The following is a 52,737-nucleotide window of genomic DNA, read 5'->3' as shown; positions in this document are numbered from 1 at the left end:
GCCCTCAGTTTGCTGCGCGACAGCGCGGCGCCAAGGCGGCGGGTGGACTCTCATAGAACAACATATAACTTATTGATTTAGCAGGGTCCTTGTGGGAGCGGGCGTGCCCGCGAACACCGGCGTAGCCGGTGCCACCCACCGCGTTGGATTCTTCGCGGGCACGCCCGCTCCCACACAGGCCGCGTCGCGCTTACGAATTGAGTTCTCTGCGCGACAGGGCAGCCCGTAGGGCTGTGTGATCTCCCACAGGTACTGCACAGTAGGCCGCAAAGCGGCCCCGCCAACTCACCCCAGTGCCTCACGCAACCGGTACCACAACATTCCCAGTGCCAACAGCGGCGAGCGCAGTGCCTTGCCGCCCGGGAAGGTCAGGTGTGGCACGGCGCTGAATACATCCAGGCCGTGGCTGTGGCCGAGGGCGATACTTTCGGCCAGCAGTTTCGCCGTCCAGTGGGTCACGTTGAGCCCATGCCCGGAATAGCCTTGGGCGTAATACACATTGGGGTGCTGGCTCAGGCGCCCGACCTGGGGGAAGCGGTTGGCGGTGATGCCGATCATGCCACCCCACTGGTAGTCGATACGCACGTTGGCCAGTTGCGGGAACACCTTCGACACCTTGGGGCGCATGTAGGCGGCGATGTCCTTGGGGTCGCGGCCGGAATAGTGGCAGGCGCCGCCGAACAGCAGGCGGCGGTCAGCCGTGAGGCGATAATAGTCCAGGCCGACTTTCTGGTCGCACAGCGCCATGTTTTGCGGGATCAGGGTGCTGGCCAGCGCTTCGGGCAACGGCTCGGTGGCCACCACGTAGCTGCCGGCCGGCAGTACCTTGCCGCTCAAGCGCGGCTCCAGCTCATCGAGGTGGGCGTTGCAGCCCAGCACCAGGCTGCTCGTCCGCACCTTGCCACGGGCAGTGTGCAGGGTCACGCTGGGGCCATGCTCGATCCGCAGCACCGGGCTCTGCTCGAAGATGCGCACGCCCAGGCCATGAGCGGCGCGGGCTTCGCCCTGGACCAGGTCGAGGGGGTGCAAGTGACCCGAGCCCATGTCCACCAGGCCGCCAGCGTACTGGTCGCTGGCGACGATCTCATGCAACTGCTCGGCGCCGACCAGGCGGGTCTCAGGGCGATAGCCGAGCGCCGCCAGGTCATCTTGTTCGTCCTTGAAGGCGGCGAACTGGGCCGCTGTGTTGGCCAATTCACAGAAGCCCCAGCGCAGGTCGCAGGCAATGCCGTACCGGGCGATGCGGCTGGCCACCAGCGCCACCGACTCGATGCCGGCCTGCTTCAGGTAGTTCACGCCGTCCTGGCCGACATGCCGGGCAAAGCCGCTGACGTCATGGCCGATGCCACGAATCAGCTGGCCGCCGTTGCGCCCGCTGGCGCCCCAGCCGATGCGCCGGCCCTCCAGCAGGACCACCGACAGGCCGCGCTCGGCCAGCTCAAGGGCCGTGTTGACCCCGGTAAGGCCGCCGCCGACCACGCACACATCGGCCGTCAGTTCGCCGTCCAGGCTGGGGTAGGGCGCCGCATCGCGCGCCGTGGCGGCGTAGTACGAAGCGGTGTGTTGGGTATTTGCAGACATGGGCGTTCTCGGCTCAGCGGTTGGACTTGATCTTGCTCCAGGAGCGAGTCATGACGCGCATGATCTTCGGGCTCGGCGTGCTGGAGATGTACAGCTTGTCCAGCACGTCCTGGGGCGGGTAGATCTCGGGGTTGCTCACCAGCGATGCATCCATGTAGGCCGGGGCATCGGAGTTGGCATTGGCATAGCCGACCGTGGCACTGACCTTGGCGATCACCTTGGGGTCGAGCAGGTAGTTGATGAAGGCCAGGGCCTGTTCGGGGTTGTTGGCATCCTTGGGGATGGCCAGCAGGTCGAACCACAGGTTGCTGCCTTCCTTGGGAATGCTGTAGGCGATTTTCACGCCGTTTTTCGCTTCCACCGCGCGGTTGGCGGCCTGGAACACGTCGCCGGAGTAGCCGAAGGCCACGCAGACATTGCCATTGGCCAGGTCGGAGACATATTTGGAGGAGTGGAAGTAGGTGATGTAGGGGCGCAGTTCGAGCAAGCGGGCTTCGGCCTTGGCGTAATCGGCCGGTTTTTCGCTGCGCGGGTCCATGCCCAGGTAGTGGAGCATGGCCGGGAACAGTTCGTCAGGTGAATCCATGAACGCCACGCCGCACTGCTTGAGCTTTTTCAGGTTCTCGGGCTCGAACAGCACCGCCCACGAGTCGATATGGTCGATGCCCAGTACCGCCTTGACCTTGTCGACGTTGTAGCCGATACCGTTGGTGCCCCACAGGTAGGGCACCGCGTACTGGTTGCCGGGGTCGTTCTGTTCAAGCTGCTTGAGCAGCTTGGGGTCCAGGTGCTGCCAGTTCGGCAGCTTGCTGCGGTCCAGCGGCAGGAACGCACCGGCCTGAGCCTGGCGCGCGAGGAAGTGGTTGGACGGCACCACCACGTCATAGCCGGTGCGCCCGGCCAGCAGCTTGCCTTCCAGGGTTTCGTTGGAGTCGAACACGTCATACACCACCTTGATCCCGCTGCTGGCCTGGAAGTCGGCCAGGGTGGTGTCGCCGATGTAGTCGGTCCAGTTGTACACGCTGACCGAGGGGGTGGCCTGGGTGGTGGTGGCGAACAGCAGGGTGAACGCGGCGGGGATCAGGGTTTGCAGATGACGCATGGGGACACCTCGTTGGTCTTGTTCTTGGAAGTCGGTGTAGGGGGCTGCTTTGCAGCCCATTCGCAGGCAAGCCAGCTCCCACAGGTACAGCGCAGCTTCAGATTCATGGGTAACCTGTGGGAGCTGGCTTGCCTGCGAATGGGGTGCAAAGCACCCCCAAGGGTGGATCAGACGCTCAGCATCAGGAACTCACGCTCCCACGAGCTGATGACCCGCTTGTAGTTCTCGTGCTCGGCCCGCTTGACCGCCACGTAGCCCTGGACGAACGACCTGCCCAGGTATTGCTGCACGGCCTCGCAGTCTTCCATGTGCTGCAGGGCGTCCTCGATGGTGATCGGCAGGCGCAGGTTGCGGCGCTCGTAGGCGCGCCCCTGCACCGGTGCGCTGGGCTCGATCCGCTCGATCATGCCCAGGTAGCCGCACAGCAGGCTGGCGGCGATGGCCAGGTACGGGTTGGCATCGGCGCCCGGCAGGCGGTTTTCCACACGCATCGCCTCGGGGCCGGAGGTGGGCACGCGCAGGCCGGCGGTGCGGTTTTCTTCGCCCCACTCGACGTTCACCGGTGCCGAGGTGTCTGGCAGGAAGCGGCGGAACGAGTTGACGTTGGGCGCGAACATCGGCAGCAGCTTGGGGATGTACTTCTGCAGGCCGCCAATGTGGTGCAGGAACAGCTGGCTCATGCTGCCGTCTTCATTGGCGAAGATCGGCTTGCCGGTGGCGATGTCCACCACGCTCTGGTGCAGGTGCATGGCGCTGCCCGGCTCGTCGGTGATCGGCTTGGCCATGAAGGTGGCGGCCACGTTGTGCTTGAGCGCCGCCTCGCGCATGGTGCGCTTGAACACGGTGATCTGGTCGGCCAGGTCCAGCGCGTCGCCGTGGCGGAAGTTGATCTCCATCTGCGCCGGGCCGTCTTCGTGAATCAGCGTGTCCAGGTCCAGGCCCTGCAGCTCGCACCAGTCGTAGACGTCTTCGAACAGCGGGTCGAATTCGTTGGCGGCATCGATCGAGAACGACTGGCGGCCGCTTTCGGCACGGCCGGAGCGCCCCAGTGGTACCTGCAGCGGCAAGTCTGGGTCTTCGCAGCGCTGGGTCAGGTAAAACTCCATCTCCGGTGCGACGATCGGCTGCCAGCCTTTGTCGGCGTAGAGCTTGAGCACCTTCTTCAGCACGTTGCGTGGCGACAGCTCGATGGGGTTGCCTTGCTTGTCGAAGGTGTCGTGGATCACGATCGCGGTCGGCTCGATCGCCCAGGGGATCTGGTACACCGCGGTTGGGTCGGGGCGGCAGACCATGTCGATGTCGGCGGCATCGAGCAGGCTGTAGTAGATGTCATCGTCGACGTAATCGCCGGTGACCGTTTGCAGCAGCACGCTCTCGGGCAGGCGCATGCCACGCTCGTGGAGGAACTTGGCGGTGGGCGCGATCTTGCCGCGGGCGATGCCGGTCAGGTCGCTGATCACGCATTCGACTTCGGTGATCCGGTGTTCTTTCAGCCAGGTGGACAGCTGATCGAAGGGGGCGTTCATACAGACCTCTTGGTTGGGTTTTAATGTGGGAGCGGGCAGCCGTTACACGGTTTGCAGGCGTTACGCTTCCCAGGTGACACGCTGGAGACTATCTTGGTCGCAGCCCCCGGGGCCGATCTATCCACTTTCTTCGGCAATTAATGCACCAAAAGAGTGCAATCAGGATCCTGCGTGACAATGCCCAATGCCTTGCAAGTCCAGGCTTTCCACACCACTGACGTCACCGAGCAAGTGCGCGCCAGCCCAGGCTGGCAGCAGCAGTACCGGCAGATGTCGCCCGGGCATTTCAGCGGTGAGCTGCGCTGCCTGGGCCTGGATGGCGTGGAGGTGTACGAGGAACGGCTGAATACCCGCGTCGAGCAGTTTTTCCGCGCGCCGAGCGGTTCACTGGCGTTCTGCTTCGACCGTAGCGAGAACAGCCTGTACCTGCTGAACGAACAAAGCCGCAATATCTGGATCACGCCGGAGAACTACCAGGAAGTGGCGGTGGTGTTCGACCAGCCCTTTCTGGCCCGCCACGGGCTGGACCCGCAGCGCCTGGAGGGGCTGTTCATGGTGCCACTGGGCAGCGGGCAGAATGCGCTGTTCGGCAGTTGGCTGAGCGCCACGCTGACCCGTCTGGGCGAGGCCGATTGCCCGCTGCAGGGGCAGGCCCTGGCCGAGCAACTGCTGGAAGACTGCCTGTTCATCCTCGACAACGCCTGCCAGCGCCTGCAGGGGGTGGCGTTGGGGCGGCGTGACGAGGAACGGGCGATCATGCGTCGGGTCAGTGAGTGGGCGGCCGACTGCCCAGAAGAGACGCTGAACCTGGTGGAGCTGGCGGATGTCGCCGGGGTTTCCCTGCGTCAGTTGCAGCAGGCGTTCAAGGCGTTTACCGGCATGCCGCCGGCGCACTGGCTGCGCTTGCGCCGGCTGAACGGCGCGCGGCGCGATTTGTTGCGCGGCGCTGGGGTGACCGTGGCCGAGGTTGCGATGCGCTGGTCGTTCTGGCATTTGGGAAGGTTTTCAGAGAGTTACCGGCAGTTGTTCAAGGAATTTCCAAGTGAAACCTTGAAGCGGGGCAGGGGGTGAGGTTGGAGGTAAGGCAACTCGAAGCCAGTACAGTACCTGTGGGAGCGGGCGTGCCCGCGAAGAATCCAGCGCGGTGGATGGCACCGGCTTTGCCGGTGTTCGCGGCGGTTCGACGCCTCGACATGCCCGCTCCCACAAAGATTGCGCAAGCCTTCAGATTTTGAACCCAGCATCCCACGCCGAAAATTGCTATCGTGCCGCCCTGATTCAACCCGAGGTACCGGATGTTCTACCTGCCTTTGCCCAGCGACCAGGCCGACCGCCTCGCCAGCGAACCTGACATTGACTTTTTCACCAGCGCCAGCGTCCTCGACGCCGCGGCGGCGCTGTTCGTACAAAACCTGCCACACCAGCCCGCCAATGCCTCGGCGGATGTGCAGGAGCGCCGTTTTGCCGAAATCGTGCGCATCGCCAACCAAGTCGAAAGCGCCGCGCCTGGGCGCTTCCAGGGCCAGGTGGCGCAGCGCTTCGATCGCGAAGCCTTCGCCATGGGCCTGGGCATGCTGGGCGAAAACGGTATGGCATTGCTATCGGCCGAAGTCGAGTACAAGGCTGACGAGCTGCTGGATGCCGAGGGCCAGTGGAACTTCCAGTTCGCCGACCTCTACCGCCAGCGGGCAACGCCGCTGCACCCGGTGTACCTGCCGTCGCTGGCCAGCGACCTGATGCTCAGCGACCAACAGAACCGTTTGCTGCGCGAGTTCCTGAGTGGTATCGACGAGTCGGTGGCCGTGCAGGGCTTTGCCGGTACCGGCAAGACGTTCCTGATTCACCAGTTCGCCCGCTTGCTCGACCCACAGCGCACGCTACTGCTGGCGTTGACCGAAGGCCAGCTGCGAGCACTGCAAGCGCGGGTCAAGGACGCCGCAGCCTACACCGCCCTGACCTTCGGCCAACTGGCCGACGAGCTGCTCAACCGCGACCTCACCAGCAACGGCTGGCGCTTGCGCGACCCGTATCGCACCAAGCTGTCGTGGCGCCCGCAGGATGCGCAAGTGGTGCGCTGGCTGGCCATCCCCGACATTGGCCCGCTCGCCGCCCGCGATGTGGTCGCCTTGTGCATCCGCGCGGTTCGCACGTTTTGCCACAGTGCCGATACCCAGCTGCAGTTGCACCACCTGCCATGGGCAGGGCCAGGGACCACGCCGCTGGACCAGGAGGTACTGCTGGAAAAGGCCCGGCTGTACTGGCAGGAGCTGATTCGCCCATCGGCGCGGGAAATCCAGTTGCCGGTGCGTGACTACCACCGGGTCAAGCTGTTGTCGCTGACCGGGTATGTGATCGACAGCCGCTACACCCATGTCATCGTCGACGAAGCCCATGAGCTATCGGCACCGATGCTTGCCGTGCTCGATCGCAGCCCACAGTCGATCATTGCCCTGGGTGACGAGCTGCAGAACCTCAACGGCCTCAGCCCGCACCATGGCAGCTTCATCCGCCAGCGCTGCATCGATCACTCGCTGCGGGCCGGGCCGGCGATGGACAATGTGCTCAACCCGCTGATCCAGGCCCATCCGGCTGCGATCCAGGCGGCCTTCAGCGGCAGTGCCGAACATTACACCCGGGTCAGCTTCTTCGATGCGGTGACGGTGCCAGAGCAACCCACGGCATTGATCGTCGATGACGAATGGGGCCTGTTCGGCTGGTTCCAGCGCCTGACGCACCAAGGTGTGCCGTTCGTGCTGTTGAAAAGTGCGCGCAAGGACTTCGAACTGTTCGTCGAGGATTGCATCGAGCTGTACCGCCATGGCACTCGGCCGCGCCACCCGATGCTGTTCCGCTATGCCAGCTGGCAGGCGCTGGAGCAGGACAAGGGTGATGACAAGGCGTTCATCGCCGTGGCCAACATGTTGCGCAAGGGCTACACGCCGGAGCACTTCGCCAAGGCCAAGAGCCGTTACCGCTGGGACAAGGCGCCCAAGCTGTTCCTGGGGCGGGTGAGGGATGTGAAGAACATGGAGTTCGCCCGGGTGATGGTGTCGCCGGAGTTGATGGTACCGCCGCAGGTGGCGGGTAACCGCAATGAGCGGGCACGGCTGCTGGCGGGGTTGTATACCGCCTGTTCGCGGGCGCGGCATGAGTTGATCGTGCCGGGAGGGATGCTGGATTGGGTCAAGGACCAGGTCAGGGATTGATATTTTGGGGCCGCTTTGCGGCCCATCGCCGGCAAGCCAGCTCCCACAGGTACCGCACAGGGCTTGAGGCCTGTGGGGAGCAACTGTTTTGTATTGCCTGGACTGGCCTCATCGCCGGCAAGCCAGCTCCCACAGGTACTGCACAGGGCTTGAGGCCTGTGGGGAGCAACTGTTTTGTATTGCCTGGACTGGCCTCATCGCCGGCAAGCCAGCTCCCACAGGTACTGCACAGGGCTTGAGACCTGTGGGGAGCAATTGTCTTGTATTGCCTGGATTGGCCTCATCGCCGGCAAGCCAGCTCCCACAGGTACTGCACAGGGCTTGAGGCCTATGTGGTCGGTGTGGGAGCTGGCTTGCCGGCGATGGGCTGCAACGCAGCCCCGATTTGCCGAATCAGTTACGGTCCAGCCACACAGTCTGGGCATTGGTGAACTCACGCACACCAAAGTGCGACAGCTCCCGGCCGAAACCGCTCTTCTTCACGCCACCGAACGCCACGCGGGGGTCGGAGGCGCAGTAGCCGTTGATGAACACGCCACCGGTATCCAACGCCGCGGTCATGCGCTCGGCCAGCGCGTAGTCGGCGGTGTAGATGGTCGCGGCCAGGCCGAACTCGCTGTCGTTGGCCAGCTCGACCGCATGCTCGGCATCGCGTGCGCTGATGATCGCCGCCACCGGCCCGAACAGCTCCTGCTTGAACGCAGTCATGTCCGGGGTGACGTTGGCGAACACGGTCGGTGCGTAGAAGTTGGCCACGCCTTCGACCTTGTTGCCGCCCAGCAGCAGGGTAGCGCCTTCGGCGAGGGTCGCCTGTACTTGGCCATCCAGCTCATCGCGCAGGTCGTAGCGGGCCATCGGGCCGATATAGGTGTCGTCTTCCAGCGGGTTGCCGAGTTTCAGCTCGCGGGTGGCTTCAACGAACTTGCGCGTGAATTCCTCGACGATGCTCGCTTCCACGATCAGGCGCTTGGCCGCGGCGCAGACCTGGCCGGTGTTCTGGTAGCGACCGATCACGGCAGCTTTCACGGCGGCGTCCAGGTCGGCATCGGCCAGCACGATGAACGGGTCGGAACCACCCAGCTCCAGCACGCACTTCTTCAGCGCGGCACCGGCTTGGGCACCAATCGCCATGCCGGCACGCACACTGCCGGTCAGGGTCACGGCAGCGATACGCGGGTCGTTGATGGCGCGGGTGACGCCGTCCGGGGTCACGTTCAGCACTTCGAACACACCTTCCGGCAGGCCGGCATCCCTGAACAGCTCGCCCAGCAGGTAGGCGCTGCCCATCACGTTCGGTGCGTGCTTGAGCACGTAGGTGTTACCGGCCAGGATCGCCGGCACGGCGCCGCGCAGTACCTGCCAGACCGGGAAGTTCCACGGCATCACGGCCAGGATCGGGCCCAGCGGGCGGTATTCGATACGGGCTTTTTCGACCTGGGTCGGCTCGGGGGCGAGCATGGCCGGGCCGTGCTCGGCGTACCAGCGGCACAGCCCGACGCACTTGCTGACTTCACCACGGGCCTGGGCGATCGGCTTGCCGATCTCGCGGCTGATCATTTGCGCGAAGGCTTCGGCCTTGGCTTCGAGGGTGCTGGCCAGGGCGAGCAGGTACTCGCTGCGCTGACCCAGCGACACCTGGCGCCACTGGCGGTAGCCAACCTTGGCGCGTTGCAGCGCCGCTTCCAGTGCGGCGTCGGTGTCGAACGGGTAGGCGCCGATCTGCTCGCCGCTGTACGGGTCGAGGGAGATGGCGTGGGTCAGGCTGCTGATCGCGCTCATGGCGGGACACTCTCGTTGTTGTTAATCAGTGACGCCAGACTAGTGGGCTATGGCTTTAATGAAAACTGAATAATAATGAGTGAAACATTCACGTTTGGAGAAAGGCTGTGGACCTGGTGCAACTGGAGATCTTCAAGGCCGTGGCAGAGCAGGGCAGCATCAGTGCTGCCGCGCAACATATCCATCGGGTGCCGTCCAACCTGACCACGCGCATCAAGCAACTGGAGGAAGACCTGGGGGTGGAGCTGTTCATTCGTGAAAAGAGCCGCCTGCGCCTGTCACCCGCGGGCTGGAACTTCCTCGAGTACACCCGGCGCATCCTCGACCTGGTGCATGAAGCGCGGCTGACCGTAGCTGGCGAAGACCCGCAGGGCACCTTTGCCCTCGGTTCGCTGGAAAGCACGGCGGCGGTGCGCATCCCGGCCTTGCTGGCGGCGTACAACCAGCGTTACCCCAAGGTTGACCTGGACCTGTCCACCGGGCCGTCGGGGACCATGCTCGAGGGCGTGCTGTCTGGCCGCCTGGTTGCGGCGTTCGTCGACGGGCCGGTGCTGCACCCGACCCTGGAGGGCATACCGGTGTTCGAGGAAGAGATGATGGTCATCGCCCCGCTGAACCATGCACCAGTGACCCGCGCCCAGGACGTCAACGGCGAAAGCATCTACGCCTTCCGCGCCAACTGTTCGTACCGCCACCATTTCGAAAACTGGTTCGTCCAGGACCAGGCGGTGCCGGGCAAGATCCACGAGATGGAGTCGTACCACGGCATGCTGGCTTGCGTCAGCGCCGGTGCCGGCCTGGCGATGATGCCGCGCAGCATGCTCGACAACATGCCGGGTTGCAGTACCGTCAGCGCCTGGCCGATGTCGGAGGCCTTCCGCTACCTGAAAACCTGGTTGGTCTGGCGCCGGGGCACGGTCTCGCGCAGCTTGAGCATGTTTGTGAAACTACTTGAAGAAGGGCGTACAAGCTCATGATTCAACGCTAAATTTACATCGGCTTTTCTCGCCAGTGCCGAATCCCACCACGATAACCATGCATCAGCACGAACGCTGTCAGGCCTGAAGCATCAGATAATAGGTAAGCCATCCTCCGAGGAGGGTCATACCATGCGTAACCATCACTATGCCCTCGGTGCGGCACTGCTGGTCGCCCTGGCCATGCCATGGACCCTGGCGGCCGCTGCCGACCTCGATGCCCCCATCGACATGCAGGCTGTGCAGTTGCAACCCCAGGAGCAGAACGGTATCCGCTACCTGCAAGGCGGTATTGGCCAGGATGAAGCCAATGCCTTGCGCAAGACCACGGGTTACAACCTGCACGTAGAGCTCTCTACCGGGCCTGAAGGCAAGTTTCAGAGCGGCGCCGCTGTCGACATCCACAATGCCCAGGGGCAGCCCGTGCTCAGTGTCACGGATGCCGGGCCATTGCTTTACGTGCAACTGCCTCCCGGCAAGTACAAAGTCACTGGCAACGCCGAAGGCGGGACGCTGCAGCAGTTGGTGACCGTGAGTGGCAATGCCCCCACGACCGTGAACTTGAATTGGCGTTGATGGAAAAACGGGCGGGAGTACAGATGTGCTCCTGCCTGAAAGGAGCGCATCGCCATGAGCCTGGACCTTCAGCTGGAGATGTTGGACGAGCGGGGCTATGTGCTGCTCCCCGGTGTGCTCGAACCGTTGCGTATCGCCTTGCTGCGCTGCGCCATCGATGACCTGCAGCCCATCCACTGGGACTACCAGGGGTTGCTGGAGCACTACAAATGCGTGTTCAACCGCAACCCGTTGTGGTTGCCCTTTCTCGACCTGCCACCACTGATCGCCCTGGCCGAAGCGGCATTGGGCAGCGACTGCCATGTGATCGGGCAAACCGCCTGGCGCAGCCACCCGGGTTATCCCGGTATGGCCCTGCACCTGGACCACTTGCCCATGCAGTTGCCCGACTGGCTCAGTGAGCGGGGCGATTTTACCCAGCCCATGCAGATTCTGACCGCGCAGCTGTACCTCAGCGATATCGACCACGCCATCGGGCCGACCTGGATCGTGCCCGGCAGCCACCGCGCGGCACGCCCACCGCAGGCCGGTGAAGCGCAGTGGCGAGGCCGCGTAGCGCAGCCGGTGCTGTGCAAGGCCGGGGACGCGCTGGTGTTTCGCAGTGATGTCTGGCACAGCGGCGGTGCCAACTGCAGCCAGTCACGCGAGCGTGACATGTTGCAGGTGCATTATGGCCGGCGCATGGTCGCGCAGAAGTTTTCGCCGTACTTGAACTGGCGTTTCAACCCGCAAGTGCTGGAGGAAGCCACGCCCAGGCAAAGGCGCTTGCTGGGCGAACACGAAGAAGCGGAATACGACTGACTCTGTACACGGCGGGGCTGACTGCATTAGCCAATAGTGGCAATTCACTTTCAACTTTCTGATTATCTGGACAATAATCAAGAAAGTATTACTTCGTGTGACCGGTCTGGATGCACCGGCCACCGCATAAGATCGAGGGGCCCAAGCCCCCACTTGCCGTAGACCATCAGGAGAAGTCATTGATGAAAACCCGTCTCGCAGCTTCGTTGGCCGCTGCAGTATTGGCCTTTGCTGGGGCCAACCTGGCCCAGGCCGCGCAGGTGTCTGGTGCCGTTGGCGCCACTGGCCAAGGCGACATGACCTACCGTATTGGCCTGTTGTTCGACTGGGACAAGAAATGGCTGGAGAGCAGCACCGGTTATCTGACCGGTTACTGGGATGCAGCCTACACCTACTGGGAAGGCGGCGACGCCAGTGGCGCGCATTCGCTGTCGTTCAGCCCGGTGTTCACCTACGAATTCAGCGGTTTCACCTACACCCCGTATATCGAGGCTGGCATTGGCCTGGCGGCGTTTTCCAAGACCGACGTGGGCGACCAGCGCCTGGGTTCGGCGGTCAACTTCGAAGACCGCATCGGCTTTGGCCTGAAGCTGCCGGGGGAGCAGAAGGTGGGGTTCAGGGCGATGCATTACTCCAATGCGGGGCTCAAGCAGCCTAACGACGGGATCGAGTCGTACTCGCTGTTCTACAGCAAGGGCTTCTGACGCCGTGCGGCCCATTCGCGGGTAAACCCGCTCCCACCTCGACCGCATAGGCCTCAAGCCCTGTGCAGTACCTGTGGGAGCTGGCTTGCCGGCGATGAGGCCCGTCCAGGCAATACAAGACAGTTGCTCCAGGTATGGCGTTCCCTGTGGGAGCGGGTTTACCCGCGAAGAGGCCGGTTCAGGTATACCGGACTCAGCGTACCGCCTTGATCGCCAGCACATTGCACAGCGGATGTTCCAGTACATGCGCGGTGGTGCCACCCAGGAACGTCTGCATCGCGTCATGCCGATGGCTGCCCATGACGATCACGTCCGCCCGGCTGTGGCCGACGAAGTGGGCAATCGCCCTTGTCGCTGCCCCGTCGAGGAAGTGCCTGCGCTCCAGCGGGATCTGGTGATGGTCGCCCAGGCGGTTGAACGCTGCCCGCTGCGCGGTACGCACGCTGCCATCGAAGCCAGGCATGGTTACCGTGCCGGCACCGAAGTCGGCGATGTGGGTCTTGGCCGCATCGCATACATGCAGCAGGTGCAGCTCGGCGTTGCATTGCAGCGCCAGGGCATGGGCGCAATGGATCACCTGCTCATCCAGGTGCTCGCCAGCGCCATGGCTATTCAAGTCCACCGCGGCGGCGATCTGCCGCGGCAGTGGCAGGCGGATGTCACTGACCAGGTGCACGGCGACCGGGCTGTCCTTGAGCAATTGCCAGTCCAGTGGCGTTACCAGCAGGCGCTTGAGCACCGGTTCGTGCTGCACATCCTTGATCAGCATGTCGCAACCCAGCCGTTCGACCCGCTCCAGCACGCTGCCCAGTGGGTCCCGAGTCAGCAGCAGTTCGGTGGACACATCCAGCCCGGCGTTGGCCAGCTGTTCGGCTTCGTCCGCCAGCCATTGGCGGTTGTCGCTGAGCAGCCGCTCACGTTCGCGGCCATCGCTCATCAGGCCGAAGGTATCGACATCGTCGACGAATACATTGATATCCAGCAAGGCACCGCTGGATTCCGCCAACGCCGCGGCGCGTTGCAGCGCAGGCGTGTGGCGCATCTGCGGGCCGAGCATGACGAACAGACGCTTGAACTGGCTCATCTCACACCTCCACGTGTGGCAGCCCCCCGGTGCTCTGGTTCTGTTCAGTCTAGACCGGTGTGCGGCGGGCAAGATCTCGGCTGGTGCATGTCATGGCATCGCAACGCGCGGTGGGTCGGGTATGATGCGCGCTTCATCATTGTCACGAGGTCCGTCCCATGTCCCTGAGTGCTGAACAGATCGGCGAATTCCGCGCCTTCGCCGAGCAATTGGCCGATGCCGCCGCGGTGGCGATCCAGCCGTATTTTCGCGCCAGCCTGGATGTCGAGGACAAGGGCGGGCGCCTGTACGACCCGGTGACCGTGGCCGACAAAGCAGCTGAAGACGCCATGCGTGAGCTGATCCAGGCCCGTTACCCGGCGCACGGCATTCTCGGCGAAGAGGCAGGCGTGGCGCTGGGCAGCAGCCCCCTGACCTGGGTGCTCGACCCGATCGACGGCACCCGTGCCTTCATTACTGGCCTGCCGCTGTGGGGCACGCTGATCGCTTTGAATGATGGCGTGCGCCCGGTGGTCGGGGTGATGAACCAGCCGTTCACCGGCGAGCGCTTTGTCGGCACGCCGGAAGGCGCCTGGCGCGGGGCTATCCCTCTGAAAACCCGTGCCTGTGCCGACCTGGCTGCGGCCACGCTGATGTGCACCACCCCGGACATGTTCGATAGCGCCGAGCGCAAGGCGGCGTTCGAGGCGGTTGCCGGCCAGGCGCGGTTGATGCGTTACGGCGGCGATTGCTATGCCTACTGCATGCTGGCTTCGGGTTTTGTCGACGTGATCGTCGAGGCGAGCCTGCAGCCGTATGACGTGCAGGCGCTGATGCCGATCATCGAAGGGGCGGGCGGGGTGATCACCGCGTGGGACGGCAGCAGCGCGCAGAATGGCGGGTGCGTGGTGGCTTGTGGTGATCCGGCGCTGCATGCGCAGGTGGTGGAGATGTTGCGCCACGCCATGTAAGTGATTTGTCGCCTGCACCGGCCTCTTCGCGGGTGAACCCGCTCCCACAGGTTTGTCACAAGTTCTGAAAACTGTGCTGTACCTGTGGGAGCGGGTTTACCCGCGAAAAGGCCCTCACAGGTCCACTGTCTCCCCAACCACTGCACTTTTTCCGATTTCCGGGCTCTATGCTTGGCCAGGCCGCTTCGATCCCCAAGGCGGCCGCCGAATATCGACCCGGTGCCGATGGTTGCAAGCAATCCAAGTTTCTTCTCCCGCCTGCTGCTGGCAGGCGCCCTGACATGCTTGTGCGCCTGCACCCAGGAGCAGGGCCGCGACATCGTCAGCCAGTTTGGCAACGGCAAGCCCAGCGAGCTGTTCCAGACCAGCGTCGACCGTTTGGCTACGCTGTCCATGCGCGACAACCTGCAGAGCTTGTACGTGCTGATGAACAAGCTGTACCTGCGCAACCCCAACCAGTGGAAGATGTCCGGCTACGTGGACGCTGCCACCGCCGAGCGGCAGATCCGCATGGCCATCGAGCAGCGCCAGCCGTTGCCGCAATTGGGCAACCGGCGTGACCTGGCAGCCTTGAGTTTTGCGCTGAGCCCGGAGTTTCGCGGCGATCGGGTCGGCGCCTTCATCTATGCAATCGGCAGCATGTTGATCACGGCGCACGGCGGGCGCACCGAGTTCTACATGACCGATACCATCGACCCGCTGTTCGTCAACAACGCGGCGCGCAATATCGAGAAGGCTACCTGGATGCTCAGCCAGCGGCAGGATGCCAATGGGGTGTTGCTGTTGTTCTCCAACGAGATCTCCGAGGAGGGCAGCAACCTGAGTTTTGCCGTGGAGTTCGGCAAGATAGTCGCGCGGCTGGACTTGCTGGCGGAACTGCTGGATGAGCGCTATCGGCGGATCGGGCTGAATTATGCGCAGAGCTTGTTGTTGATGAACTTCCTGCCAGTACAGTGAACAGGGGGCCGCAACAGCACAGTTTTCAGAACCTGTGATAAACCTGTAGGAGCGGGTTTACCCGCGAATAGGCCCGCACAGGCAGCCCAGGATCACAACGATTCCAGCAACGGCTGAAACTCCGCCAGCAGCCAGTCGCGCAGCCTGCGGCAACTGGGGTCATGTTCCTTGTCTTCGTTGAATGCCAGGAAATGGAAGGTGTCCTTCAACACCAGTTCCTGCGTCACGGGCCGTACCAGCAAGCCTTGGGCCACCAGCGGCGCTACCAGGTGATGCCAGCCCAGTGCCACGCCCTGGTTGCCCAACGCCAGCTGCACCAGCAGGTTGTAATCGTTGGCATTGAAAAAGTGCGGCGCCGTGCTGGCACGGCTCTTCAGGTCGATATCATAAAACGCCAGCCAGACATGCCAGTCCACGTGCTCGGCCACCTGCGAACGGCCATAGGGGCTGAGGTTGAGCAACGAACCGTCGCGCAGCCCCTCCAGCGTACGCACCTCGGGGTGCTCGGCCAGGTATTGCGCGGTACACACCGGGTAGATCACGTCATGATTGAGCGGGTGGCAGCTGTAGCCTGCCTGGATCTTGCCCAGTTTGGTGATGTAGATGTCCGGGCGTACCCCTGGCTCCATCGACAGGAAGTTCTGCGTGGTCACCAGGTTGATGTCGATGTCCGGGTTCTCGTCGAAGAACTTCGGCATCCGCGGCCCCATCCACAGCGCGGCAAAGGCCGGCGAACAGCACAGGGTGACCACGTGCTTGGGGTTGGTGTTGCTGCGAATACGCTCGGCGGCCTGGGAGATGTTGACGAACGATAACTGCACCGCATCGAAGAAGATCGAACCGGCCACCGTCAGCTCTACCGCGCGGCCCACGCGGGTGAACAACTCCGCGCCCAGGTAAGTTTCCAGCTCGCGAATCTGCCGGCTGACCGCCGCCTGGGTCACGCACAACGCCTCGGCGGCGCGGGTGAAATTCTGGTATTTGGCGGCGGCGACGAAGACCTTGACCGCACGTAGCGACGGCATCTTGATCAGGGTCTGATCGGGTTCGGAGTGTCTGACCATGTCGCTTCAGGTCCTTGTAATTAGATGGAGTCGCCGCCGCCGAGGCAGCGCAGCGCTAGTGTATGAGCCGGCCTCTTCGCAGCACAAGGCTGCGCCCGCACATGCAGGCAGGGGTGGCAGGCTCTGCGACAAGCCTTGGGCGCGATTGATAACTTCAGGTAATGGTTAGCGTCATGCAAATGTCGTTGGACCCGCTCTGGATCAAGGCCTAACGTTAAACCCACGGCGCGACATTCGAGACATCGATGTCGGACAATTTTTTGAAGCAGGACATTCTGCGTGCCGGTTTTGACTCACGTTCGAATTTGAACGGACTGCCAAGCGTACTCGCACTGATCTCTACCCGCCTTATTGAAAGTGCGATGTTGAAAGATTGGTTGATAAGCATAATAAAGAGGGTCGTATGAGCCATGCCGATGAGATTCTTTCGGTAAAAAACATCTTCAAGGTGTTCGGTCCCAACCCGAACATGGCCATGGAGATGCTCCGCAAGGGTGCCGACAAGAACGAAATCTTCAGCAAGACCGGCCACGTCGTCGGCGTGTTCGATGCAAGTTTTTCCGTCAAGCGTGGCGAGATCTTCGTCATCATGGGCCTTTCGGGCTCGGGCAAGTCGACCATGGTGCGGTTGTTCAACCGCCTGATCGAGCCTACCTCCGGCAGCATTCACCTCAACGGCAAGGAAATCACCGGGCTTTCCGATAAGGCCCTGCTCGATGTCCGGCGCAAGGAAATGGGCATGGTGTTCCAGTCCTTCGCGCTGATGCCGCACATGAGCGTGCTGGAAAACACCGCTTTCGGCCTGGAAATCGCCGGCGTAACGGTAGCCGAACGCCACAGCCGAGCCCGTGAGGCGCTGAGCCAGGTGGGCCTTGCCGGCCACGAGCACAGCTACCCGCACCAGCTGTCCGGCGGCATGCAGCAACGCGTGGGCCTGGCCCGGGCACTGGCCAACGACCCTGCGATCCTGCTGATGGACGAAGCGTTCTCAGCGCTCGACCCGCTGATCCGCAGCGAGATGCAGGGCGAACTGATCCGCCTGCAGGCCGAGCAACAGCGCACCATCATCTTCATTTCCCACGACATCGAGGAGGCCATCCGCATTGGCCACCGCATCGCGATCATGGAAGGCGGTCGCGTGGTGCAGATCGGCACCCCGCAGGAGCTGATCAACCAGCCGGCCAACGACTATGTGCGCACCTTCTTCAAGAGCTTCGACAGCTCGCGGGTGCTCAAGGCCGGCGATGTGGCCAAGTTCGACCCTGCGGTGGTATGCAAGGTCAACGGCAAGGCGCCGAGCTTCCAGGCCGGGGTGCCATTCGGTTACCTGGTCGACGACCGCGGGCAGTTGCTTGGCGTGGTCGACACCGACGCCAAGGGCGCCACCGCCAGTGACTGCTACAGCCTGCACGAGCAGCGCCCGGTATATACCGACACGCCGTTGCACGAGGTACTCGGAATCGCGGCTGACCTGCCATACCCGGTACCGGTGCTCGACCGCCAGGGCGCCTTCAAGGGCACGCTGTCGAAGAACGAGCTGCTGCAGACCCTGAGCCGCCACTAATACCAGAAGCGCCCGCAGCGTTTATTAGAAGAGGTAAGCCCTCATGTCCGAATTCAGCCTTCTCGACCCGTTCCAGGTGGCCACCATCCCCCTGGGTGACTGGGTCACCGCCACCCTGAACTTTCTGGTGCAGAACTTCCGCGAGGTGTTCCGTGCCATCCGCTGGCCAATCGACCAGGTGCTCAATGGCATCGAGTTCATCCTGCAGAGCATTCCGCCGACCATTGGCATCATCCTCTCGTCGCTGCTGGGCTGGCAGTTGGCGGGCAAGCGCATGGCCGTACTGTGCTTCGTCACCCTGACCCTGCTCGGCCTGATCGGCGTGTGGTCCGAATCGATGACCACCCTGGCGCTGGTGCTGACCTCGGTGTTCTTCTGCGCCGTCATCGGTATCCCGCTGGGCATCCTGTGTGCCCGCAGCGACCGCCTGGAACGCATCATCCGCCCACTGCTCGACGCCATGCAGACCCTGCCGGCATTCGTCTACCTGGTTCCGGTGGTGATGCTGTTCGGCATCGGCAACGTCCCCGGCGTGCTGGTGACCATCGTGTTCGCCTTGCCGCCGCTGGTGCGCCTGACCAACCTGGGTATCCGCCAGGTGCCGGAAGACAAGATCGAAGCCGCCCGTGCCTTCGGCTGCACCCCTCGGCAGATGCTGACCCGTGTGCAATTGCCGCTGGCCACCTCGACCATCATGGCCGGCCTCAACCAGACCTTGATGCTGTCGCTGTCGATGGTGGTGATCGCCTCGATGATTTCGGTCGGCGGCCTGGGCCAGATGGTACTGCGTGGCATCGGCCGCCTGGACATGGGCCTGGCCACGGTCGGTGGCGTGGGGCTGGTGCTGCTGGCGATCTTCCTCGACCGCCTGACCCAGGCCATGGGCGCCCGCAGCAGCGCCGACCCGAGCCTGCGCTGGTATCACACCGGCCCGGTAGGCGTGGTGATGCGCCTGTGTGGCGCCGCACAACCGCAAGGGCGGCGCAAGACCGCCTGAGCATTGCAACTTTTGAGACGTTCGATCTGCCGCACTTGAAGATAAAAATCAGAAGAAGGTAAGCGACGATGCACGAATCCAAGTTCTCCCGCAGCATCCTCAAATGCGCCACGGCGCTGACTCTGGTGGCCGCTGCGCTGGGCGCACACGCTTCGACGGAAAAACCGGGCGAGGGCGTGAAGGTAACGCCGATCTTCCCCTCCATCGCCGAAGAGCGCTTCCGTGGCGAAGTGGCCATGGAAGGCCTGCGCGAGCTGGGCTACAAGGTCCAGGAGCCGAAGGAGACCGAGTACGGCGTGATGATGGTAGCGCTGGCCAATGGCGATGCCGATTTCACCGTGCACCTGTGGGAAAAGCTGCACAGCCAGTTCTACCAGCAGGCTGGGGGTGACGATGTGATGGTCAAGACCGGCAACATCCTGCCGGGCGTGGCCCAGGGCTACCTGATCGACAAGAAAACCGCCGACCAGTACAACATCAAGTACATCACCGACCTGAAGAAGCCCGAGATCGCCAAGCTGTTCGACACCAACGGCGACGGCAAGGCCGACATGACCGGTTGTAACCCGGGTTGGGGTTGCGAACTGGTGATCGCCCACCACATGAAGGCCTACGACCTGGACAAGAGCATTACCGTCAACCAGGGCTCGTACTTCGCCCTGATGGCCGACACCATCACCCGCTACAAGGAAGGCAAGCCGATCTTCTACTTCACCTGGGTACCGCAGTGGATCGCCAGCGTGCTGGTCGAGGGCAAGGACGTGGTCTGGCTGGAAGTGCCGAAGACCGACCTGCCGGGTGGTGACAATGACGTCGATACCATGTACCACGGCAAGAACCTGGGCTTTGCCATCGACAAGGTGGTGGCGGTGCTGAACAAGGACTTTGCCGAGAAGAACCCGGCGGCGCTGAAGTTCCTCTCGCTGGTGCAGATCAGCACCGATGACGAGAGCAACCAGAACCTGAAGATGCAGCAGGGCGAGAAGAAGCCTGCCGACATTACCCGCCATGCCAAGGAATGGGTGCAGGCGCACCGCCAGGAGTTCGACCAGTGGTTGCAGGCCTCGCGTGACGCGGCGGCCCAGGCCAGCAAGTAATCTGTTCCATCGGCGCTGGCTTCTTCGCGGGCTTGCCCGCTCCCACAGGCTCTCCACAGGTTCTGAAATCTGTGGAATACCTGTGGGAGCGGGCAAGCCCGCGAAGAGGCCAGTGCGATTCCCGCAGTAGAGTTAAAGCCATGAGCCACTTCGAAAGCATCCTCAAGAACACCAACCTGGCCCACTTGGACCCCGCCATCCGCACCACACTTTCAATGCCCTGCCAGCGCGTGGCCTTCGTCCTGCGCGAGCACTTCTCGATGATGGCCTTCACCGCCGCCATGGACAGCCTGGTCACCGCCAACCTGATGAGTGCCACGCCATTGTTCCAGATCCAGGTAGTGGGCGAGGGCGCCCAGGTGATGAGCGACCTCGGTATCGCTCTACCGGTCAATACTCAACTTGCTGATCTGGACGTACAAGGCCTGGATTGCCTGCTGGTATGCGGCGGTTTCCGCGTACGTCTGGAAACCGCGCCGCTGCTGCGCGCCAAGCTGCGCCAGGCTGACCAGCAGGGTTGCCAACTGGGCGGGTTGTGGAACGGGGCCTATTTCCTGGCCGAAGCCGGTTTGCTCAACGAGCATGACTGCGCCTTCCACCCCGATGGCCGGGCGATGATGAGCGAGCTGTTCCCCAAGGTGCGCATCAGCCGCCAGGCCCATGTGCTGGACCGCCGCCGCATGAGCTGCGCAGGTGCCAGCAGTGCCCTGGACATGATGCTGGCGTTGCTTGAACACTGCGGTGGCCCGGCATTGCGCCGGGCCGTGGAGCAGATGCTGGCCTGCGACCGTTCGCGGGTGGCGAGTGGCGCACCGGCTAGCGCGCCAGAAATCGACCCCAGCCTGCCCCAGGGCGTACGCCTGGCCCTGGAGCTGATGCACGCCAACATCGAAGACCCGATTGGTATTGACGAGATCGCTGAGCATGCCGGGTTGTCCAGGCGGCATCTGGAGCGCCTGTTCCGCCGCCATGTACAAGCCACGCCGCCGCGTTATTATCTGGAGCTGCGCCTGACCCATGCGCGGCAGTTGTTGCAACACACCAACAAGTCGTTGACCGAAGTGGCGGTCGCGAGCGGGTTTGTCAGTTTCCCGCATTTCTACCGGCGCTTTCGCGAGTTGTTCGCCATTGCACCACGACAGTATCGGGCACGCAGCCAGGGGTGGGCAGGGCGCCAGGATGTGGCGGTCCACTGAGCCAGAATTCTGCGAAACTTCACCGGCCCTATCGCCGGCAAGCCAGCTCCCACAGGGATACCGCTAGCCTTCAGGCCCCGCGGTGGGAGCAACTGTCTTGTATTGCCTGGACTGGCCTCATCGCCGGCAAGCCGGCTCCCACAGGTATTGCACAGGGTTTGAGGCCTATGCGGTCGAGGTGGGAGCTGGCTTGCCGGCGATAGGGCCAGACCTGCAAAATGAGTTCGATTACCGAACACCAATCAAACTTGGCGTGTCCGCTATCCGCCCATCCAATCCCATCGCTGCATTGCCCAACCCCCGCCTTTTTGCTTAAGTGTGCCCATCCACCGGCTGTCGCCTGCCCCCACGACCCACAGCCGGCTCGATAGAATGACCGTGACGACCGTAACCACAGCCCACAAGGCCGTAGGAAGCGGCGACCAGAACAATAACGATACCGAGTGCCTTGCCTATGGAAAGCCGCCTGCTGAGCGAGCGCAGTAGCGTGTTCCACCACGCCGACCCTTATGCTGTGTCCGATTATGTCAACCAGCATGTTGGCCAGCATTGCATCGGTCTGTCCCGCACCACTCATCCCCAGGCCAGCCTCAGCCACCGCAAGTTCGCCGAACTCGACCTGTGCCGCATCAGCTACGGCGGCAGCGTGCGCGTTACCTCGCCAGCCCTGGAGACCATCTACCACCTGCAAGTGCTGCTCAACGGCAACTGCCTCTGGCGGGGGCACAAGCGTGAGCATTACCTGGTGCCAGGCGAGCTGTTGCTGATCAATCCCGACGACCCGGTTGACCTAACCTATTCGGAAGACTGCGAGAAATTCATCCTCAAGGTGCCGACCCGGCTGCTGGATTCGATTTGCGATGAACAGCGCTGGCAGCGCCCCGACGGCGGCGTGCGGTTCTTGCGCAACCATTATCGGCTGGACGAGCTGGACGGCTTCGTCAACCTGCTGGCCATGGTCTGCCAAGAGGCGGAAGTGAGTGATTCGCTGCCACGGGTGCAGGGTCATTACAGCCAGATTGTCGCCAGCAAGCTGCTGACCCTGATGAACACCAATATCCGCCGTGAAAGCCTGAGCGCACCGCAGGCCGGCCTTGAGCGCATTCTCGACTACATCGAGCGCAACCTGAAGCTGGAGCTGTCGGCCGAGGTGCTGGCGGAGCAGGCCTGCATGAGTTTGCGCTCGTTGTATGCGCTGTTCGACCAGCATCTGGGCACTACACCCAAGCATTACGTGCGCCAGCGCAAGCTGGAGCGGGTGCGTGCGTGCCTGAACGACCCGACTTGTGGCGTGCGCAATGTGACTGAGCTGGCCCTGGATTACGGCTTCCTGCACTTGGGGCGGTTCTCCGAAGTGTATCGGCAGCAATTTGGCGAGCTGCCCTCGGAAACCTTCCGCAATCGGCACTGAACCGCACCGGCCTCTTCGCGGGTAAACCCGCTCTCACAGAAACTTCACAACACTTGAGCACTACACAATACCTGTGGGAGCGGGCGTGCCCGCGAAGAGGCCCTTGAGCCTGTCACAGCAACCTGCACAAAACGGATATCACTGCGCACAAAGCGGATATTCCCAGCCAATCCCAGCCCCTAACCTGACCAGGTCTAAACAATAACAATGGAGACCCTGGCCATGTCCCTGGGATTCGACTACCTCAATGCCATGCTCGAGGACGACCGTGAAAAGGGCATCTACCGCTGCAAGCGCGAGATGTTCACCGACCCACGCCTGTTCGACCTGGAGATGAAACACATCTTCGAGGGCAACTGGATCTACCTGGCGCACGAAAGCCAGATCCCCGAGAAGAACGACTTCCTCACCCTGACCATGGGGCGCCAGCCGATCTTCATCGCGCGCAACAAGGACGGTGAGCTCAATGCCTTCCTCAATGCCTGTAGCCACCGCGGCGCCATGCTCTGCCGACACAAGCGCGGCAACCGCTCCAGCTACACTTGCCCGTTCCACGGCTGGACCTTCAACAACAGCGGCAAGCTGCTGAAGGTGAAAGACCCGAGCAACGCCGGCTACCCCGATAGTTTCAACTGCGACGGCTCCCACGACCTGACCAAGGTGGCGCGCTTCGAGTCGTACCGGGGCTTTTTGTTCGGCAGCCTGAATGCCGATGTCAAACCGCTGGTCGAGCACCTGGGCGAATCGGCCAAGATCATCGACATGATCGTCGACCAGTCGCCGGAAGGCCTGGAAGTGCTGCGCGGGGCCAGCTCGTACATCTACGAAGGCAACTGGAAGCTCACTGCCGAGAACGGTGCCGACGGTTACCACGTCAGCTCCGTGCACTGGAACTACGCCGCCACCCAGAACCAGCGCAAGCAGCGTGAGGCCGGTGACGAGATCAAGACCATGAGCGCCGGTGCCTGGGCCAAGCAGGGCGGTGGTTTCTATTCCTTCGACCACGGCCACCTGCTGCTGTGGACCCGCTGGGCCAACCCCGAGGACCGCCCGGCCTACGAGCGCCGCGACCAGTTGGCCGCCGATTACGGCCAGGCCCGTGCCGACTGGATGATCGAGAACTCGCGCAACCTGTGCCTGTACCCGAACGTGTACCTGATGGACCAGTTCAGCTCGCAGATCCGCATTGCCCGGCCGATTTCGGTGAACAAGACCGAAATCACCATCTACTGCATCGCGCCGAAAGGCGAGAGCGCCGATGCCCGCGCCAAGCGCATCCGCCAGTACGAAGACTTCTTCAACGTCAGCGGCATGGCCACCCCGGACGACCTGGAAGAGTTCCGCTCGTGCCAGACCGGCTACGGCGGCGGCACCGGCTGGAACGACATGTCCCGCGGTGCGGCGCATTGGGTGGAAGGCGCTGACGATGCCGCCAAGGAAATCGAACTCAAGCCGTTGCTGTCCGGTGTGCGCACCGAGGACGAAGGCCTGTTCGTGCTGCAGCACAAGTACTGGCAGGACACCATGATCCAGGCCCTCAAGGACGAGCAGCAACTGATCCCCGTGGAGGCCGTGCAATGAGCCTGTATGAAACCGTGCGCGACTTCCTCTACCGCGAGGCGCGCTACCTGGATGACGCCCAGTGGGACCAGTGGCTGGAGCTGTACGCCAGCGACGCCAGCTTCTGGATGCCGAGCTGGGACGATGACGACACTCTCACCGAAAACCCACAAAGTGAAATTTCGCTGATCTGGTACGGCAACCGTGGCGGCCTGGAAGACCGCGTGTTCCGCATCAAGACCGAGCGTTCCAGTGCGACCGTGCCCGACACCCGCACCTCGCACAACATCAGCAACATCGAGATCGTCGAGCAGGGCGAGGGCAGCTGCCAGGTGCGCTTCAACTGGCACACCCTGAGCTTCCGCTACAAGACCACCGACAGTTACTTCGGCACCAGCTTCTACACCCTCGACCTGCGCGGCGAGCAGCCGCTGATCAAGGCCAAGAAGGTGGTGCTGAAGAACGACTACGTGCGCCAGGTCATCGACATCTACCACATCTGATACAGGGTTTTGCGAGTACCGCCCGGTGCGTCCTGCGACGCGCCGTGGCCAGGCTCGCCCGCGAGGTGCAACATGAGCTTCCAGATCGCACTGAATTTCGAAGACGGGGTTACCCGCTTCATCGAGGCCACCGGCCATGAAACCGTAGCCGACGCCGCCTACCGCCAGGGCATCAACATCCCGCTGGACTGCCGCGACGGCGCCTGCGGTACCTGCAAGTGCAAGGCCGAGGCCGGGCGCTACGACCTGGGCGACAACTTCATCGAAGATGCCCTGAGCGAAGACGAAATCGCCGAAGGCTACGTGCTGACCTGCCAGATGCGCGCCGAAAGCGACTGCGTCATCCGCATCCCGGCCTCGTCACAACTGTGCAAGACCGAGCAGGCCAGCTTCGAGGCGGCCATCAGCGATGTGCGCCAACTGTCGGCCAGCACCATCGCCCTGTCGATCAAGGGCGAAGCGCTCAGCCGCCTGGCGTTCCTGCCGGGGCAGTACGTCAACCTCAAGGTGCCGGGCAGCGAGCAGAGCCGCGCCTACTCGTTCAGCTCGTTGCAGAAGGACGGTGAAGTCAGCTTCCTGATCCGTAACGTGCCGGGCGGGCTGATGAGCAGCTTCCTGACCAACCTGGCCAAGGCCGGCGACAGCATGAGCCTGGCCGGCCCGTTGGGCAGCTTCTACCTGCGGCCGATCCAGCGCCCACTGTTGCTGCTGGCCGGTGGCACTGGCCTGGCGCCGTTCACGGCGATGCTGGAGAAGATTGCCGAGCAGGGTAGCGAACACCCGCTGCACCTGATCTACGGCGTGACCAACGACTTCGACCTGGTCGAGCTGGACCGCCTGCAAGCTCTGGCGGCGCGCATCCCCAACTTCACCTACAGCGCCTGCGTGGCCAACCCGGACAGCCAGTACCCGCAGAAGGGCTACGTAACCCAGCACATCGAGCCCCGCCACCTCAACGATGGCGATGTGGACGTGTACCTGTGCGGGCCGCCACCGATGGTCGAGGCGGTCAGCCAGTACGTGCGTGAGCAGGGCATTACCCCGGCCAACTTCTACTACGAGAAGTTCGCGGCGGCGGCCTGACAGCTTCCTTTAATTCCAAGCAATACGCCGACCCTGTGGGAGCGGGCGTGCCCGCGAAGAGGCCAGCAGGTTCAACGACTTTGTCTGGTCGGATGAATTCGCGGGCTTGCCCGCTCCCACAGGGACTGTGGCGAACTGGAGAGACGGATATGAACAACAGATTCCAAGGCAAGGTCGCCCTGGTCACCGGTGCTGCCCAGGGCATCGGCCGTGGCGTGTGCTGGCGGCTCAAGGCCGAAGGCGCGCAGGTGGTCGCGGTAGACCGCTCCGAACTGGTCCACGAACTGGCCGGCGAGGGCATGCTGACCCTCACCGCCGACCTGGAACGACACACCGACTGCGCCCGGGTCATGGTCAGCGCGGTAGAGACCTTCGGCCGCCTCGACATCCTGGTCAACAACGTCGGCGGCACCATCTGGGCCAAGCCCTTCGAGCACTACGAAGTCGAGCAGATCGAAGCCGAAGTGCGCCGCTCGCTGTTCCCCACCCTGTGGTGCTGCCACGCCGCGCTGCCGTACATGCTCGAACGCGGCACCGGCGCCATCGTCAACGTTTCGTCCATCGCCACCCGCAGCGTCAACCGGGTGCCTTATGGCGCGGCCAAGGGCGGCGTCAACGCACTCACCGCGTGCCTGGCCTTTGAAACCGCCGGCCGTGGCATCCGCGTCAACGCCACCGCGCCTGGCGGCACCGAGGCACCACCCCGGCGCGTGCCGCGCAACAGCGCCGAGCAGACCGAGCAGGAAAAGCTCTGGTACCAGCAGATCGTCGACCAGACCCTCGACAGCAGCCTGATGCACCGCTACGGCAGCATCGATGAGCAGGTGGGCGCGATTCTGTTCCTGGCTTCCGACGAAGCCTCGTACATCACCGGCGTGACCCTGCCGGTAGGGGGCGGCGACCTCGGCTGAGCGACACCCCAAGGCAAACAGCTTTCTTTCACAACAAAAACAAGAGCGACAGATGCCATGCGAACCCTTGACGTACACCCGATCATCGATAACGCGCGCTTTACCCCGTTCCACTGGATGGTCATGGCCTGGTGCGGCCTGCTGTTGATCTTCGACGGCTATGACCTGTTCATCTACGGCGTGGTACTGCCGGTCATCATGAAGGAGTGGGGGCTGACCCCGTTGCAGGCCGGTGCGCTGGGCAGCTACGCGCTGTTCGGCATGATGTTCGGTGCCTTGGCGTTCGGCAGCCTGGCCGACCGCATCGGGCGCAAGAAGGGCATCGCTATCTGTTTCGCCTTGTTCTCGGGGGCGACCATCCTCAATGGCTTTGCCAGCAGCCCGAGCGAGTTCGGCATCTACCGCTTCATTGCCGGACTGGGCTGTGGCGGCCTGATGCCCAATGCCGTGGCGCTGATGAACGAATACGCGCCCAAGCGCCTGCGCAGCACGCTGGTGGCGATCATGTTCAGTGGCTATTCGCTGGGCGGCATGCTCTCGGCCGGCGTCGGCATCTTCATGCTGCCGCGTTTCGGTTGGGAGTCGATGTTCTTCGCCGCTGCCGTGCCGCTGCTGTTGTTGCCGGTAATTCTCTACTACCTGCCGGAGTCGATCGGCTTCCTGGTACGCCAGGGCCGTAGCGACGAAGCGCGCAAGCTGCTCAAGCGCCTGGACCCAGAGTGCGATGTGCAGCCTGATGATGTACTGGTCGCCCCCGTGGGAGCAGGCTTGTCCCGCGAAAGGGCCGGCAAGTTCAGCGCTGTCCTTGAGCTATTCCGAAATGGCCTGGCCATCCGCACCCTGGCGCTGTGGCTGGCGTTCTTCTGCTGCCTGCTGATGGTCTATGCGCTCAGCTCCTGGCTGCCGAAGCTGATGGCCAACGCCGGTTACAGCCTGGGTTCGAGCCTGTCGTTCCTGCTGGCCCTGAACTTTGGCGGCATGGCTGGGGCGATCCTCGGTGGCTGGCTGGGCGACCGCTACAACCTGGTCAAGGTCAAGGTGGCGTTTTTCATCGCCGCCGCGCTGTCGATCAGCTTGCTGGGCGTCAACAGCCCGATGCCGGTGCTGTACCTGCTGATCTTCATTGCCGGTGCCACCACCATCGGCACGCAGATCCTGCTGTATGCCGGTGCCGCCCAGCTATACGGGCTGTCGGTACGTTCCACAGGGCTGGGTTGGGCCTCTGGCATCGGCCGTAACGGCGCTATTGTCGGCCCGCTGCTGGGCGGTGCGCTGATGGGCATCAACCTGCCCCTGCAACTGAACTTCATCGCCTTCGCCATCCCTGGCGCGATCGCCGCGCTGGCCATGGCCGTGCACCTGGCCAGTGGCCGGCGGCATGCCCAGGCCGTGGCGGCGCAGGCGTAATCCCAAAAGAACAAGATGAGGCAACCCACATGACCGTGAAAATTTCCCACACTGCCGAAGTCCAGCAGTTCTTCGAGGAGGCCGCAGGCTTGGGCAACGACGCTGGCAGCCCGCGCCTGAAGCGTATTGTGCAACGCGTGCTGCAGGACACCGCGCGGCTGATCGAAGACCTGGAAATCAGCGAGGACGAGTTCTGGCATGCCGTCGACTACCTCAACCGCCTTGGCGGCCGGGGCGAGGCCGGGCTGCTGGTGGCGGGGCTGGGTATCGAGCACTTCCTCGACCTGCTGCAGGATGCCAAGGACCAGCAGGCCGGCCATGTCGGCGGCACCCCGCGCACCATTGAAGGCCCGCTGTACGTGGCCGGGGCGCCCATCGCCGAGGGCGAAGTGCGCATGGACGACGGCAGCGAAGAGGGCGTGGCCACTGTTATGTACCTGGAAGGCCAGGTGCTCGACCCGCAAGGGCAACCGCTGCCGGGGGCCACGGTCGACCTATGGCATGCCAATACCCGTGGCACCTATTCGTTCTTCGACCAGAGCCAGTCCGAGTACAACCTGCGTCGGCGCATCGTCACCGATGCCCAAGGGCGCTACCGCGCGCGCTCCATCGTGCCTTCGGGGTATGGCTGCGATCCGCAGGGGCCGACCCAGGAATGCCTGGACCTGCTTGGTCGTCATGGCCAGCGCCCGGCGCATGTGCACTTCTTCATCTCGGCGCCAGGGCATCGGCACCTGACCACGCAGATCAACCTGTCGGGGGACAAGTACCTGTGGGATGACTTTGCCTATGCCACGCGGGATGGGTTGGTGGGGGAGGTGGTGTTCGTCGAAGGCCCGGCGGGGCGGCATGCCGAGTTGAAGTTCGACTTCCAGTTGCAGCAGGCCCAGGGCAGCGCGGATGAGCAGCGCAGTGCGCGGCCGCGGGCGTTGCAGGAGGCCTGATCCACCGGGGTGGCTTCTTCGCGGGCTCGCCCGCTCCCACAGGGCCGTCACAGGCCTTGAAACTGCGCGGTCCCTGTGGGAGCGGGCAAGCCCGCGAAGAAGGCAACACCAGAACAAGAGCCAGCCACAAGGCCGGCCGATGCCTTGCGAGAAGCTTCATGAAAACCCTGATCAAGGACAGCTCGCTGTCCGCCATCGTCGCCGGCTGCATCGCCACGATGATCTCCTACGCTGGCCCGTTGGTGATCATCTTCCATGCCGCCGAGGCTGCCGGCCTGTCGCGCCAGCAACTGTCCTCCTGGGTCTGGGCGGTGTCCATGGGCAGTGCCGTGCTCGGCGCACTGCTCAGCCTGCGCTACCGGGTGCCGGTAGTGATCGCCTGGTCGATCCCCGGTTCCGCGCTGCTGGTCACCGCCTTGCCGCAACTGGGCCTGGGACAGGCCGTGGGTGCCTACCTGGTGGCCAACCTGGTGCTGCTGGCGATCGGCATCAGCGGGGCCTTCGACCGTATCATCGCACGCCTGCCGGGCTCCATTGCCGCCGGCATGCAGGCCGGCATCCTGTTCAGCTTCGGCACCGAAGTGTTCCGCGCCTTGCCGGTACAGCCGCTGCTGGTACTGGCGATGTTCGTCACCTACATGCTGATGCGCCGGCTGCAGCCGCGCTACGCGGTGGCGGCGGTGCTGTGCGTGGGCACTATGGTAACCGTTGCCAGCGGTGCGTTTCGCAGCGAGGCGCTGGTGCTGGAACTGGCCTCGCCACAGTGGATTACCCCGCAGTTCAGCCTGACGGCGGTGTTCAGCCTGGCGCTGCCGCTGGTGCTGGTGGCGCTGACCGGGCAGTTCATGCCGGGTATGGCGGTACTGCGCAATGCCGGCTATGCCACGCCGGCCAGCCCGATCATCAGCGCCAGTGCCCTGGCCGGGGCGGTACTGGCGCCATTCGGTTGCCACGGGCTGAACCTGGCGGCGGTTACCGCCAGCCTGTGTACCGGCCATGAAGCCCACGAAAACCCACGGCGACGCTACATCGCGGCGCTCGCCGGTAGTGCGCTGTACCTGCTGCTGGGGATTGCCGGGGCCACCCTGATGTCGTTGTTCGCGGCGTTTCCCGCCGCGCTGATCGCCGCCTTGGCTGGGCTGGCCCTGTATGGCGCCATCAGTGAAGCCCTGGCTCGCAGCCTGGCGGAGCCAGCCGAGCGCGATGCCGGGCTGTTCACTTTCCTGGTCACCGCTTCGGGGGTGGCCTTCCTTGGCCTGTCGGCAGCGTTCTGGGGGTTGCTGTTCGGCCTGCTGGCCCATGCGCTGCTCAGGCTGCGCCAGCCCCGGCTAGCGGAGGTGCTGCGCCGTAACCCATGACTTGTCGTGTTTCCAACGCTTTACCCATAAAAACAAGATCAAGAGAGCTTCGGAATGAACCACACCCCTTGTGTCGCCCTGGGCCTGACTTTGCTCAGCCAACCGTTGCTGGCCGCCGAAGGCGGTTTCTTCGAGGATTCGAAGGCCAGCCTGAGTGCCCGTAACTACTACTTCAGCCGCGATTTCTCCGACATCGTCGGGGCCAACCAGCAGTCCAAGGCCGAGGAGTGGGCCCAAGGCTTCATCCTCGACTTCAAGTCGGGCTACACCCCAGGCACGCTCGGCTTTGGCGTGGATGCACTGGGCCTGCTGGGGATCAAGCTCGACAGCAGCCCAGACCGCGCCAACACTGGCCTGCTGCCGGTGCATGGCGACGGCCGTGCCGCTGACGAATACAGCCGCCTGGCCCCTACCTTCAAGGCCCGCCTGTCAAAGACCGAACTGCGCGTTGGCGAACTGCAACCGAACCTGCCGGTGCTGACGTTCAGTGATATCCGCCTGCTGCCACCGACGTATCAAGGTGCCAGCCTGAGTTCGTCGGAGATCGACGGGCTCACCGTTCAGGCCGGCCACCTGAAAAGCACGCACCTGCGCAACGAAGGTGGCGACGGCAAGATGAACGCCATGCTCGGCCATGTGCCGATGCGCCAGGCCGAGAGCGATGCCTTCAACTACGTCGGCGGGGATTATGCGTTCAATGCCAACCAGAGCAGTGTCAGCCTCTGGTATGGGCAGTTGGAGGACATCTACCAACAGGGCTTTGTCGGCCTCAAGCACAGCAAGCCAGTGGGGGACTGGGTGCTCAGCGCCAACCTGGGGTACTTCACCGCGCACGAGGATGGCGATGCCTTGCTGGGCAATATCGACAACCAGGCATTTTTCTCGATGTTCACCGCCCGGCATGGCGGGCACAGCTTGCATGTCGGCTACCAGGGCATTTATGGCAACAGCCCGTTCCCACGGGTATTCGCCAACATCTCGCCGCTGGGCAACGAGGTGCCGACCTATGAGTTCGCCTATACCGACGAGCGTTCGTACCAGGTGCGTTACGACTACAACTTCGCGGCCATGGGCGTGCCGGGTTTGACGGCGACCGTGCGCTACATCAGCGGTAACAATGTCGATACCGGGCTGGGCTACGAAGGGCGCGACCGTGAGCGTGACCTGGACATTGGCTATGCGGTGCAGAGTGGAGTGCTGAAGGGGCTGGGGATTCGGGTAAGGAATGCCATGGCCCGCTCCAACTACCGCAGCGATATCGACGAGAACCGCCTGACGCTGGTGTACACCTGGCAGCTGTTCTGACGCATCCACTGGATGCATGCTAAGCCTATAAGGCACATTGGGGCTGCTGTGCAGCCCATCGCCGGCAAGCCAGCTCCCACAGGGGCCCGCTGTGGGAGCAACTGTCTTGTATTGCCTGGACTGGCCTCATCGCCGGCAAGCCGGCTCCCACAGGTACTGCGCAGGGCTTGAGGCCTATGCGGTCGAGGTGGGAGCTGGCTTGCCGGCGATGAGGCCAGGCCAGGTAATACAAAACAGCTCCATGCCCAAGGGAATTGCGCATCAGGGCCGGATGAAGGTAGCTTGCAAAACCACCTTTTCAGGAATGCCCCCCTTGGACTCCATTACCCAAGCCGTACTCGGCGCGGCCCTGCAAGGCACCGTGCTCGGTCGCATCCAGGGCCGCCGCTCGCTGCTGTATGGCGCGGCGCTGGGCACGCTTCCCGACCTGGATGTGGTCATCCGCTACGCCGACCCAGTGTCGCAGATGACCTACCACCGTGGCTTCTCGCACTCGCTGTTCGTGCTCACCGGGCTGGCCATGCTGCTGGCCTGGCTGGTTCACAAATGCTGGCCAGGCAAGGGCTACACCTTGCCCAGGCTGTTTCTCGCGTTCTGGTTGGTACTCATTACCCACCCGTTGCTCGACGCCTTCACGGTCTACGGCACGCAGTTGCTCTGGCCCCTGCAGACCACCCCGCAAAGCTGGGCCGCCGTGTTCATCATCGACCCGGTCTACACCGTGCCGCTGCTCGCCGCGGTCATATACGCAATCGGCAAAGGCCTGACCGCCAGGGCTACACGCCTGCTGACCCTGGCGCTGGTGTTCAGCACCTCTTACCTGGGGTTCGGTCTTGCCGGGCGCATGGCGGCCGAGCAGCGCTTCCAGGCGGCGCTGGACCAGCAAGGTATCGTCGTCAGCGAGGTACGCGGCGTGCCGATCGCCTTCAACAGCCTGGTATGGCGGATGCTGGCCAAGACCGCCGATGGCGATTACTACGAAGGCATCAGCAGTTGGTTCGACCGGCAAGCGCCAGAGATGCAACGTTTGCCGCGCAACCTGGGGTTGGCCAAAGCGCTGGCAGATGACCCGTTGCACCAACGCTTGCGCTGGTTCACCGATGACTGGCTGCGCTACGACCAGATAGGCGATGCGCTGGTGGTCAGCGACCTGCGCATGGGCATCCCGGGCAACTACACCTTCCGCTTCAACATGGCCCATCGCGACAGCCAGGGGCACTGGATTGTCGATGTGCCTTCGATGTGGCAAGGCGCCGGGCCTGGGGCGATGTTCAATGGCGATGATCTGGTGCTGATCTGGCGACGCATCGTCGAACAGCAACCGCCGCTACCGCTGGCGGCCTGGACCGACCGCTATCTGGGTGCCAGCCCGGTCGAGCGCGGGCGCTGAAGCATGCGCTCGGCCGGGTTGGACCTGGTCAAGTGGACGGCGATGCTGACCATGGTCGCCGACCACCTGCGCTTTCTTTGGGCCGATGCCGATGGCTTGTTCGTGCTTGGCCGCCTGGCGTTTCCGCTGTTTTGCCTGGCGATTGCGGTGAATGTCGGGCGCGCCAGGGCCGGGGCGCTGTATACCCGGGGCAACCTGCGCTATCTGGGGCTGATGCTGGTGTTCGCTGTGCTGTCCGAACCCGCGTACCGCTGGCTGGATGTTGGTTCGCCGACATTCAGCGTGATGCCGACCCTGGTACTGGGGCTGCTGGTTGCCTGGGGTGTGCATCATCCATTGAGGTCGGCGCGGCTACTTGGCTTTGCCGGCCTGCTTGCGGGGTGGCTGTGCAGTGAGCAGTTGATGTATGGGCTACCGGGGGTGTTGCTGCCGGGCGCCTGGCTGATGGCGCGCAAGCTGGGGGGCGCAGCCTGGTTGCTGCCTTGTCTGTTGGCCATGGGCGGCAACCTGACCAACAGCTGGTTGCTGCAACATCTGTTGGCGCCAATTACCCTGCTGACGCTGCTTGCCGCAGCCTCGGCGATCCCGGTTGGATTGCTGTTGCTGCGCCATGATGATTGGCGGGTGCCGGCGGTGGGGCGTTGGGGTTATCTGTTCTATCCGGTGCATTTGCTGGTGATCAAGGCCCTCGTTTGATCGCTCTGGCGGCCGAGCCTGCCAGTTCGGGCTGCGCAGATCATTGTGGGAGCGGCCTTGTGTCGCGATAGGGCTGCGCAGCAGCCCCAGCAATTTTCAGGGTGGTCAAAATTGCTGGGGCCGCTGCGCGACCCTTTCGCGACACAAGGCCGCTCCCACAACGGACTGCGCAGCCTCGATAGACCTGCTTGTAATCCACGAATCCATACCCATTTAAACGGCCTCACCCGACTCAGGACCAACCCATGGAACCCAACCGCTTCGGCGACATCGCTGCTTTTGTCAGCGCCGCGAAGGCCGGCAGTTTCACCGCTGCCGCCGCCAGCCTGGGCCTGACCCGTTCGGCGGTAGGCAAGAGCATCGCCCGCCTGGAAGCACGCATGGCCGTGCGCCTGCTCAACCGCACCACGCGCAAGCTGAGCCTGACCGACGAGGGCCTGGTGGCCTACGAGCGCTGGCGGCAGATTCTCGATGACCTGGACGAGGTGGAAAGCACCATGGCCCAGCGCCGCGGCAAGCCCACCGGCACCCTGCGGTTGACCGCGCCACTGTCGTTTGGCCAGCGCCACGTGCTGCCGATCCTGGACCAGTACCTCAAGCAGTGGCCCGAGCTGCGCGCGGACATCCGCTTCACTGACCGCTTCGTCGACCTGGTCGAGGAGGGCGTGGACGTTGCCGTGCGCATCGGTGCACCGAAGGAAGACTCGCAACTGCTGACCCGCACGGTGGCCTGGCAGCAGTTCGTCACCTGTGCCTCGCCCGCGTACCTTGAAATGCGCGGCGTACCGCAGGTGCCCGCCGACCTCTACGGGCACGACAAGATCGCCTTCCTGGCCGGCGAGAAGGCCATGCCCTGGCGCTTTCACACTGAAGCGGGGTTGCACCTGTGCGAAGACCCCGGGCGGCTGAACATCGACAGCTCCGAGGCCATGCTCGACGGCGCCCGGGCAGGCTTCGGGCTGATTCACCTGCCTACCTACATCACCGGCGACGATTTGCGCGCCGGCACCCTGGTGGAGGTGCTGCAAGCCTACCGGCCACCGGCGGACCCGATCCGCATCCTGTACCCGAGCAAGCGGCACTTGTCGCCACGGGTACGCGGCTTCATCGACCTGCTGGTGGCCAGTTGGGAGCCGGGCGTGCCCTGGGAATACTGATTGGGGAAAAGCAGGCCCCTATGCCGGGCCTGAACCCGGGTTTATCGCTGGCGGCGCAGCAGGGAAACTGGCAACCACTGATAATCCCTCTGGAGACCCCATGACTGCACTGTCCGTACTGGATCTGGTCATGATCGGCGAAGGCAAGACCTTCGCCGACGCGATCGAAGAATCTCGTCAATTGGCGCGCCATGTCGAGCAACAACATTACAGCCGCTACTGGATCGCCGAGCACCATGACATGCCGGGCATCGGCTCGGCCGCCACGTCCGTGGTAATCAACGAAATCGCCAACGCCACCCGGCACATCCGGGTAGGCGCCGGTGGCATCATGCTGCCCAACCATGCGCCCTTGGTGGTGGCCGAGCAGTTCGGCACTCTCGATACCCTGCACCCGGGCCGTATCGACCTGGGCCTTGGCCGCGCACCCGGCACCTCCGGGCCGACTGTGCGTGCCTTGCGCGGTGCTGCGCCGGAGCGCGATTTCAGCCAGGACATCGCTGAACTGCGCGATTACCTGGCCGACAACGGCAAACGCCGGGTGCGCGGCGTGCCGGGCACGCATGATGTACCGGTGTGGATCCTGGGCTCCAGCCTGTTCGGCGCCGACCTGGCGGCGAAGCTGGGCCTGCCCTATGCCTTCGCCTCGCACTTTGCCCCGCGTTACCTGCTGCAGGCGATTGCCCATTACCGCGCCAACTTCCAGCCGTCTGCGCAACTGGCCAAGCCTTATGTGATGGTGGGCATGAACCTGTTCGCCGCTGCCAGCGATGCCGAGGCGGATTACCTGGCCAGTTCCCATCGCAAGTGGATGCTGGACCTGCACGTCGGGCGTTTCGGCTTGCTGCCCAAGCCGCAGGAAGGCTACGTCGAAAGCCTGCCAGCACACGAACGCGCGGTGCTCGAGCAGGTGATGGCCTGCACTGTGGCAGGTGGGCCGGAGCGAGTAAGGGCAGGCTTGCGCTCGCTGATCGAGCAGACCGGGGCGGATGAGCTGATGATCGATTGCCGCATCCACGATCCGCTGGCGCGGCAGCGGTCACATGCCTATGCGGCGCAGGCCTTGGCAGAATTGGATTAAAGCTTAAAGCCTATAAGGCACATTGGGGCTGCTGTGCAGCCCATCGCCGGCAAGCCAGCTCCCACCTCGACCGCGTAGGCCTCAAGCCCTGTGCAGTATCTGTGGGAGCTGGCTTGCCGGCGATGGGCCGCAAAGCGGCCCCGAATGGCTTAACTGACTGGCATTAGCCGATAAAAGCTCCCTTTAGCATCAAGCCTGCTTGAGGAACGGATAATCCGTATACCCCTCAGGCCCATTGGCATAGTCGAACTGTGCCCGATGCTCGTTCAACGGCGCCTGCACCCGCAGGCGCTCGACCAGGTCCGGGTTGGCAATGTAGCTGCGCCCAAAGGCCACGGCATCGATCAAACCCCGCCCGATCAGGTCTTCGCCCTTCTCGGCTGTATAGGCACCGGCAGCGATGATCACCCCCGGGTAGGCAGCGCGAATCGCCTGGCGGAATTCGTCACGCAGCGGCTTGCCACCCGCCCAGTCCGGCTCGGACAGGTGCAGGTAGGCGAGGTTGCGCTTGGCCAGCTCGCGGATCAGGTACAACCCCGCGGCTTCCTGGTCTTCGCCATTGTCCACGCCATTGAAACCGCCCAGCGGGAATATACGGATACCCACACGCTCGGCACTCCAGCTCGCGATCGCCGCATCCACGGCTTCAAGCACGATGCGCGCCCGGTTCTCGATACTGCCGCCGTAGCGGTCTTCGCGCTGGTTGGCATTCGGGGTGAGGAACTGGTGCAGCAGGTAGCCGTGGGCGGCGTGCAGCTCGATGAAGTCGAACCCGGCCTCACGTGCGTTGACTGCCGCCTGCCCGAAGTCGGCGACGATGCCGGCAATTTCCACCTCGCTGAGCGCGCGCGGTGCCGAGGTTTCGACACGCACCAGGTTACCGTGCTGGTCACGCAAAGTAGTGCGAGCGCCGGCCGGCAGCGCCGAAGGTGCGACTGGGGCCTCACCGCCAGGTTGCAGGGAAGTGTGCGACACCCGTCCGGTGTGCCACACCTGCACGGCGCTGTGGCCGCCCTCGGCGTGGATGCCTTCGTTGATGCGCTTCCAGGCAGCGATCTGCTCGGCGCTGTGGATGCCTGGCGAACCGGAGTAGCCCTTGGCCTGGAAAGAAATCTGCGTAGCTTCGGTGATGATCAACCCGGCACTGACGCGTTGGCGGTAATACTCGGCCATCATCGCGGTCGGCACGTCGCCCGGTTCGAGGCTGCGCAGGCGGGTGAGGGGGGCCATGAATACGCGGTTAGGTAGGGTGAGCGGGCCGACTTGCAGGGGTTGGAAGAGTTTCATTGCAGCTCCAAAGGTGGAAGACCAATGGTGCGCACGATACCGAGGTGATTGGGGAAAGGGGGGACCGGGAGCCCGGCGTTGGGTTCCCCAATGCTTTATGCCTGCTACCCCTCAGTAACTTGTACTGGCCCTATCGCCGGCAAGCCAGCTCCCACAGGTACCGCGCAGATCTCAAGCTTTGTGCAGTCCCTGTGGGAGCAACTGTCTTGTATTGCCTGGGCTGGCCTCATCGCCGGCAAGCCACAGGTACTGCACAGGGCTTGAGGCCTATGCGGTCGAGGTGGGAGCTGGCTTGCCGGCGATGGGCCGCGGCGATGGGCCGCGCAGCGGCCCCAAATTGCTGGCATTGGCCCTCAGCCTATCAGTGCCAAAGCCTCCTCCAGGCTCAATGGGCGCTTCATGCATTGCGACAGCGTCGCCATGGCATCGGAGTAGCCCTTGGCGATGACGGCCTCGACCCGTTCATCCATGCATTGCAGGGCAATGAAGTCGCCTTTTTCAGGCTCACCAACGAACTCGATACGGTCCCAGTCCCGCGCGTGCCCCAGCACTTCGTAGGTGCGACCGTGCTGGTAGGTCCAGAAAAACGGTACATCGGCGTAGCGGCGCTGTTCACCGAGCATGTTGGCGGCGGCGATTACGCCGTGTTGCTGGGCCAGGCGCCAGTGTTCGATGCGCACCGGTTGCCCCGAGAGCGGGAAGGTGGCGATATCACCGGCGGCCCACAGGCCATCAGCGGCGCGCATTTCAGCATCGACCCGCAGCGAATGATCTTCGCCCAGCGGCACGCCCTGGACAAAGGCAGTGGCTGGTTTCACCCCGGTGCCCAGCAGCACCAGTGGCGTCTGCAGCCGTTCACCGTTAGCCAGCAGCACTGCTTCGACCCTGTCCTGGCCTTCGATTCGCTCGACTTCCGTGGGGCCATGGAAGGTGACCCCTTTGCGTTCGTGCAGCTCGCGAATGCTGCGGCCGATGCGCTCGCCCAGCTGGCGTGCCAGGGGCACTTCATGGCGAGTGACTACCTGTACTTGCGCGCCATACTTGCGCAGGGCCGAGGCAGCCTCCAGGCCGATGAAGCCGTCGCCGACGATCACCAGCGGCTGGCCGGGCTCGGCTGCGTCAAGCAATTGTGCGGCATCCTCGCGTGAGCGTAGGGTGAACACACCTGGCAGGTCGACACCAGGGATATCGGGGCGCAGTGCTTTGCCGCCGGTGGCCAGCAGGCAGGCGTCATAGTCGAACTGTTGGCCGTCGGCGAGGGTGAGTTGGCGCTTATGGCTATTAAGTGTGCGCACCTTGCCGTACTTGCGCTCCAGCTGGCCCTGGCGCAGGGCGTCGGCTTCAAGCAGGGCGGGAACTTGATCGGGCGGCATTTGCCCGGCAATGACGAATTTGCTGAGGGCGGTACGGTCATAGGCGGGGTGGCGTTCCTGATCGACCCAGACCAGCCTGCCGGCGAAGCCATGGGCCAGCAGGGTGGCGACTGCGGCACTGCCGGCGGCACCGGCACCGACTACCACGAAGCAGCGGGCATCGCTATGCCGTGGTGGCTCGGTTGCTGGCAGCGGCTGGTCGTCGACCCAGACTTCATCGCCTTTGACCCAGGCCCTGTAGCGGCGTAGGTCGGCCAGGGCCGGCGGCTCGCAGACCGCACCCTCGTCGACGGCGAATGCAGCCTTGTGCCAGGGGCAGACCAGCAGGCCGCCGCAAACCACACCTTCATCGAGCGGGGCGCCGGCGTGGGGACAGTTGCCTTGGTAGGCGTGCACCTGGTCGCCCTGGCGAATCAGGATGAGTTCTTCGCTGCCGGCCTGCACGCGCAGGGGGCGGTGGTCGTCGAGTTGGGCCAGGCGGGCCACGGCGTGCTGGGTCATGGGGCTTCTCCAAAGGGGCCTTTGGAACCATTTGACGCCGGGGTTGGGGAGGGGGTGCGTTGAGCTGACGATCGGCGGGGGTGGCCAGTACATGCGTGGTCTGCGCTGGCCTCTTCGCGGGCATGCCCGCTCCCACAGGTACAGCGCAGGCTGCAAAGGCAGCGCCAAACCTGTGGGAGCGGGCAAGCCCGCGAATGCCTCAACTGGCCCGTGCAGTACTCAGCGCACCAGCCCGCGTCACGCGCAAGGCCACCAGGCTACCCAGCACGATCAACGCCGCCAGCGAATACAGCGCAGCATCGGTGGAGCCAGTCTGGTCCTTGATGAAGCCCACCAGGTATGGGCTGAGGAACCCCGCCATCTGGCCTACCGAGTTGATGATCGCCAAACCGGCCACCGCCGCACCGGCGCTGAGCAGCGCGGTGGGCATTGGCCAGAACATCGGCAGGCCGGTGAGGGCGCCCATGGTGGCGATCGACAGGCCGAGGATGGCAATGGCCGGGTTGCCGGCGAAGTTCACCGCGATCAGCAGGCCGATGGCGCCCATCAGCATCGGCACCACAAGGTGCCAGCGGCGTTCGTTGCGCAGGTCGGCCGAGCGCCCGCAGAGGATCATGAACACACCGGCCAGCAGATATGGGATGGCGCTGAGCCAGCCGATCAGCAACGGGTTGTCGAAGCCCATGTTCTTGATGATCGACGGCAGCCAGAAGTTGATCGCGTACACGCCGCTCTGGATGCAGAAGTAGACGAAACCGAAGGTCCAGATCAGCGGGTTGGTCAGCACGGCCAGCACGCTGTCGCCGGTGGTGTTCGGCTTGCTGGCGGCGTCGGCCTGCAGGTCGGTGGCGATCAGTTGGCGTTCGGCCGGGCTCAGCCAGGCGGCTTTCTGGTAGCCGTCGCTGAGCAGGAATACCGCCAGCACGCCCAGGGCAACGGTCGGCAGGCCCTGGATCAGGAACATCCACTGCCAGCCGGCCAAGCCGTGTTGGCCAGCGGCGAAGTGTTCGAGGATCCAGCCGGAGAATGGCCCGCCGAGCAGGCCCGATACCGGGATCGCCGACATGAACAGGGCCATGATGCGGCCGCGGCGGGCAGCCGGGAACCAGCGTGAGAGGTACAGCACCACACCCGGGAAGAAGCCGGCTTCGGCGGCGCCGGTGAGCAGGCGCAGGGCGTAGAACTCGGTGGGGGTGGTGACGAACAGCAGGCAGGTGGACAGGCTGCCCCAGGCGATCATCATCAGCGCGATCCAGCGCCGTGGGCCGAAGCGGTTGAGTGCCAGGTTGCTCGGCAGGCCGCACAGTACGTAGCCAATGAAGAAGATGCCGGCGCCAAGGCCGTACACCGTTTCGCTGAATTTCAGTGCGTCGAGCATCTGCAACTTGGCGAAGCCGACGTTGACGCGGTCCAGGTAGTTGAACAGGTAGCAGATGAAGATGAACGGAATCAGCCGCAAGGTGATGCGCCGGTACAGCGCGTTGCGGGTGGTGTGCATGCCTTGGTCAGGGGCGGGGCTGTGTGCCATGATCGGGTTCTCTGTTGTTATGGTTGTCGCCGCGACGCCTATGCCGGCGCTCGCCCTGACGAGTCTCGGGGACTGCGGCGTGCCTGTCTTTGTGCTTTTGCACAGCGCTTGGGCCGGTCGGCTGTGCCCGAGCCCAAAAGCCTAACCGCCAAAGGACCATTGAATGTTCGAACTCGACCATGACCTGGCACAGGATATCGTTGACCGGGCGATGGCCATTTTGCCGTGCAACGTCAATGTCATGGACAGCCAGGGGTTGATCCTCGGCAGTGGCGAACCGGAGCGCATCAACACCCGCCACGAGGGCGCGCAACTGGTGCTGGCCAACGGCCGGATCGTCGAGCTGGACACCGACGCGGCCAAGTGCCTGAAGGGCGTGCAGCCGGGGGTGAACCTGCCGCTGATGCTCGACGGCCGGTTGATGGGCGTGCTGGGCCTGACCGGCGACCCGCAGCAGGTGCGTACCTACGGCGAACTGGTGCGCATGACCGCCGAGATGTTGCTGGCCCAGCGCCATTTGCAGGCCGACCAGCAATGGCGGCGCCAGCGCTGTGATGACCTGCTGGCGCTGTTGCTGGGCGGCAGCGGCGATTCCCCCAGGTTGCTCGACGAAGCCCGTCAACTAGGCCTGAAGCCGCAGTTGCCGCGGATTCCCTGCCTGTTCGAACTGGCCTCGGGAGCGCCCGCCGAAGCGCTGTCCGCGTGGTTGATGAGCCGCTACCCGGACAGCTGGTGCGTCAGCCCGGCCCGCCAGTCGTTGCTGTGGTGCCGGCCAGCGAGTGTGGCGCTGGATGAGCCGCGCCTGCTGGAACGCCTGCAACGCCATGGCTGGGAAGTGGAACGGCTGGCGTTGGGCAGTGCCGCGCAAAGCCTCGAGCAGTTGCGCCGGGGTTACCGTCGGGTGCGCGACTTGCTGGCCTATGGCCGTGAAGTACTGCCCAGCGAACGCCTGCTCAGCCTGCGGCGCTACCGGCTGCCGGCGTTGCTGTGGCGGCATCGCAACGATGATGCGCTGGATGAACTGCTGGAGCCGCTGCAGCGTATCCGCGCCAAGGACAGCAGTGGCCAGTTGCTGACCACCCTGCGTACCTGGTGCGCCCATGACGGCCAGAGCCAGGCCTGTGCCGATGCCCTGGGCATTCACCGCAACAGCCTGCGCTATCGCCTGGAGCGGATTGCCGAGCTGGGTGAGGTCGACCCATTGCGCATGGAAGGGATGCTTAGCTTGTACCTGGGGTTGCAGCTGCTGCCCGCTGACTGAAGTATTCACCTGCACTGGCCCTATCGCCGGCAAGCCAGCTCCCACATGGACCGCATCAGCCTCAAGGCCTGTGCAGTGTCGGTGTGTGGCTTGCCGGCGATGAGGCCAGTCCAGGCAATACAAGACAGTTGCTCCCACAGGTTCAACACAGGCCTGAAGGCAGCAGTCCATCCTGTGGGAGCTGGCTTGCCGGCGATAGGGCCGGAACAGGTGAAAAGGCATCTGCCCAAACAACCCGCCCAACGTTTTGTGCATTTGACCGAGGCCGCCCTGGCGAACAGCTGTCAGCATGCCGCTCATCAGGACAGGAGAATCGCCATGAAGATCGTCATTGCCCCCGACTCGTTCAAGGACAGCCTCGACGCTGCCGGTGTCGCCCGCGCCATTGCGGCGGGCCTGGGCGAGGCGTGGCCGGAAGCAGAGCTGGTCGAATGCCCGATGGCCGATGGCGGCGAAGGCACCATGGAGGCGATCCTTGCCGCCAGTCATGGTGAGCTGCGCCGCCAGACCGTGCGCGGACCATTGGGGCAAAGCGTCGAAGCCGGCTGGGGCTGGTTGCCGCAAAGCCGCACGGCGATCATCGAAATGGCCCAGGCCAGTGGCCTGCAGTTGGTACCGAGCGGTCAGCGCGATGCCTGCCGCAGCAGCACCTGGGGCACTGGTGAACTGATTGCCGCTGCCCTGGCCGCCGGGGCACAGCGGGTGGTACTGGCCATCGGCGGCAGCGCTACCAACGACGCCGGCAGTGGCATGTTGCGGGCGCTGGGCCTGCGCCTGCTGGATGCTGACGGGCAAGCGCTGGAGGAAGGTGGGCTCGCCTTGGGCAAGCTCGCCCGCATCGATGCCAGCGACCTCGATCCACGCCTGGCCGAGGTACAGTTCGAGGTCGCAGCCGACGTCGACAACCCGCTGTGCGGGGCCAACGGCGCATCGGCGATCTTCGGCCCGCAGAAGGGTGCCAACCCGCAGCAGGTGCAGGCGCTGGACCTGGCATTGGGGCATTTTGCCGACCACTGTGCGCAGCTGCTGAGCAAGGATGTACGCGACTACCCAGGCTGTGGCGCTGCCGGTGGCATGGGCTTCGCTGCCAGGGCATTCATGGGCGCGCAGTTCCGCCCTGGGGTGGAGGTGGTGGCCGAGTTGGCCGGCCTGGACGCCTTGGTGCAAGGGGCCGATCTGGTAGTGACCGGTGAGGGCCGGTTCGATGCCCAGACCTTGCGGGGCAAGACACCGATGGGCGTGGCCCGGGTCGCCAAGCGCCATGGCGTGCCGGTAGTGGTGCTGGCCGGGACCCTGGGTGAGGGCTACCAGCAGCTGTATGCCCATGGGGTCGACGCAGCCTTTGCCCTGGCCAGCGGGCCGATGAGCCTGGAGCAGGCATGTGCCAATGCTGCCGAGTTGCTGCGGGCGCGGGCTTGTGACATTGGCCGGCTGTGGCGCTGCGCGAAGCAGGGTTGAAGGGCAGGTTTCGGGCTCACGCTATACCTGTGGGAGCGGCTTTAGCCGCGAACACCGGCAAAGCCGGTGCCATCCACCGTGCTGGATTCTTCGCGGGTGAACCCGCTCCCACAGGTACTGCGCAGGTTTCGGGCTCACGCTATACCTGTGGGAGCGGGCATGCCCGCGAACACCGGCAAAGCCGGTGCCATCCACCGTGCTGGATTCTTCACGGGCGAGCCGGCCAGGCATTTCAACACACGCATACCTTGTCCTCGACGTCGTTGAACGGCGGATAGTCGTGCAGGTGCGTCAGCGACAGCGGCCGGCTGAAGTGGTAGCCCTGGGCGATATCGCAGCCGGCTAGCTTCAGGCAAACGAGCTGTTCGCGGGTTTCCACGCCTTCGGCCACCACTTCCAGGCCCAGCCGCTTGGCCAGGATGATGGTGGAGGATACGATCGGGCTGTCGTCGTGGCTGTTGGACAGCGGCGCAATCAGCGAGCGGTCGATCTTCAGCTTGCTCAGCGGCAGTGAGTGCAGGTGGGCAAAGCCGGCGTAGCCGCGGCCGAAATCGTCCAGGCTGACGCCCAGGCCGGCATCACGCAGGGTGTGAAGGTGCGCCACTGCCGTGTCCTTGGAGTCGAGGATGGAGGTTTCGGTGATTTCCAGCTCCAGCCGCTGTGGGGCAATCCCATACTGCTGCAATTCGCCCAACAGCCGCGCAGCGAAGTCAGCCTGGCGCAACTGCAGCGCCGATACATTGACCGCCAGCCGCGTATCCCGGCCTTGGGCGTCCCAGCCCGCCAAGGTTTCACAGGCCAGGCGTAACACCTCCCAACCCAACTCGACAATGAAGCCGCTGCGCTCGGCCAGGTCGATGAAACGGTCCGGGTAAAGCAGGCCGAACTCAGGGTGGTCCCAACGCACCAACGCTTCGTAGCCCTGCACCTGCTGGGTGTCGAGACGAATCTGCGGCTGGTAGTGCAGCACGAACTGGCGTTCGGCCAGGGCGCCTGCGAATGCCTGTTCGAGGATGAAGGCGTGGATATCGGCGCGGTTCAGCGAGGGGTCGAAGAAGCGGTACTGCGCCCGCCCGGCCTGTTTGGCCGAATACATCGCGGCATCGGCACTGCGGATCAGGCTGTCGATGTCCTGGCCATCGCGCGGGCAGATACTCACGCCCACGCTGGGGCTGGTGTTGACCTCCTGGTCGTCCAGGGCGTAGGTGGCCGACAGCTTCTGCACCAGTTCGCGGACCCAGGCATTGATCTGCTCTTCACTGCGTTCGCCCGCCAGCAGTACCACGAACTCGTCGCCACCAAAGCGCGAAGCCTCGTCGCCGGGGGCCAGCAGGCGCCGGATACGCCCGGCCACGGCCTGTAGCAGCAGGTCGCCGATCTTGTGCCCGAGCGAATCGTTGATTGACTTGAAACGGTCCATGTCGATGAACAGGATCGCCATCAGCCGGCGCTTGCCGCGTTGCTGGGTCAGCGCCAGGCCGGCCACCTCGACGAACTGACGGCGGTTGTGCAGGCCGCTGAGGTGGTCGGTGGCGGCCGCGTGGCTACTGCGCCGGTGTTCGTCCTCGAGGCGGCCGATCAGTTGCTGGTTGACTTGCTGGGCATGCTCCAGGGCGCTGAAGGCCTCTTGGCGCTTGTGCAACAGGCGTAAGGTCCAAAGCAGGCTGGCAAGGATCATCAGAGTCATGCCCAGGTTCAGCCAGAACTGCCTGGCATAGGCCTGCGCGGAAGCAGCCAGGATCTCATCCTGGCGCTGGCTGAGCACCACGCTGAATCCGCGCTCAGGCACACGCCGGTACAAACTCTGGTAGGGGGCGCCGGCCGAGTACTGGGTCAGCATGCCCGATTCTCTGTCGCTGTCCGGCAGCGCGGGCGCCATTGCGTCAGCGGCCATCACCACGCCACTGGTGTCGATGCGCAACCGCTCCAGGCCATCATCCTGCAACAGGCGCATCACGCCAGTGCTGCCCAGGTCGATGTGCTGGAACAGCACCGCCAGGTAAGCGATATCCAGTTGCACCACCAGGATACTGCCGATTTCGCGGCCGGGCAGGTCGGTCAGTGGCAGCAGAAAGGGCAGGGTGGCCAACTGACTGGGGCTCTGTACGCTGGGCAGGAAAGGTTTGAAACCGTAGCGGCCAACGTGCCGTTGCAACTGGCGCAACCAGTCCTCGGGCAGCTCGGCGGCCTCGTCGGCATGGCTGGCAGCCAACAGCCTGCCTTGCCGGTCGTAGAGGCTAATGCGTTTGAACAGCGGGTCTGCGGCCAGGACCCGCGCCAGGCTGAAGTTGCCCTGGCGCAACAGTTTCATGTCGCCCTGGGTCACCCGGCCCACGGTCTGGGCGCGGTCGACCAGTTGGCGCAGGCTTTCGCCGACCATACTGGCCAGGTTCAGGTGCTCGGCGGCCTTGGCCGACAGCGCAACCCGGCGGGCTGCATCTTTCTGCGAAACGTGCAGCCCCCAGAGAAAGGCCAGGGTGACTGCACAGAGCATCAGGATCAGCAGCCGCAGGAGGCTGGCGGATGAAAGCGAACGGCGAATCACTGCTGGTAGTTCCCGACCCTGGGTGATACTCGGAAAATACGACAGTGAGATGACAGCCTAATGACTAGTGGCTAATTGCCTTTAAGGCTTTCCAGTATCCGCCAAGGGGGCCTGCAGACGCGCGGTTTCCTCTTCCATGTAGCTGATCAAGGCACTGACTTCGGCGTCACCCAAGCGCATGTTGGGCATGGCCAGGCGGTTGTATTGTTCATACAACAGCATGGCCAGGGGATCTTTCTCTGCCAGCATCTGGTCGGGCTCCTTGAGCCAGCGGCTCAGCCAGCTGGCGTCACGCTGGCGGGTCACGCCCAGCAGGTCCGGGCCGATACCCCGTGGGCCTGGCTCGGCATTGCCCAGGGTGTGGCAGGACGAGCAGCGGGTACGGAAGATCTGCTCGCCACTGCTGGGTGCACGCACCTCGGGGGCCTGGGCATAGTCATTGGTCATGGCGCTGGCCTGTTTCCAGTTGTGCAGGCTGTTGCCCAGGCGGTCGGCGAGGATGTACGGGCTTTCGAAGGGCGAGGCCTTCATCCAGCGACCGGAGGCCTGGTTGCCGATGATCAGGCTCAGGTTGTGGTCCTTGGAGCGGCCGTTTTCCAGGCCCTCGATGTAGAGGCCCAGGCTACGGCGCAATTGCTCGATGTCGCCGGGCTCGCCGGTGAGTAGGGTCCAGCCGGGGCCGATACCGAACTTTTCGGCGTAGCGCTTCAAGGTGGCGGGGGTGTCGTTGTACGGGTCGATGCTGATGGAGTAGAGGAAGATGTCCTTGCCGACCCGGTCACCCAGAATCTTCTGTACCTGGCGCAGGCGGGCGGTTTCCACCGGGCAGGAGTCGGAGCAGCCGGTGAAGATGAAATTGATGGCGACCACCTTGTCCTTGATCAGGTCGTCGAAGAAATGCACCTTTTCGCCATCCTGGGTGAGCAGGGGGATGTTGGGGAAGTAGTCGGCGCCCCAGGGGCTTGTGGCTTCCTCGGCCACGGGTTGTTGCGGCTGTAGCGGCCAGAACGGGATGCTGGCAGCGAACAGCGAGAGCACGAGCAGAATACGCCATGAACCGGCCATGATGCAGTCCTCGTCGATTGGGATATTGGGGCCGCTGCGCGGCCCATCGCCGGCAAGCCGGCTCCCACCTCGACCGCGCCGGCCTCAAGCCAAGCTCCATCCTGTGGGAGCTGGCTTGCCAGCGATGAGGCCAATGCAGGTAGCAGTGCTTGCAGTTGTGCACTACCTGTGGAAGCTGGCTTGCCAGCGATGCGGCCAAGGCAGGTAGCAGTGCTTGAAGTTGCGCGCTACCTGTGGGAGCTGGCTTGCCGGCGATGGGCCGCGCAGCGGCCCCCCGCTTTACACTCACTTGACGCTGATTGGCACCGTCACACTCTGCCCCAGCGCCGATTGCACGGTTACCGTCGCCGGCGTTGCCAGGACGCTGTCGGTGGTGGTCACCGACAACCGCCAGCGGGCACCGCTGGGGGCGGGGCTCAGCGTGGCCATGCCCAGGCTCAGCGGGCCGCTGGTGGTTGCCGCCGTCACGCTGATGCTGTTGCCCGTGGCCACCGAGGTGGTACCCGCCAGGTCCCAGGTGTACCGGTTACCACTGCGCAACTGCACCGTAGCACTGGTGACCTGGATCTGGTCGACCGCCGCCGCCGGGCTCACGGCAATGCTGACCGTGGCCGGGGTCAGCGATTCGGCACCCTTGGCATCACGCACCGTGTAGTTGAAGCTGGCGGTGAACGGCGTGTCGACCGTGGCCGGTGGGGTGTAGCTCACCGTGGTGCCGTCGGTGCTGGTGCTGCCCTGGCCGGAGTCCGGCTGGCTAAGGCCGGTGACGGTCAACGGCAGGTTGCCGTCTGGATCGCTATCGTTGGCCAGCACGTTCAGGGTGATCGGCTTGCCGGCTGTGGTTGCCGCGCTGTCGTTGGCCGCCACGGGCGGTTTGTTGGTCGGGTCGTCATCCTCCTTGTGGCCTTTGCTGCGGAAGGTCGGCAGGCCAACCGAAGCCATGTACTCCACCCCATCCCACCCCGGCAGCGGGGTTGGCATCACCTGGAACTGGCCGGGGTGTTCCAGGTCCCAGCGCAGCAGCATCGACGTGTCTTCATGCTGGGTGTTGTGGCAGTGCTCCATGTAGGTGCCAGCAAATTCGCGGAAACGAATGGCCACTTCCACTTCCTCTGACGAGTCGTCTTCCGGGCCGATGCGGTAGACGTCCTTGCGCGCCCATTTTTCCCATTCCGGAGGGGCCTTGCCGTCACGGCTGAGAATCACGCCTTCCTCGAAGTGCACATGCACCGGGTGGCTCCAGCCATTGCCGCCGTTGACGATTTTCCACACTTCCAGGGTGCCATCGCCGCTGAAGCCGGCATCGGTGGCCTGGTTGGCCAGCTGTGGCGCGGCACTGATGCGTCGAGGGTCCATGCTGTAGCCGAAGCCACCGTCGGTCTTGATGGTCCAGGGGGCGCTGTCGGTACCGTCAGAGCGGCCGAAGATGAACTCGCGGTGGCGGGCATCCTTGAGCTTGGCGCGGTCGCTGGGCGAGTTGCGGTCGATCGGCAGCGGGAGCATTTTCAGGCCTTCGGCCTTGCCCGGTTTGGCTGGCTCGTAGGCCACCGGGTCCATGCTCAGGTCCTGGCCGGTGTAGGGCTGCACCAGCAACTGCAGGAATTTGCCGACCACCGGGTCGCCTTTATCCCACTGCGGGCCCTTGCTGGTCTGCTTGATCACCGCCTTGTACTTCTCCGACAGCACATCGGCCAGCGAGATAGCCTCCTCCGGGCCTTTGCCGGTGCGGTGTTCCATCAGGTTGACGAAGTACAGCTTGTCGCCGACCTTGATGCCGTTCTTGGCGAAGTTGATGATGATGTCGTAGCGCTCGGCGATGGCTTGCAGCGGCAGGATGCCGTTGTTGTCCTGCAGGTTGCCATCGCCGTTGAGGTCCAGGGTACCGTCGAACGGCACGCTGTGTTCCATGATGTTGCCGTCGTTGGCGATCATGTGGAAGGGCACCCGCGCATATGACAGGTTGGAACCGGACGGCCCTTTGAATTCGCCGCTGTTGCCGGCAATCTCACGCACCACGGCGAACTTGAAGTAACGCGATACCGAGCCGTTGAGGATACGGAAGCGATAACTGCGCGCGCGGACCTTGAGCCTGGGCTGGTACTGCCAGTTGACCAGGATCTGGTCGCCCAGGAAGCCATCGGTGTTGAACGGGTTGAACCACAGTTGGCCATTGGCGTCCCAGGCCTTGTCGGCGATCACCAGGTTGACGTCGTAGTCACGGTTACCCCATGGCATGGCAGAACCGCTGGGGAAGCGCAGGTTGACGCCATCCTGCAGAGCCTCGTTGCCACGGTCCAGGGCGCTGTAGTAGTTCATCATCACGGCGTTGCCCTTGTAGACGTTCTGCGCCGTGAAATCCATCATGTGGTCGTGGAACCAGTGGGTACTCATGGTTTCGCGCCAGTCGCCACGAATCTTGATGCTGCCGTTCTCGCAGGTTTTCAGCCCTGGTGAGCCGTCGTTGACGAACAAGGTTTCACCCGGCGAGCAGGGGAAGGCTGCACGCGGGTCCTGGGCGCGGGTGTTGATGGTGTCATAGCCGGCCAGCTGTACCGGCCAGCGGTAGTCGTAGTACTGGCCGGGGAAGAAGTAGGCGTTGGCGTAGCCATCGCTCTCGGCCGGGGAGTGGCCGTTGTGCTCGTGGGTCGAGATGGTATGCAGGCCAAAGCCGCCGTTGGCCGAGGGGTCGATCGGCAGGGCATTGTAATGGCGCATCAGGATCGGCTGGCCATAACGCACCATCAGCAGCTTGGGTGGGAAGGTGCCGTCGAAGGTCCATAGCGATTTGTGGTTCTGCAGCGGCATGCTCGGATGGAAGCGGGTGTCGATGCCCTTGGTGGTGCCTAGCGTGGTTGGGATGTCGGAGGCCTGGTAGTACAGGCCACCCGGTGCGAACTCGCCGGCCGCGTAGTTGTGCAGCTGTTTGCGGTCACGCAGGCCGAGGTTGATGCGTGCCCCGGCCTGGGCGGTCTTGAACGCCGCCTGCGGGTAGAACTCGTTCCAGCGCTGGTGCGACCAGCCTTTTCCTGGCGGGCGGCCTTCGGCTGGCGAGCCGACCGGGTGGCGGTTGAGAAACATCTCGATCTGCGCCTTCCAAGGGTTGCGATCCAGCACGTTGGAGTACTGGGTCGGGAACGGGTACAGGCCGGGTTGTTTGAGGAACGCTTCCAGCGCCGTGCCACTTGGCCCGCTGCGCGCCACCACGTTGGGGTCTTGCGCGGGGGCCGCGCCCAGGGTCGGTACGGGGAAGGTCAATTCGGGCGGTGGCGTGGTCGGGTCGAGCTTCTCTGACCCGAACTCTTCGAACAACAGCAGCTGCTGGGTGAATGGTTGCGCGCCGAACAAGGGGCTGGGCTTGCCATTGGTAGGGTACCTGTCGGAGGTTTGCAGTGCCGGTGGCAGCACGTTGTCGATGCGGACCGTGTTGCGATTGCCGAACACACCATCGTTGAGCTCCAGCGAACCTTCGTTGGCTTCCGGCAGGGTGAACAGGTTGAGCAAGGCCGGGTTCGGGTCGGCTGGCTGGTCGGTGTAGGCCGACGGGTCGGTCGGCGTCGGCGGGCTGTTGTCGTCGAGGGGGGCCGCCATGGCGCTGATCAGCCCGAGGCTGAGCATCAGCGCAGTGACGGAGGATAGCTGGAATGCGTACCTAGCATGGGGGATCACGGCAGGTGTTTTCATTGCCTTTTGCCTCGCTCGCGGCTATATGGCGCGTAGCCATCAATGGCGTTTTGCCTGGTTTAGGGGCCTGAGCAACAGCTGTGCCAATAGATATTTCCGTAATGATTTGTTAAACAAATCCTTGGGATTCCTGATGTGCGCTAAATAACGGGGCGTCAAGGAGTGGGTAAAAGTCCCCACAAGCGGGTCACCCAATGCCCGCTGATCGGGTGGTTTGGGTAGTGACAGCGGCGGCGCGCTGGGGTATACCTGAGCGCCACCAAGGGGAGCCCGGCAACGGGCTGAGAAACCGCTACAGACTGCAGCGCGGTGACCCTTCGAACCTGATCCGGATCATGCCGGCGAAGGGATGGGCCTTGTCACCTGCCTTTTTGCCGGCCTCACTGCGAGGCCAGTCCATGCCAACCACCACGGTCTCGCTGTCACCCCCATCAAGGACAGCCTCATGACCGAACGCTTCAGCCAGACCCTGCGCCGCCACAGCGAGCCGACCTGGTCGGCGGCCGTTGGCCACCGCTTCGTGACCCAATTGTGCGACGGCAGCTTGCCGGACCCGATGATGGTCCGCTACCTGGTCCAGGACCACCGCTTCCTGGACAGCTTCCTGACCCTGCTGGGCGCGGCCATCGCCACTGCCGACACCTTCGAGGCGCGCCTGCGCTTCGGCCGCTTTGCCGGGATGATCTCCAGCGACGAGAACACCTACTTCCTGCGTGCCTTCGAGGCCCTGGGCGTAAGCCCGGGACAGCGCAACGAAGCGGCCGATACCGCGCCAACCGCGGGCTTCAAGGCGATCATGCGCGAAGCGGCGGCCAGCCGTTCCTATGCGGCGGCGTTGGCGGTGCTCAACGTTGCCGAAGGCCTGTACCTGGACTGGGCGCTCAAGGCGCCAAAACCGCTGCCGGACAACTTCGTCCACGCCGAGTGGATCACCCTGCACGACAACCCGGCGTTCCAGGACTTCGTCGCCTTCCTGCAGGCCGAACTCGACCGCGTTGGCCCGCAGGAAGCCGCGTTGGCGGGTGACTTCTACCAGCGCACCGTGGCGCTGGAGCTGGCCTTCTTCGAAGCTGTCTACCCAGAGGACAAATGAGCATGGATATCTTCGACCGCCTCAAGGCCGCAGCCGCGCCCCAGTGGAACAGCTATGTAGACCACGACTTCGTGCGCCAGATGGGCGAGGGAACGCTCAGCGAAGCAGCCTTCCGGACCTACCTGGTGCAGGATTACCTGTTCCTCATCCAGTTCGCCCGCGCCTGGGCGCTGGCCGCCTACAAGAGCCGTCGCCCGGCCGACATCCGCGCCGCGCAGGCCGGGCTGGCGGCGATTCTGGATGAAACCGAGCTGCACTTGCGCCTGTGCGCACGCTGGGGGCTGACCCAGGCCGATATCGAGGCGGCGCCAGAGCACCAGGCCACCGTGGCCTATACCCGCTATGTCCTGGATTGCGGCGCCGCTGGTGACCTGCTGGAGCTGCATGTGGCCTTGGCACCTTGTGTGATCGGCTATGCGCAGATTGGCCAGACATTGGCCGAGCGTATTGGCGACCTCAGCGATCACCCGTACCGTGAGTGGATTGGCGAGTATGCCGGGGAGGGCTACCAGGCGGTGGCGGCCGCGGCGCGCAAGCACCTGGATGAATTGGCAGCGCGGAGCATGACCGAACAGCGGTTCGCCGAGCTGGCAGGCATTTTTGCCCAGGCGTCCAGCCTGGAGGCGGATTTCTGGCAGATGGGGTTGGCCAGCCAGTAAGCCGCTGCACAGAGCTGCGCGGGCCTTTGTGGCAGCGGGCTTGTCCCGCGAAGCAGGCGACGCGGTTTATGGCACCGGCTTTGCCGGTGTTCGCGGCTAAAGCCGCTCCTACACGTATAGCGTGAGCCCGAAACCTGCACAGCACCTGTGTAGGAGCGGGCTTGCCCGCGAAGAATCCAGCGCGGTGGATGGCACCGGCTTTGCCGGTGTTCGCGGCTAAAGCCGCTCCTACACGTATAGCGTGAGCCCGAAGCCTGCACAGTACCTGTGTAGGAGCGGGCTTGCCCGCGAAGAATCCAGCGCGGTGGATGGCACCGGC

General features: G+C 63.9%; 41 protein-coding genes and 1 riboswitch. Of the genes, 29 read left to right on the top strand and 12 right to left on the bottom strand.

The genetic code is table 11. From position 1 onward, the window contains the following. Positions 1-285: 285 nt before the first annotated feature. The 3 genes from TZ03_RS16870 to TZ03_RS16860 all read right to left on the bottom strand — a co-directional run bounded on the left by TZ03_RS16870 (position 286) and on the right by TZ03_RS16860 (position 4,209). Entirely contained in the window at positions 286-1,581 is a 1,296-nt protein-coding gene (locus TZ03_RS16870; protein WP_051099286.1) for an NAD(P)/FAD-dependent oxidoreductase, read from the bottom strand. 13 nt (positions 1,582-1,594) lie between these two features. Then, the gene (locus TZ03_RS16865; RefSeq protein ID WP_051099284.1) at positions 1,595-2,683 is read right to left on the bottom strand and encodes a polyamine ABC transporter substrate-binding protein; all 1,089 of its coding nucleotides are present in this window, start codon (positions 2,681-2,683) and stop codon (positions 1,595-1,597) included. Between the two features lie 167 nt (positions 2,684-2,850). Continuing rightward, positions 2,851-4,209 carry a glutamine synthetase family protein gene (locus TZ03_RS16860; RefSeq protein WP_051099282.1) on the bottom strand — a complete coding sequence of 453 codons (1,359 nt, stop codon included), beginning with the start codon at positions 4,207-4,209 and terminating at the stop codon, positions 2,851-2,853. 171 nt (positions 4,210-4,380) lie between these two features. Between TZ03_RS16860 and TZ03_RS16855 the strand changes: the two genes are divergently transcribed. Both TZ03_RS16855 and TZ03_RS16850 read left to right on the top strand, forming a co-directional pair. Beyond that, positions 4,381-5,280 (top strand): helix-turn-helix domain-containing protein, encoded by a 900-nt coding sequence (locus tag TZ03_RS16855; protein WP_051099279.1) that lies wholly within the window; start codon positions 4,381-4,383, stop codon positions 5,278-5,280. 224 nt (positions 5,281-5,504) lie between these two features. Then, positions 5,505-7,415 (top strand): AAA family ATPase, encoded by a 1,911-nt coding sequence (locus tag TZ03_RS16850; RefSeq protein ID WP_051099276.1) that lies wholly within the window; start codon positions 5,505-5,507, stop codon positions 7,413-7,415. A 393-nt stretch (positions 7,416-7,808) separates the two neighbouring features. Here the strand turns inward: TZ03_RS16850 and TZ03_RS16845 are convergent, their stop codons facing one another. Beyond that, entirely contained in the window at positions 7,809-9,194 is a 1,386-nt protein-coding gene (locus TZ03_RS16845; RefSeq protein ID WP_051099274.1) for an aldehyde dehydrogenase family protein, read from the bottom strand. A gap of 107 nt (positions 9,195-9,301) precedes the next feature. Between TZ03_RS16845 and ptrR the strand changes: the two genes are divergently transcribed. From ptrR to TZ03_RS16825, 4 genes are all read left to right on the top strand, one after another. Beyond that, positions 9,302-10,171, top strand: coding sequence for a putrescine utilization regulator PtrR (ptrR, locus tag TZ03_RS16840; protein WP_051099272.1), 870 nt, complete (start codon positions 9,302-9,304; stop codon positions 10,169-10,171). Between the two features lie 132 nt (positions 10,172-10,303). After that, positions 10,304-10,747 (top strand): hypothetical protein, encoded by a 444-nt coding sequence (locus TZ03_RS16835; protein ID WP_051099270.1) that lies wholly within the window; start codon positions 10,304-10,306, stop codon positions 10,745-10,747. A gap of 54 nt (positions 10,748-10,801) precedes the next feature. Continuing rightward, the gene (locus tag TZ03_RS16830) at positions 10,802-11,548 is read left to right on the top strand and encodes a phytanoyl-CoA dioxygenase family protein (RefSeq protein ID WP_051099268.1); all 747 of its coding nucleotides are present in this window, start codon (positions 10,802-10,804) and stop codon (positions 11,546-11,548) included. Between the two features lie 182 nt (positions 11,549-11,730). Next, positions 11,731-12,252 (top strand): acyloxyacyl hydrolase, encoded by a 522-nt coding sequence (locus TZ03_RS16825; RefSeq protein ID WP_051099267.1) that lies wholly within the window; start codon positions 11,731-11,733, stop codon positions 12,250-12,252. Between the two features lie 193 nt (positions 12,253-12,445). On the opposite strand, the gene TZ03_RS16820 is transcribed toward TZ03_RS16825, so the two are convergent. Continuing rightward, positions 12,446-13,336 carry a universal stress protein gene (locus TZ03_RS16820; protein WP_051099266.1) on the bottom strand — a complete coding sequence of 297 codons (891 nt, stop codon included), beginning with the start codon at positions 13,334-13,336 and terminating at the stop codon, positions 12,446-12,448. A 158-nt stretch (positions 13,337-13,494) separates the two neighbouring features. Between TZ03_RS16820 and hisN the strand changes: the two genes are divergently transcribed. Together hisN and TZ03_RS16810 are read left to right on the top strand one after the other, a co-directional pair. Continuing rightward, entirely contained in the window at positions 13,495-14,286 is a 792-nt protein-coding gene (gene hisN / locus TZ03_RS16815) for a histidinol-phosphatase (protein ID WP_051099264.1), read from the top strand. Between the two features lie 225 nt (positions 14,287-14,511). After that, entirely contained in the window at positions 14,512-15,243 is a 732-nt protein-coding gene (locus tag TZ03_RS16810; RefSeq protein WP_051099262.1) for a hypothetical protein, read from the top strand. 92 nt (positions 15,244-15,335) lie between these two features. Here TZ03_RS16810 and TZ03_RS16805 read toward each other — a convergent pair whose 3' ends face one another. Next, on the bottom strand, positions 15,336-16,307 hold the full coding sequence (locus tag TZ03_RS16805; protein ID WP_051099260.1) for a LysR family transcriptional regulator: 972 nt from the start codon (positions 16,305-16,307) through the stop codon (positions 15,336-15,338). 403 nt (positions 16,308-16,710) lie between these two features. Here TZ03_RS16805 and TZ03_RS16800 point away from each other — a divergent pair, with 403 nt between their 5' ends. The 17 genes from TZ03_RS16800 (at position 16,711) to TZ03_RS16720 (ending at position 35,967) form a co-directional block, all read left to right on the top strand. Further along, positions 16,711-17,871 carry a quaternary amine ABC transporter ATP-binding protein gene (locus TZ03_RS16800; protein ID WP_051099257.1) on the top strand — a complete coding sequence of 387 codons (1,161 nt, stop codon included), beginning with the start codon at positions 16,711-16,713 and terminating at the stop codon, positions 17,869-17,871. A 43-nt stretch (positions 17,872-17,914) separates the two neighbouring features. Continuing rightward, positions 17,915-18,868: a glycine betaine/L-proline ABC transporter permease ProW gene (proW, locus tag TZ03_RS16795; protein WP_051099255.1), complete on the top strand. Its 954-nt coding sequence runs from the start codon at positions 17,915-17,917 to the stop codon at positions 18,866-18,868. Positions 18,869-18,936: 68 nt separating this feature from the next. Beyond that, the gene (gene proX, locus TZ03_RS16790; RefSeq protein WP_051099252.1) at positions 18,937-19,965 is read left to right on the top strand and encodes a glycine betaine/L-proline ABC transporter substrate-binding protein ProX; all 1,029 of its coding nucleotides are present in this window, start codon (positions 18,937-18,939) and stop codon (positions 19,963-19,965) included. A 140-nt stretch (positions 19,966-20,105) separates the two neighbouring features. Further along, a complete protein-coding gene (locus TZ03_RS16785; RefSeq protein WP_051099250.1) occupies positions 20,106-21,161 on the top strand; it encodes a GlxA family transcriptional regulator in 1,056 nt (351 codons plus the stop codon). 454 nt (positions 21,162-21,615) lie between these two features. After that, positions 21,616-22,572, top strand: coding sequence for a benABC operon transcriptional activator BenR (gene benR, locus TZ03_RS16780; RefSeq protein ID WP_051099248.1), 957 nt, complete (start codon positions 21,616-21,618; stop codon positions 22,570-22,572). 222 nt (positions 22,573-22,794) lie between these two features. Beyond that, positions 22,795-24,153 (top strand): benzoate 1,2-dioxygenase large subunit, encoded by a 1,359-nt coding sequence (gene benA, locus TZ03_RS16775; protein WP_051099289.1) that lies wholly within the window; start codon positions 22,795-22,797, stop codon positions 24,151-24,153. Further along, positions 24,150-24,635 carry a benzoate 1,2-dioxygenase small subunit gene (gene benB, locus TZ03_RS16770; RefSeq protein ID WP_051099245.1) on the top strand — a complete coding sequence of 162 codons (486 nt, stop codon included), beginning with the start codon at positions 24,150-24,152 and terminating at the stop codon, positions 24,633-24,635. Before benA ends, benB begins: the two co-directional genes overlap by 4 nt. 72 nt (positions 24,636-24,707) lie before the next feature. Next, positions 24,708-25,718, top strand: a complete 1,011-nt coding sequence (gene benC, locus TZ03_RS16765) for a benzoate 1,2-dioxygenase electron transfer component BenC (RefSeq protein WP_051099242.1) — start codon at positions 24,708-24,710, stop codon at positions 25,716-25,718. A 149-nt stretch (positions 25,719-25,867) separates the two neighbouring features. Continuing rightward, the gene (locus TZ03_RS16760) at positions 25,868-26,629 is read left to right on the top strand and encodes a 1,6-dihydroxycyclohexa-2,4-diene-1-carboxylate dehydrogenase (protein WP_051099239.1); all 762 of its coding nucleotides are present in this window, start codon (positions 25,868-25,870) and stop codon (positions 26,627-26,629) included. Positions 26,630-26,686: 57 nt separating this feature from the next. Continuing rightward, the gene (locus tag TZ03_RS16755; protein ID WP_051099237.1) at positions 26,687-28,036 is read left to right on the top strand and encodes an MFS transporter; all 1,350 of its coding nucleotides are present in this window, start codon (positions 26,687-26,689) and stop codon (positions 28,034-28,036) included. A 29-nt stretch (positions 28,037-28,065) separates the two neighbouring features. Beyond that, positions 28,066-28,980: a catechol 1,2-dioxygenase gene (catA, locus tag TZ03_RS16750; RefSeq protein WP_051099234.1), complete on the top strand. Its 915-nt coding sequence runs from the start codon at positions 28,066-28,068 to the stop codon at positions 28,978-28,980. Positions 28,981-29,138: 158 nt separating this feature from the next. After that, the gene (locus TZ03_RS16745) at positions 29,139-30,338 is read left to right on the top strand and encodes a benzoate/H(+) symporter BenE family transporter (RefSeq protein WP_051099232.1); all 1,200 of its coding nucleotides are present in this window, start codon (positions 29,139-29,141) and stop codon (positions 30,336-30,338) included. A gap of 54 nt (positions 30,339-30,392) precedes the next feature. Next, the gene (locus TZ03_RS16740; protein WP_051099230.1) at positions 30,393-31,643 is read left to right on the top strand and encodes an OprD family porin; all 1,251 of its coding nucleotides are present in this window, start codon (positions 30,393-30,395) and stop codon (positions 31,641-31,643) included. Between the two features lie 313 nt (positions 31,644-31,956). After that, entirely contained in the window at positions 31,957-33,033 is a 1,077-nt protein-coding gene (locus tag TZ03_RS16735) for a metal-dependent hydrolase (RefSeq protein WP_051099227.1), read from the top strand. A 3-nt stretch (positions 33,034-33,036) separates the two neighbouring features. Further along, the gene (locus TZ03_RS16730) at positions 33,037-33,729 is read left to right on the top strand and encodes a TraX family protein (RefSeq protein ID WP_051099225.1); all 693 of its coding nucleotides are present in this window, start codon (positions 33,037-33,039) and stop codon (positions 33,727-33,729) included. A gap of 245 nt (positions 33,730-33,974) precedes the next feature. Next, a complete protein-coding gene (locus TZ03_RS16725) occupies positions 33,975-34,886 on the top strand; it encodes a LysR family transcriptional regulator (RefSeq protein ID WP_051099223.1) in 912 nt (303 codons plus the stop codon). A gap of 100 nt (positions 34,887-34,986) precedes the next feature. Then, positions 34,987-35,967 (top strand): LLM class flavin-dependent oxidoreductase, encoded by a 981-nt coding sequence (locus TZ03_RS16720; RefSeq protein ID WP_051099221.1) that lies wholly within the window; start codon positions 34,987-34,989, stop codon positions 35,965-35,967. 189 nt (positions 35,968-36,156) lie between these two features. On the opposite strand, the gene TZ03_RS16715 is transcribed toward TZ03_RS16720, so the two are convergent. The 3 genes from TZ03_RS16715 to TZ03_RS16705 all read right to left on the bottom strand — a co-directional run bounded on the left by TZ03_RS16715 (position 36,157) and on the right by TZ03_RS16705 (position 40,656). Next, on the bottom strand, positions 36,157-37,254 hold the full coding sequence (locus TZ03_RS16715; RefSeq protein WP_051099219.1) for an alkene reductase: 1,098 nt from the start codon (positions 37,252-37,254) through the stop codon (positions 36,157-36,159). Between the two features lie 353 nt (positions 37,255-37,607). Further along, complete coding sequence (locus TZ03_RS16710) at positions 37,608-39,128, bottom strand: apoptosis inducing factor family protein (protein ID WP_051099217.1); 1,521 nt, start codon at positions 39,126-39,128, stop codon at positions 37,608-37,610. 199 nt (positions 39,129-39,327) lie between these two features. Then, complete coding sequence (locus TZ03_RS16705) at positions 39,328-40,656, bottom strand: MFS transporter (protein WP_051099215.1); 1,329 nt, start codon at positions 40,654-40,656, stop codon at positions 39,328-39,330. A gap of 163 nt (positions 40,657-40,819) precedes the next feature. Between TZ03_RS16705 and TZ03_RS16700 the strand changes: the two genes are divergently transcribed. Beyond that, entirely contained in the window at positions 40,820-41,917 is a 1,098-nt protein-coding gene (locus tag TZ03_RS16700) for a sugar diacid recognition domain-containing protein (RefSeq protein ID WP_051099213.1), read from the top strand. A gap of 318 nt (positions 41,918-42,235) precedes the next feature. Continuing rightward, positions 42,236-43,375, top strand: coding sequence for a glycerate kinase (locus TZ03_RS16695; protein WP_051099211.1), 1,140 nt, complete (start codon positions 42,236-42,238; stop codon positions 43,373-43,375). A gap of 232 nt (positions 43,376-43,607) precedes the next feature. Here the strand turns inward: TZ03_RS16695 and TZ03_RS16690 are convergent, their stop codons facing one another. The 3 genes from TZ03_RS16690 to TZ03_RS16680 all read right to left on the bottom strand — a co-directional run bounded on the left by TZ03_RS16690 (position 43,608) and on the right by TZ03_RS16680 (position 50,666). Next, positions 43,608-45,920 carry a putative bifunctional diguanylate cyclase/phosphodiesterase gene (locus TZ03_RS16690; RefSeq protein ID WP_051099209.1) on the bottom strand — a complete coding sequence of 771 codons (2,313 nt, stop codon included), beginning with the start codon at positions 45,918-45,920 and terminating at the stop codon, positions 43,608-43,610. Between the two features lie 81 nt (positions 45,921-46,001). Then, on the bottom strand, positions 46,002-46,985 hold the full coding sequence (locus TZ03_RS16685) for an SCO family protein (RefSeq protein WP_051099207.1): 984 nt from the start codon (positions 46,983-46,985) through the stop codon (positions 46,002-46,004). Positions 46,986-47,270: 285 nt separating this feature from the next. Next, complete coding sequence (locus TZ03_RS16680) at positions 47,271-50,666, bottom strand: Ig-like domain-containing protein (RefSeq protein ID WP_051099205.1); 3,396 nt, start codon at positions 50,664-50,666, stop codon at positions 47,271-47,273. 252 nt (positions 50,667-50,918) lie between these two features. After that, positions 50,919-51,033: riboswitch (TPP riboswitch) on the top strand. Positions 51,034-51,111: 78 nt separating this feature from the next. On the opposite strand from TZ03_RS16680, the gene TZ03_RS16675 reads away from it, so the two are divergent. Both TZ03_RS16675 and tenA read left to right on the top strand, forming a co-directional pair. Beyond that, entirely contained in the window at positions 51,112-51,759 is a 648-nt protein-coding gene (locus TZ03_RS16675) for a TenA family protein (RefSeq protein WP_051099203.1), read from the top strand. Beyond that, the gene (gene tenA, locus TZ03_RS16670; RefSeq protein WP_051099200.1) at positions 51,756-52,418 is read left to right on the top strand and encodes a thiaminase II; all 663 of its coding nucleotides are present in this window, start codon (positions 51,756-51,758) and stop codon (positions 52,416-52,418) included. The genes TZ03_RS16675 and tenA overlap by 4 nt, the downstream gene beginning before the upstream one ends. The last annotated feature ends 319 nt before the right edge of the window (positions 52,419-52,737 follow it).

The sequence above is a fragment of the Pseudomonas sp. 10-1B genome (assembly GCF_000935045.1).
Taxonomy (GTDB): Bacteria; Pseudomonadota; Gammaproteobacteria; order Pseudomonadales; family Pseudomonadaceae; genus Aquipseudomonas.
The sequence above is the reverse complement of the archived record's forward strand: the minus strand, read 5'-3'. Positions and strand labels throughout refer to the sequence as shown.

What these genes read in the sequence shown, in the direction of transcription:
- TZ03_RS16870 (WP_051099286.1), bottom strand. Translation starts at nt 1,581, where the DNA reads ATGTCTGCAAATACCCAACACACCGCTTCGTACTACGCCGCCACGGCG.
- TZ03_RS16865 (WP_051099284.1), bottom strand. Translation starts at nt 2,683, where the DNA reads ATGCGTCATCTGCAAACCCTGATCCCCGCCGCGTTCACCCTGCTGTTC.
- TZ03_RS16860 (WP_051099282.1), bottom strand. Translation starts at nt 4,209, where the DNA reads ATGAACGCCCCCTTCGATCAGCTGTCCACCTGGCTGAAAGAACACCGG.
- TZ03_RS16850 (WP_051099276.1), top strand. Translation starts at nt 5,505, where the DNA reads ATGTTCTACCTGCCTTTGCCCAGCGACCAGGCCGACCGCCTCGCCAGC.
- TZ03_RS16845 (WP_051099274.1), bottom strand. Translation starts at nt 9,194, where the DNA reads ATGAGCGCGATCAGCAGCCTGACCCACGCCATCTCCCTCGACCCGTAC.
- TZ03_RS16835 (WP_051099270.1), top strand. Translation starts at nt 10,304, where the DNA reads ATGCGTAACCATCACTATGCCCTCGGTGCGGCACTGCTGGTCGCCCTG.
- TZ03_RS16830 (WP_051099268.1), top strand. Translation starts at nt 10,802, where the DNA reads ATGAGCCTGGACCTTCAGCTGGAGATGTTGGACGAGCGGGGCTATGTG.
- TZ03_RS16825 (WP_051099267.1), top strand. Translation starts at nt 11,731, where the DNA reads ATGAAAACCCGTCTCGCAGCTTCGTTGGCCGCTGCAGTATTGGCCTTT.
- TZ03_RS16820 (WP_051099266.1), bottom strand. Translation starts at nt 13,336, where the DNA reads ATGAGCCAGTTCAAGCGTCTGTTCGTCATGCTCGGCCCGCAGATGCGC.
- hisN (WP_051099264.1), top strand. Translation starts at nt 13,495, where the DNA reads ATGTCCCTGAGTGCTGAACAGATCGGCGAATTCCGCGCCTTCGCCGAG.
- TZ03_RS16810 (WP_051099262.1), top strand. Translation starts at nt 14,512, where the DNA reads ATGGTTGCAAGCAATCCAAGTTTCTTCTCCCGCCTGCTGCTGGCAGGC.
- TZ03_RS16805 (WP_051099260.1), bottom strand. Translation starts at nt 16,307, where the DNA reads ATGGTCAGACACTCCGAACCCGATCAGACCCTGATCAAGATGCCGTCG.
- TZ03_RS16800 (WP_051099257.1), top strand. Translation starts at nt 16,711, where the DNA reads ATGAGCCATGCCGATGAGATTCTTTCGGTAAAAAACATCTTCAAGGTG.
- proW (WP_051099255.1), top strand. Translation starts at nt 17,915, where the DNA reads ATGTCCGAATTCAGCCTTCTCGACCCGTTCCAGGTGGCCACCATCCCC.
- proX (WP_051099252.1), top strand. Translation starts at nt 18,937, where the DNA reads ATGCACGAATCCAAGTTCTCCCGCAGCATCCTCAAATGCGCCACGGCG.
- TZ03_RS16785 (WP_051099250.1), top strand. Translation starts at nt 20,106, where the DNA reads ATGAGCCACTTCGAAAGCATCCTCAAGAACACCAACCTGGCCCACTTG.
- benR (WP_051099248.1), top strand. Translation starts at nt 21,616, where the DNA reads ATGGAAAGCCGCCTGCTGAGCGAGCGCAGTAGCGTGTTCCACCACGCC.
- benA (WP_051099289.1), top strand. Translation starts at nt 22,795, where the DNA reads ATGTCCCTGGGATTCGACTACCTCAATGCCATGCTCGAGGACGACCGT.
- benB (WP_051099245.1), top strand. Translation starts at nt 24,150, where the DNA reads ATGAGCCTGTATGAAACCGTGCGCGACTTCCTCTACCGCGAGGCGCGC.
- benC (WP_051099242.1), top strand. Translation starts at nt 24,708, where the DNA reads ATGAGCTTCCAGATCGCACTGAATTTCGAAGACGGGGTTACCCGCTTC.
- TZ03_RS16760 (WP_051099239.1), top strand. Translation starts at nt 25,868, where the DNA reads ATGAACAACAGATTCCAAGGCAAGGTCGCCCTGGTCACCGGTGCTGCC.
- TZ03_RS16755 (WP_051099237.1), top strand. Translation starts at nt 26,687, where the DNA reads ATGCGAACCCTTGACGTACACCCGATCATCGATAACGCGCGCTTTACC.
- catA (WP_051099234.1), top strand. Translation starts at nt 28,066, where the DNA reads ATGACCGTGAAAATTTCCCACACTGCCGAAGTCCAGCAGTTCTTCGAG.
- TZ03_RS16745 (WP_051099232.1), top strand. Translation starts at nt 29,139, where the DNA reads ATGAAAACCCTGATCAAGGACAGCTCGCTGTCCGCCATCGTCGCCGGC.
- TZ03_RS16740 (WP_051099230.1), top strand. Translation starts at nt 30,393, where the DNA reads ATGAACCACACCCCTTGTGTCGCCCTGGGCCTGACTTTGCTCAGCCAA.
- TZ03_RS16730 (WP_051099225.1), top strand. Translation starts at nt 33,037, where the DNA reads ATGCGCTCGGCCGGGTTGGACCTGGTCAAGTGGACGGCGATGCTGACC.
- TZ03_RS16725 (WP_051099223.1), top strand. Translation starts at nt 33,975, where the DNA reads ATGGAACCCAACCGCTTCGGCGACATCGCTGCTTTTGTCAGCGCCGCG.
- TZ03_RS16720 (WP_051099221.1), top strand. Translation starts at nt 34,987, where the DNA reads ATGACTGCACTGTCCGTACTGGATCTGGTCATGATCGGCGAAGGCAAG.
- TZ03_RS16715 (WP_051099219.1), bottom strand. Translation starts at nt 37,254, where the DNA reads ATGAAACTCTTCCAACCCCTGCAAGTCGGCCCGCTCACCCTACCTAAC.
- TZ03_RS16710 (WP_051099217.1), bottom strand. Translation starts at nt 39,128, where the DNA reads ATGACCCAGCACGCCGTGGCCCGCCTGGCCCAACTCGACGACCACCGC.
- TZ03_RS16705 (WP_051099215.1), bottom strand. Translation starts at nt 40,656, where the DNA reads ATGGCACACAGCCCCGCCCCTGACCAAGGCATGCACACCACCCGCAAC.
- TZ03_RS16700 (WP_051099213.1), top strand. Translation starts at nt 40,820, where the DNA reads ATGTTCGAACTCGACCATGACCTGGCACAGGATATCGTTGACCGGGCG.
- TZ03_RS16695 (WP_051099211.1), top strand. Translation starts at nt 42,236, where the DNA reads ATGAAGATCGTCATTGCCCCCGACTCGTTCAAGGACAGCCTCGACGCT.
- TZ03_RS16685 (WP_051099207.1), bottom strand. Translation starts at nt 46,985, where the DNA reads ATGGCCGGTTCATGGCGTATTCTGCTCGTGCTCTCGCTGTTCGCTGCC.
- TZ03_RS16680 (WP_051099205.1), bottom strand. Translation starts at nt 50,666, where the DNA reads ATGAAAACACCTGCCGTGATCCCCCATGCTAGGTACGCATTCCAGCTA.
- TZ03_RS16675 (WP_051099203.1), top strand. Translation starts at nt 51,112, where the DNA reads ATGACCGAACGCTTCAGCCAGACCCTGCGCCGCCACAGCGAGCCGACC.
- tenA (WP_051099200.1), top strand. Translation starts at nt 51,756, where the DNA reads ATGAGCATGGATATCTTCGACCGCCTCAAGGCCGCAGCCGCGCCCCAG.